Origin of the sequence: Neotamlana nanhaiensis (genome assembly GCF_000943555.1) — a bacterium.
Lineage (GTDB): Bacteria > Bacteroidota > Bacteroidia > Flavobacteriales > Flavobacteriaceae > Neotamlana > Neotamlana nanhaiensis.
Genome location: NZ_JTDV01000001.1, coordinates 1 through 57,671, shown reverse-complemented (window position 1 = coordinate 57,671; position 57,671 = coordinate 1). Strand labels below are relative to the sequence as shown.

General features: G+C 32.7%; 51 protein-coding genes and 1 tRNA gene (1 of these 52 running past the window's edge). 16 read left to right on the top strand and 36 right to left on the bottom strand.

Going from position 1 to position 57,671, the window contains the following annotated elements; all coding sequences use genetic code 11:
* The 4 genes from PK35_RS00260 to PK35_RS00245 form a co-directional block, all read right to left on the bottom strand.
* Positions 1–45, bottom strand: partial view of an SDR family oxidoreductase gene (locus PK35_RS00260; protein ID WP_044624679.1) — the beginning only. The gene continues 1,380 nt to the left of window position 1, outside the view; only the first 45 of its 1,425 coding nucleotides appear in the window; its start codon is at positions 43–45; the stop codon falls past the left edge of the window.
* 34 nt (positions 46–79) lie between these two features.
* Positions 80–715, bottom strand: a complete 636-nt coding sequence (locus PK35_RS00255; RefSeq protein ID WP_044624678.1) for a flavin reductase family protein — start codon at positions 713–715, stop codon at positions 80–82.
* Complete coding sequence (locus tag PK35_RS00250) at positions 715–2,025, bottom strand: ABC1 kinase family protein (protein WP_044624677.1); 1,311 nt, start codon at positions 2,023–2,025, stop codon at positions 715–717. Before PK35_RS00250 ends, PK35_RS00255 begins: the two co-directional genes overlap by 1 nt.
* 63 nt (positions 2,026–2,088) lie before the next feature.
* Positions 2,089–2,745: a TetR family transcriptional regulator C-terminal domain-containing protein gene (locus PK35_RS00245; protein ID WP_044624676.1), complete on the bottom strand. Its 657-nt coding sequence runs from the start codon at positions 2,743–2,745 to the stop codon at positions 2,089–2,091.
* 674 nt (positions 2,746–3,419) lie between these two features.
* On the opposite strand from PK35_RS00245, the gene PK35_RS00240 reads away from it, so the two are divergent.
* Positions 3,420–4,268: a DUF2911 domain-containing protein gene (locus PK35_RS00240; protein ID WP_044624675.1), complete on the top strand. Its 849-nt coding sequence runs from the start codon at positions 3,420–3,422 to the stop codon at positions 4,266–4,268.
* A gap of 115 nt (positions 4,269–4,383) precedes the next feature.
* Here PK35_RS00240 and PK35_RS00235 read toward each other — a convergent pair whose 3' ends face one another.
* The 10 genes from PK35_RS00235 to PK35_RS00190 all read right to left on the bottom strand — a co-directional run bounded on the left by PK35_RS00235 (position 4,384) and on the right by PK35_RS00190 (position 14,831).
* Positions 4,384–5,364, bottom strand: a complete 981-nt coding sequence (locus PK35_RS00235; RefSeq protein WP_044624674.1) for a Gfo/Idh/MocA family protein — start codon at positions 5,362–5,364, stop codon at positions 4,384–4,386.
* Positions 5,357–7,153: a sodium:solute symporter family protein gene (locus PK35_RS00230; protein ID WP_044624673.1), complete on the bottom strand. Its 1,797-nt coding sequence runs from the start codon at positions 7,151–7,153 to the stop codon at positions 5,357–5,359. Before PK35_RS00230 ends, PK35_RS00235 begins: the two co-directional genes overlap by 8 nt.
* A 115-nt stretch (positions 7,154–7,268) precedes the next feature.
* Complete coding sequence (locus PK35_RS00225) at positions 7,269–9,794, bottom strand: PIG-L family deacetylase (RefSeq protein WP_044624672.1); 2,526 nt, start codon at positions 9,792–9,794, stop codon at positions 7,269–7,271.
* Between the two features lie 203 nt (positions 9,795–9,997).
* Positions 9,998–11,074: a magnesium/cobalt transporter CorA gene (gene corA / locus PK35_RS00220; protein ID WP_044624671.1), complete on the bottom strand. Its 1,077-nt coding sequence runs from the start codon at positions 11,072–11,074 to the stop codon at positions 9,998–10,000.
* A 22-nt stretch (positions 11,075–11,096) separates the two neighbouring features.
* Positions 11,097–11,636, bottom strand: coding sequence for a mechanosensitive ion channel domain-containing protein (locus PK35_RS00215; protein ID WP_044624670.1), 540 nt, complete (start codon positions 11,634–11,636; stop codon positions 11,097–11,099).
* A gap of 77 nt (positions 11,637–11,713) precedes the next feature.
* Positions 11,714–12,310, bottom strand: coding sequence for a Maf-like protein (locus PK35_RS00210; RefSeq protein WP_044624669.1), 597 nt, complete (start codon positions 12,308–12,310; stop codon positions 11,714–11,716).
* The gene (locus PK35_RS00205) at positions 12,310–13,227 is read right to left on the bottom strand and encodes a geranylgeranylglycerol-phosphate geranylgeranyltransferase (protein WP_044624668.1); all 918 of its coding nucleotides are present in this window, start codon (positions 13,225–13,227) and stop codon (positions 12,310–12,312) included. The genes PK35_RS00210 and PK35_RS00205 overlap by 1 nt, the downstream gene beginning before the upstream one ends.
* A 1-nt stretch (position 13,228) precedes the next feature.
* A complete protein-coding gene (locus PK35_RS00200; RefSeq protein ID WP_044624667.1) occupies positions 13,229–13,546 on the bottom strand; it encodes a hypothetical protein in 318 nt (105 codons plus the stop codon).
* 6 nt (positions 13,547–13,552) lie between these two features.
* Complete coding sequence (locus tag PK35_RS00195; protein WP_044624666.1) at positions 13,553–14,083, bottom strand: KdsC family phosphatase; 531 nt, start codon at positions 14,081–14,083, stop codon at positions 13,553–13,555.
* Positions 14,064–14,831, bottom strand: a complete 768-nt coding sequence (locus tag PK35_RS00190; protein ID WP_044624665.1) for a Rossmann-like and DUF2520 domain-containing protein — start codon at positions 14,829–14,831, stop codon at positions 14,064–14,066. The genes PK35_RS00195 and PK35_RS00190 overlap by 20 nt, the downstream gene beginning before the upstream one ends.
* Positions 14,832–14,889: 58 nt before the next feature.
* Here PK35_RS00190 and PK35_RS00185 point away from each other — a divergent pair, with 58 nt between their 5' ends.
* The 3 genes from PK35_RS00185 to PK35_RS00175 all read left to right on the top strand — a co-directional run bounded on the left by PK35_RS00185 (position 14,890) and on the right by PK35_RS00175 (position 19,639).
* Positions 14,890–15,276, top strand: coding sequence for a group III truncated hemoglobin (locus tag PK35_RS00185; protein WP_044624664.1), 387 nt, complete (start codon positions 14,890–14,892; stop codon positions 15,274–15,276).
* Positions 15,277–15,575: 299 nt separating this feature from the next.
* Complete coding sequence (locus tag PK35_RS00180; protein WP_044624663.1) at positions 15,576–18,773, top strand: cytochrome c biogenesis protein CcsA; 3,198 nt, start codon at positions 15,576–15,578, stop codon at positions 18,771–18,773.
* 2 nt (positions 18,774–18,775) lie between these two features.
* Positions 18,776–19,639 (top strand): FkbM family methyltransferase, encoded by an 864-nt coding sequence (locus PK35_RS00175; RefSeq protein ID WP_044624662.1) that lies wholly within the window; start codon positions 18,776–18,778, stop codon positions 19,637–19,639.
* Positions 19,640–19,808: 169 nt separating this feature from the next.
* On the opposite strand, the gene PK35_RS00170 is transcribed toward PK35_RS00175, so the two are convergent.
* On the bottom strand, positions 19,809–20,525 hold the full coding sequence (locus tag PK35_RS00170; RefSeq protein ID WP_044624661.1) for a DUF3307 domain-containing protein: 717 nt from the start codon (positions 20,523–20,525) through the stop codon (positions 19,809–19,811).
* Positions 20,522–21,121, bottom strand: a complete 600-nt coding sequence (locus PK35_RS00165) for a SatD family protein (protein ID WP_044624660.1) — start codon at positions 21,119–21,121, stop codon at positions 20,522–20,524. Before PK35_RS00165 ends, PK35_RS00170 begins: the two co-directional genes overlap by 4 nt.
* Positions 21,122–21,374: 253 nt before the next feature.
* On the opposite strand from PK35_RS00165, the gene mscL reads away from it, so the two are divergent.
* Entirely contained in the window at positions 21,375–21,821 is a 447-nt protein-coding gene (gene mscL / locus PK35_RS00160) for a large conductance mechanosensitive channel protein MscL (RefSeq protein ID WP_044624659.1), read from the top strand.
* Positions 21,822–21,858: 37 nt separating this feature from the next.
* On the opposite strand, the gene PK35_RS00155 is transcribed toward mscL, so the two are convergent.
* Both PK35_RS00155 and PK35_RS00150 read right to left on the bottom strand, forming a co-directional pair.
* A complete protein-coding gene (locus PK35_RS00155) occupies positions 21,859–22,473 on the bottom strand; it encodes a class I SAM-dependent methyltransferase (RefSeq protein WP_044624658.1) in 615 nt (204 codons plus the stop codon).
* Between the two features lie 37 nt (positions 22,474–22,510).
* Positions 22,511–23,170 carry an HAD family hydrolase gene (locus PK35_RS00150; protein ID WP_044624657.1) on the bottom strand — a complete coding sequence of 220 codons (660 nt, stop codon included), beginning with the start codon at positions 23,168–23,170 and terminating at the stop codon, positions 22,511–22,513.
* A 229-nt stretch (positions 23,171–23,399) separates the two neighbouring features.
* Here PK35_RS00150 and PK35_RS00145 point away from each other — a divergent pair, with 229 nt between their 5' ends.
* Together PK35_RS00145 and rlmF are read left to right on the top strand one after the other, a co-directional pair.
* Entirely contained in the window at positions 23,400–24,806 is a 1,407-nt protein-coding gene (locus tag PK35_RS00145; RefSeq protein ID WP_044624656.1) for an MATE family efflux transporter, read from the top strand.
* Positions 24,785–25,681: a 23S rRNA (adenine(1618)-N(6))-methyltransferase RlmF gene (rlmF, locus tag PK35_RS00140; protein WP_238320841.1), complete on the top strand. Its 897-nt coding sequence runs from the start codon at positions 24,785–24,787 to the stop codon at positions 25,679–25,681. Before PK35_RS00145 ends, rlmF begins: the two co-directional genes overlap by 22 nt.
* Here rlmF and PK35_RS00135 read toward each other — a convergent pair.
* Positions 25,678–26,373, bottom strand: a complete 696-nt coding sequence (locus tag PK35_RS00135) for a DUF2490 domain-containing protein (RefSeq protein WP_082048474.1) — start codon at positions 26,371–26,373, stop codon at positions 25,678–25,680. The two genes, rlmF and PK35_RS00135, sit on opposite strands and share 4 nt — an antisense overlap.
* A 9-nt stretch (positions 26,374–26,382) precedes the next feature.
* On the bottom strand, positions 26,383–28,305 hold the full coding sequence (locus PK35_RS00130; RefSeq protein WP_238320840.1) for an SLC13 family permease: 1,923 nt from the start codon (positions 28,303–28,305) through the stop codon (positions 26,383–26,385).
* 216 nt (positions 28,306–28,521) lie between these two features.
* On the opposite strand from PK35_RS00130, the gene bshB1 reads away from it, so the two are divergent.
* Positions 28,522–29,241, top strand: coding sequence for a bacillithiol biosynthesis deacetylase BshB1 (gene bshB1 / locus PK35_RS00125; RefSeq protein WP_044624653.1), 720 nt, complete (start codon positions 28,522–28,524; stop codon positions 29,239–29,241).
* A 93-nt stretch (positions 29,242–29,334) separates the two neighbouring features.
* Positions 29,335–29,410 (top strand) — tRNA-His (locus PK35_RS00120).
* Between the two features lie 167 nt (positions 29,411–29,577).
* Here PK35_RS00120 and PK35_RS00115 read toward each other — a convergent pair.
* The 4 genes from PK35_RS00115 to PK35_RS00100 all read right to left on the bottom strand — a co-directional run bounded on the left by PK35_RS00115 (position 29,578) and on the right by PK35_RS00100 (position 33,235).
* On the bottom strand, positions 29,578–30,639 hold the full coding sequence (locus PK35_RS00115; RefSeq protein ID WP_044624652.1) for a M28 family metallopeptidase: 1,062 nt from the start codon (positions 30,637–30,639) through the stop codon (positions 29,578–29,580).
* 87 nt (positions 30,640–30,726) lie between these two features.
* Positions 30,727–31,236, bottom strand: a complete 510-nt coding sequence (locus PK35_RS00110; protein WP_202903796.1) for a hypothetical protein — start codon at positions 31,234–31,236, stop codon at positions 30,727–30,729.
* 7 nt (positions 31,237–31,243) lie between these two features.
* On the bottom strand, positions 31,244–32,011 hold the full coding sequence (locus PK35_RS00105) for a DUF3108 domain-containing protein (RefSeq protein ID WP_044624651.1): 768 nt from the start codon (positions 32,009–32,011) through the stop codon (positions 31,244–31,246).
* A 462-nt stretch (positions 32,012–32,473) separates the two neighbouring features.
* Positions 32,474–33,235, bottom strand: coding sequence for a T9SS type A sorting domain-containing protein (locus tag PK35_RS00100; RefSeq protein ID WP_044624650.1), 762 nt, complete (start codon positions 33,233–33,235; stop codon positions 32,474–32,476).
* A 223-nt stretch (positions 33,236–33,458) separates the two neighbouring features.
* Between PK35_RS00100 and PK35_RS00095 the strand changes: the two genes are divergently transcribed.
* From PK35_RS00095 to PK35_RS00075, 5 genes are all read left to right on the top strand, one after another.
* Positions 33,459–33,821 (top strand): DUF4870 domain-containing protein, encoded by a 363-nt coding sequence (locus PK35_RS00095; RefSeq protein WP_044624649.1) that lies wholly within the window; start codon positions 33,459–33,461, stop codon positions 33,819–33,821.
* A 149-nt stretch (positions 33,822–33,970) separates the two neighbouring features.
* Positions 33,971–36,874, top strand: a complete 2,904-nt coding sequence (locus PK35_RS00090) for a sensor histidine kinase (RefSeq protein WP_044624648.1) — start codon at positions 33,971–33,973, stop codon at positions 36,872–36,874.
* 3 nt (positions 36,875–36,877) lie between these two features.
* Positions 36,878–37,630: a LytR/AlgR family response regulator transcription factor gene (locus tag PK35_RS00085; RefSeq protein WP_044624647.1), complete on the top strand. Its 753-nt coding sequence runs from the start codon at positions 36,878–36,880 to the stop codon at positions 37,628–37,630.
* A gap of 105 nt (positions 37,631–37,735) precedes the next feature.
* Positions 37,736–40,273: a T9SS type A sorting domain-containing protein gene (locus tag PK35_RS00080; protein ID WP_044624646.1), complete on the top strand. Its 2,538-nt coding sequence runs from the start codon at positions 37,736–37,738 to the stop codon at positions 40,271–40,273.
* 77 nt (positions 40,274–40,350) lie between these two features.
* Positions 40,351–40,881, top strand: coding sequence for a hypothetical protein (locus PK35_RS00075; RefSeq protein ID WP_044624645.1), 531 nt, complete (start codon positions 40,351–40,353; stop codon positions 40,879–40,881).
* A gap of 137 nt (positions 40,882–41,018) precedes the next feature.
* On the opposite strand, the gene dnaN is transcribed toward PK35_RS00075, so the two are convergent.
* From dnaN to PK35_RS00045, 6 genes are all read right to left on the bottom strand, one after another.
* Entirely contained in the window at positions 41,019–42,137 is a 1,119-nt protein-coding gene (dnaN, locus tag PK35_RS00070) for a DNA polymerase III subunit beta (RefSeq protein ID WP_044624644.1), read from the bottom strand.
* A gap of 85 nt (positions 42,138–42,222) precedes the next feature.
* Entirely contained in the window at positions 42,223–43,890 is a 1,668-nt protein-coding gene (gldG, locus tag PK35_RS00065; protein ID WP_044624643.1) for a gliding motility-associated ABC transporter substrate-binding protein GldG, read from the bottom strand.
* Positions 43,883–44,368 (bottom strand): hypothetical protein, encoded by a 486-nt coding sequence (locus tag PK35_RS17000; protein ID WP_052825707.1) that lies wholly within the window; start codon positions 44,366–44,368, stop codon positions 43,883–43,885. Before PK35_RS17000 ends, gldG begins: the two co-directional genes overlap by 8 nt.
* Positions 44,368–45,084: a gliding motility-associated ABC transporter permease subunit GldF gene (gene gldF / locus PK35_RS00055; RefSeq protein WP_044624642.1), complete on the bottom strand. Its 717-nt coding sequence runs from the start codon at positions 45,082–45,084 to the stop codon at positions 44,368–44,370. The genes PK35_RS17000 and gldF overlap by 1 nt, the downstream gene beginning before the upstream one ends.
* Positions 45,085–45,141: 57 nt before the next feature.
* A complete protein-coding gene (locus tag PK35_RS00050; protein ID WP_044624641.1) occupies positions 45,142–45,438 on the bottom strand; it encodes a putative quinol monooxygenase in 297 nt (98 codons plus the stop codon).
* 15 nt (positions 45,439–45,453) lie between these two features.
* Positions 45,454–46,347, bottom strand: coding sequence for an SAM hydrolase/SAM-dependent halogenase family protein (locus PK35_RS00045; RefSeq protein ID WP_044624640.1), 894 nt, complete (start codon positions 46,345–46,347; stop codon positions 45,454–45,456).
* 156 nt (positions 46,348–46,503) lie between these two features.
* On the opposite strand from PK35_RS00045, the gene PK35_RS00040 reads away from it, so the two are divergent.
* On the top strand, positions 46,504–47,457 hold the full coding sequence (locus tag PK35_RS00040) for a PhoH family protein (RefSeq protein ID WP_044624639.1): 954 nt from the start codon (positions 46,504–46,506) through the stop codon (positions 47,455–47,457).
* A 199-nt stretch (positions 47,458–47,656) separates the two neighbouring features.
* Positions 47,657–48,622, top strand: a complete 966-nt coding sequence (locus PK35_RS00035; protein WP_044624638.1) for a phosphoribosylaminoimidazolesuccinocarboxamide synthase — start codon at positions 47,657–47,659, stop codon at positions 48,620–48,622.
* Positions 48,623–48,700: 78 nt separating this feature from the next.
* Here PK35_RS00035 and PK35_RS16995 read toward each other — a convergent pair whose 3' ends face one another.
* From PK35_RS16995 to PK35_RS00005, 6 genes are all read right to left on the bottom strand, one after another.
* Entirely contained in the window at positions 48,701–49,963 is a 1,263-nt protein-coding gene (locus PK35_RS16995; RefSeq protein ID WP_131474380.1) for a hypothetical protein, read from the bottom strand.
* A gap of 7 nt (positions 49,964–49,970) precedes the next feature.
* Positions 49,971–50,465, bottom strand: coding sequence for a T9SS type A sorting domain-containing protein (locus tag PK35_RS00025; protein ID WP_044624637.1), 495 nt, complete (start codon positions 50,463–50,465; stop codon positions 49,971–49,973).
* Between the two features lie 187 nt (positions 50,466–50,652).
* Entirely contained in the window at positions 50,653–52,569 is a 1,917-nt protein-coding gene (locus tag PK35_RS00020; protein WP_044624636.1) for an OmpA family protein, read from the bottom strand.
* 31 nt (positions 52,570–52,600) lie between these two features.
* Positions 52,601–54,610 (bottom strand): OmpA family protein, encoded by a 2,010-nt coding sequence (locus PK35_RS00015; protein WP_044624635.1) that lies wholly within the window; start codon positions 54,608–54,610, stop codon positions 52,601–52,603.
* An 11-nt stretch (positions 54,611–54,621) separates the two neighbouring features.
* The gene (locus PK35_RS00010; protein WP_044624634.1) at positions 54,622–55,551 is read right to left on the bottom strand and encodes a PorP/SprF family type IX secretion system membrane protein; all 930 of its coding nucleotides are present in this window, start codon (positions 55,549–55,551) and stop codon (positions 54,622–54,624) included.
* A 12-nt stretch (positions 55,552–55,563) separates the two neighbouring features.
* A partial coding sequence (locus tag PK35_RS00005) for a T9SS C-terminal target domain-containing protein (RefSeq protein WP_044624633.1) occupies positions 55,564–57,671 on the bottom strand: 2,108 nt, incomplete at its 5' end.

The window sequence follows — 57,671 nt, the reverse complement described above, 5'->3', positions numbered from 1 at the left end:
CCGTTTGCCAATGTAGCCTGTTGCTCCTGTTACGAGAATAGTCATAATTAATGTTGTTTGTTTTTAAGGTGTAGGCTATTTAGGTTATTGAATTAGCTACAGTTTTTGGGCGTTGATACCCAAATCTTGTTTTATTTTCAGGAATGGCATAACCGTCTAATCCGTTTATTGCAGCGACTTCGGCCTTAGAAATGTTGATAAAACCATCATCTTCAATAAGTGCGTCGTTTACAAAAAGTCCGACTATTTTACCAATGACTAAAATGGTATCATTAGCTTTAATATGATATTCTTCAACAAATTCCATAGCCAATTGCACAGGCGAACCACTTACAAATGGTGCGTGAAATTCTTGTTTGTATTCGGATTGTAATTCGGTGACATCAAATTCTGAAATACTTTTATCGTATTTGGCTGAAGTATGATGCGCATCTTTTGTAATCGATTTATAAATATGATTGATGGTGTAATACCCTGTATCCTTAATATTCTGATAAGTGTTTCTAGGGACCGTAGTTGGTCGTAAAAAGAGACCTAACATGGCAGGACTAGAGCCAATATGCGTTACAGAACTAAACACCGCCACGTTTTCTTCACCACTTTTTGAAGCAGTACCAATAAGGTTTGCCGATTTGTAACCAGAACAACTGTTTATTAAATTAATTCTATAAATGTGCGGTAAGGCATCTATATGTGAAGCTGTAAAATAGGCCATTATAGTTTTTTAAAGTTGTTAATTTTGATGTTTTGTGCTTTCAAATCGAACATTAAATTATACAGTCCAAAAAAGGTTCTGTTAATGTAAATGAAGTGTTTCGATCCGCGATTACCATTCATCTTTTTAAGTTCGGTGTTTTTGCTGTAACGTTGTCCCATTTCTGAAATAGCATTGAAAAATTCAGCATCAGAAAAATCAAAAGTTTTTACATGAAATGGTTTGGTAAATAAACTAAGTAACTCATGAAACATTGCTGAGAAGAACTCTAATTCTTCTTTAGAATCTTCTTTACGAAGAATTTCTAATTCAAACATCTTTTCGGTAAACAAAGCCTTGTCTTGTAGGCTTTCTTTTTTAGCCAATTCAAAATACGGTATGTAAAAATCTTCAGGAACTGCTTTCATGCAACCAAAATCCAAAGCAATAAGTTCACCTTGATTAGACACTAAAAAGTTTCCAGGATGCGGATCAGCATGTACTTTTTTGAGCATGTGCATTTGATACATATAAAAATCCCAAAGCGCTTGCCCAAGCTGGTTTGCTAATTCTTGATTGGTATTGTGCGCGGTAAATTCAGAAAGATGTTCGCCTTCCATCCAATCCATGGTTATAATGCGTTCTGAAGATAAATCTTCGTAATACTCAGGAAATTTAAGATTAGGAATGTGTTTACAAGCCTTAGCGATGGCTTTACTTTGCGCCACTTCAAGTACGTAATTGGTTTCTTCAATTAGTTTGTTTTCTACCTCTTTAAAATACTTGTCGCTATCTTTTCCTTTGATGTTAAACATTTTGATAGCTATTGGTTTTACTAAGGCTAAATCGGTTGAAATACTCTCAGCAACACCAGGATATTGAATTTTCACAGCAAGTTTTTTCCCATCCTTTTCGGCTAAATGCACTTGACCAATACTGGCTGCATTAACCGAATTAAGATTGAAGCTATCAAAAATGTAGTTTGGTAATTTTCCGAAGTATTTTTTAAATGTTTTTTTTACTAAAGGTGCCGATAATGGCGGAACAGAAAACTGTGCCAAAGAGAATTTCTCTACATAAGCCTGTGGTAAAATGCTTTTTTCCATACTCAACATTTGCGCTACTTTTAAAGCACTACCTTTAAGTTGTTTTAAGCTGTCATAAATGTCTTCAGCATTGTTTTTATTGAGGTTTTCTTTGGCTATCGTTTCGTCTTTGGTGATTTTATCGCCATAATATTTGAGATAATTAACACCAACTTTAGCGCCAGTTGAAACCAGTTTTGTAGCTCGAGAAATTTTCGAAACAGGTATTTTATCTATGGTTTTCATGGGATGCTTTTTTTGGGTATTTTTTAATTTGAGCCACTTTGTTTGAAGCAGCTCTTTGCATATTTAGTTCATTTGGATTTTTTCTTTGTAAATGAATTTTCCAAAATCTATCAGGCTTTTTAGTGGTGCAATATTCAAAACATCAAAACTCGTATTTACCGATTTTTCAATGAAAATATCTGTTTTTTCAAAAGATGCCGATGTATCATCCATCCAGAACTTTAGGGTTAGCATTAATTGCATCCAAGCGGATTCTTTTAAGGTATTCTGCTGAATTTTATCAATGCGTTCTTGCTTCGTTTCAATTAGCTCAATCCCGAGACCATGAATGTAGTTGGTAAAACTTGTTTTGAAATCCTTGAGCACCATAAGGTTCTTGAGTTTGTTTTTATGCTTATTAAGTGCATAAATAACGTAACTACGGTTTGCAGTAAGATTCTCGAAAAACGTGAAGTAGAAACTGAGTAATTTGTTTCTAGGTTGGAAATTTTGATAATCTTCACTAGCTTCTAAAGCCGATAATGTATTATGGAAGAAGGCTTGAAATACACCTTTTTCAATGGCCTCAAAACTTCCGAAATGTGCGTAGAATTTAGCTTCTTCAAAATTATTATGTTTTGCAAAAGCATAAACTGTTTTAGGTTGTTCGTTGTGCTCTAAAACAAAATCCATGTAAAATGAGATGATGTCGTTAGCATTTATATGTTTCTTTTTTGCCATTACTTTTTGTTTTTAATAGCATAAAGATACAAAATGTTTAACTTAATTAAATATAGGTTAAACAAAAATTAACAAGACGATGTAGTTTATCTGTTTTTCAAGTGATTAAATAGAATGGTTTCTGGTTAAATTCACTATCATTTAAATGACAATAAATTAGAGCATTTGTAAAAATAAATGAGCGCAATCAAAATCTAATAGTTATTAATGACTGCATAGGTTTTGGTTACGCTCAACTTAAAATGTCTATTTTTTATGCACGATGCTAATTTTCTAATCTTGTAAAAGTCATAATTAATATATTTTAACAACACGAATGGTTGTTGGTTTTACTGTTTAAAAATGAAGTGATAGCTGTTTACATTTTTGTCCAATTATCATGATTGATGCAGTAACAAGCGCTAGTATCTGCAATAGTACCTTGAATTAATCCTAGGTTTTTTAACTCTTTTAAATGCTTTAAAATAAAAGGCTAATTGGTTTTTTCCTCGGTAAATATTTCAGATTTAATTAATCCAATAATTCAATTTTTGTTTTGATTTATTGAAATATCAGTATAAAAGAAATTAAGTCACAATAAAATTTTATTCATTTTAGGCTTTTGTTAACATATGTAGTGTATTTGATGCGTAATTTTATGGCTAATAATTATAGACCTTAAATATTAATTAAAAATGAAAAAATTACTATCACTTCTATTTGCGCTTACCGTAGTATTCGCTGTAAACGCCCAAATAGAAACGCCTGCAGCAAGTCCTGCAAGTAAACTAGAGCAAAAAGTTGGTTTAACCGACATTACCGTAACGTATTCCAGACCAAGCGTAAAAGGAAGAACTATTTTTGGAGAATTGGAAGCGTGGGGAAGTATTTGGAGAACAGGTGCCAACCAAAATACTGTAATTACATTCAGTGACGATGTAAAAGTAGGCGATCAGGCGCTAAAAGCAGGTTCGTACGCTATTTTTACTAAATTAAATTCGGCAAAACAATGGGATATTATGTTTTATACCGATACCAATAACTGGGGTACACCACGTAATTGGGATACCAGTAAAGTAGCGGCAACTGTTAGTGTTGAAGTTTTTGAAGTGCCTTTTAATGTTGAAACATTTACCATAGATATTAATAGTATTACTAGTAATTCTGCTAAAATAGAAATGCTTTGGGAAAAATCGTATGTAGCAATTCCATTTACTGTTCCTACTGATGCTAAAGTAACAGCGGCTATTAATGCTGTGATGAACGGACCAAGTGCTAACGACTATTATGCTTCGGCCGTTTATTATTTAAATTCTGGAAAAGATATTAAGCAAGCCAAAACATGGATTGATAAAGCGATGAGTATGTTTGAAACTCCTGTATTTTATCAGTTAAGACAACAATCTTTAATTTATGCCGCAGCTGGCGATAAAAAAGGCGCTATTAGCTTAGCGAAACAATCGTTAGAGGCAGCAAAGAAAGCGGGAAATGCACAATATGTTAAGTTTAATGAAGCTTCGCTTAAAGACTGGGGTGCTAAGTAAAATGTACTGTAATTGATAAAACTAACTGGAAAATTATTTAAAACAGAAGAATTAATGTTATTAGAAAGAGTAACAAGTTCTGGTTTATGGTAAATTAATTTTCCAGTTAGTTTTTTTAGTATTCTAAACCTATTATTTGAGATACTTCGTCAAGTAAACCAATTAAATTTCTACTAAAATCGAAGCTCATAATATCACTTTCGGTTTTACCAGCTTTTATAAGGTTATTAAAATGAATGGTCTCAAAATTATAGCCATTGGTGTTATAGCCAAAATCTTTAGTTTCTTCAACGCCGTTTTTTATAATTGTTACTGTTGATGGTTGATGAAACATGGTGTTTATCTTAATGGTTGCGTCTTCAAAAGTAAAAATGGCTTCAGTTGGCAATGTTTCTAGTAAAGAGCTTTTTAAGTGTGCTTCAACATTGTTTTTGTATTTAAAAACCATAGTACAGGACGAATCTACGTTGTTTTCAAAAAAAGTAGCATCAGCATCAATATGTTCTGGTTTTCCTAAAGAAGAGAGTGCAGCAAAAATAGGGTAAATACCAATATCTAAAAGGCTTCCACCACCAAGGTGCTTACCAAATAAACGTTTACTTTCATCAAAAGGTCTTGTAAAACCAAAATCGGCTTCAAGTTTTATTAAATTACCAAAAGTTTTATTTTTTATTTCATTTAAAACGTATTGATAGTGTGGTAAAAACGCCGTCCAAAGGGCTTCCATTAGCAAAGTATTATTTGCTTCAGCACAGGCAATCATGTCTTCAACTTCTTTGGTATTCATGGCAAAAGGCTTTTCGCATAACACCGCAATTCCTTTTTGAAGACACATTATGGAATTTTCTTTATGAAACACATGCGGCGTTGCAATATAAACAGCATCCACATTAGGGTCGTTGGCTAAATCTTCATAGCTGGGATACGCTTTTTGCGCGTTATAAGTTTTAGCAAAATCATTGGCCTTTTCTTGATTTCGAGAAGCTACAGCGTATAATTCGGCGTCATTTATGGTTAATAAATCTTTGGCGAATTTGTGGGCTATATTTCCTAAGCCAATTATTCCCCATTTTATCTTTTTTTTATTTTCAGTCATCTTTTAATTTTATTTTTTGAATTAAAATAGCGGTAAACATAACGAGTGCACAACCAAATAAATTTAGCCATAAATAAGGCATCCAGTTAAACCACCAGCCAATAATTACAATTATTTGCGTTATGATTGCTGCTGTAAACACGGCATTCGCTTTTACAAATTTTAAAAAAAATGCCAGTAAAAATATACCTAAAACATTGCCGTAAAATATAGAGCCAATAATATTTACTAACTGTATTAAATTTTCGGCCAAATTTGCAAAACACGCTATAATAATAGCTACAACACCCCAAATTAAAGTGAAAATTTTGGTCATTTTTACCATATGCTTTTCATGTTTTTCGCCATTATAATTCCGGCCATATAAATCGATAGATGTAATGGTTGCTAATGCATTAACCTCGGATGCTGTTGAAGACATTGCCGCACTTAAAATAACAGCCAATAACAGCCCAATTAAACCTTTTGGTAAATGGTTTAAAATAAAGGTTATAAACATATAATCGCGGTCGTTAGTTTGGGTGTCTTTGGCAGAGGTGGCATAAAAAGCAGAAAGTTCTTCCTGTTTTAATTTATAAGCTTCAGAGTCCGTGTTTAAGCTATTTAACTCGGCAACCAGTTTTGTATATTGAGTGGCATAACTGCTATCAACAGCTTGTTTTATTAGAAATTTAGATTGTAAACGATAAGTTTTGTCAATGCTGTCAAGCATCAATAGTTGTTGTTTGGTTTCAATTGATTTTTTTTCGGCATATTGAATGCTTAATGTTTTTTTCTGTTGAAATAGTTGATTTTGTTTTTGTTGAAGACTTTTATATTCCGAAGCATATTCCGAAGCTAAAACTTTTTCAGTAGAAGCGTCAATAAAATTTAATGGCGACGGATTAAATTGATAAAAAACAAACACCATAACACCAACCAAAAGAATAAAAAATTGCATAGGCACTTTTAATAAACCATTAAAAATTAAGCCCATTTGCATTTCTTTTTTGTCTTTACCAGATAAATAACGTTGTACTTGACTTTGGTCGGTGCCAAAATACGATAGCATTAAAAATGTACCACCAATTAAACCTGTCCAAACTGTATACCTATTTTCCAAATCGAACGAGAAATCTAGAATTTCCATGCGATTATTAGCTCCTGCAATTTCGAGTGCATCGGTAAACGATACGTTATCGGGAATTAAATTTAATATGATAAATAAGGCTGCGAGCATACCCGCAAAAATGACAAACATTTGCTGTTTTTGCGTTACTGTAACAGCTTTGGTACCACCAGAAACTGTGTAAATAATTACCAGAACTCCAATAATAATATTTAAGGTTATAATATTCCACCCCAAAACAATGGATAGAATAATTGCCGGCGCAAAAATGGTAATTCCAGCAGCCAAACCACGTTGTATTAAAAATAGAGTAGCGGTTAAGGTTCTAGTTTTTAAATCGAAGCGGTTTTCTAAAAATTCGTAAGCGGTATAAACTTTTAAGCGATGATAAAGTGGGATAAAAACCAAACAAATAATTACCATGGCAATAGGCAAACCAAAGTAAAATTGTACAAAGCCCATACCATCGGAAAAAGCTTGCCCTGTGGTAGATAAAAAAGTTATAGCACTAGCTTGAGTTGCCATTACCGATAAACCAATAGTCCACCATTGTGTGCTATTACCACCTTTTACATAATCTTGTACGCTTTTGCTTCCTCTAGTTTTCCAAGTACCATAACCCACAATAGTTAATAACGTAATTGCAAGAACTGCCCAATCTATCCAGTTTAAACTATGCATAATTAAAACACTTGCATGATTAAGTAAAACACAATAATATAGACCAAGTTAGCAATTAAAACTACAGAGTATAATTTTAACCATGGCTGTTTCTGCTTGTTGTTTTCTGGACTCATTAATCGTTTAATTTATTGCTGTTCTCAATGTTGTCTTTGCCTAATGAAAGCATGTTTGCAAATAGACGATAGGCGCCAGAAACGCCTTCGGGGAATTCTCTAAAAAAGCTTAAACCAGTGTAAATGTAATAGCCTTTACCGTGTTTAGCCACGAGTAAACTTCCTTTTTTAGCCGATTCTTTTTTGTCGTGCATCGAGAAAATAGGCGTGAAGGCTTTATCCCATTTATTTGGAAAATACAAGCCGCGTTCTTGGGTCCAACCTTCAAAATCCTTTGTAGTAATTTTATTTGGTGTATTTAAAATAGAGTGGTCGGGTTCTAAAAATTTAACTTCGGCATGCTCATCGGTAACACGGTCTCTCGAAAGTTCTAATTTGTAAGGTGCAATATGGTCGGTTTTTAAACGATGACTGGTATTGTATTGCACAATCATGTTACCTCCATTTTCAACAAAATTAAATAAAATGTCTTGCTTAAATTTTAAATCATCTAAGGTGTTGTATGCGCGAATACCAACAATAACAGCATCAAAATTACTTAACGTTTCAGAAGTAATTTCATTAGGTTTTAAAATACGAACATGATAGCCTATTTGTTGTAAGCTCTCTGGAACCACATCGCCAGAACCTTCAATATAAGCAATATTTTCGCCTCGTTTTTTAATATCTAAACGCACCACTTTGCTTTCGCTTGGTAATAAAACGGTTTGATTAGGAATATGATCATAGTTAATTTCAATAAGTGCTTTGGTAAAGGTTTTATCATTTAAATGAAGTATAGGAGAAATATAGCCTTCATTTTGATTTTGCGGCGGAATTACCGTAAAAATAAGCGTTTGCTCTTCGCCTTTATTGCTAATTGAAACTTTTTGTTTTTTGGGGTAAACACTCCAACCTTCGGGATGACACAGTTCTATATAACCATCAATGTTTTCAGTATTTGCTTTAACAATTACTGGAATTTCTTTTTGAGTTGGACTATTGAAAATTATAACCTTTTCTGGAATTTCTACTGAAGCTTCCGGAATTATTTCGAACGGACGATACAATTCACCTTTATCGGGTTTCGAGTAACGCTCAATTACTGGTTTAGTAAAGGTTATGGGTGTGTTTTCAATAATCATATTAAAGTCGATGTTATAAACACGAGGCGTTTCGGGTAAGCCAATAAGGTTTTTATCGTCAACTTTATACATGCCTAATGAGCCATTTTCGGTGAGCCAATACGGTGTAGTTGGCGTTTGCTGATCATCAATCTTTAGGACTTCTTTAAAACGATATTCAACATTATTTTGAAGTTGCATGTTTTTTGCAATGTTTACGGTATTGTCCTTTTTAATACTTACTAAAGTAATAGGGGTTTCGCTTCGGTTTACAGCTTCTAAATTAATGTTTACTAAATCGCCTGGAGTTGCCCAATGGTTGCTAGCTGAAGCTTCTAAATATAAACCAGCACACATTTCGATAATATTTTTAATGGCTTGAGTTTTTTGAGTTTTCCAATGGGTGTCTTCTATGTTTTGAATTAGTTTATAAGCTTCAATTAATTGCGGAATATGAATTGATGGGTTACTAAAATTGAAATGCTTCTCAATGTCATATAAAATAGCTCCAATAGCTTGTCCGCCTTTTATTCGATTCCATGACGTATCAATGCCTTCAAAAATAGAATTTGAACCTTGTAAAGCATCACCTTTTAATAACTCGATGTAATCTTTACTTGTTCCTCGACTTGATAATCGCCCAAAACCTTGACATAGGTGCTGACTTCTGGAAATGGCAGCAATTTCGTTGTTCGATAATCCTTTATGCGGATAATACACACCAACATCCAGGGCAAGCATGTTACTTTTATCTACTTTATTAAAAGCTTCTTGACTGCCATAACGCCACCAACTTGTGTTATAAAATAAGCGTTTAGGCTGCCAAGGAGCGGCTATATTGTTTAAACTTGGATACGATGATGCATCTCCAGCTAAATCGAAAGCTTCAACACTTAACATCGCAGAACTGGTGTGGTGACCATGCGTAGAACCAGGTGTACGGTGGTCGAAACGATTAATAATTACATCGGGTTTAAACTTTCTTATTGCTAAAACCACATCGCTTAGCACTTCTTGTTTATTCCAAATTTCTAAAGTTTCGTCTGGGTGTTTTGAATAGCCAAAATCGTTAGCTCGGGTAAAAAATTGTTCGCCACCATCAATACGTCTTGCTGCGAGAAGTTCCTGTGTTCGCATAACGCCTAAAAGTTCGCGTATTTCAGGACCAATAAGGTTTTGCCCGCCATCACCACGCGTTAACGAAAGGTAAGCTGTACGAGCTTTTTCGTGGTTTGCCATGTAGGCAATAAGGGCGGTGTTTTCATCATCTGGATGTGCCGCAATGTACAATACCGAACCCAAAAAATTGAGTTTTTGTATAGCTTCGTAAATATTTGAAGATGTAGGTTTTGTGGGTTTTTGAGCGTAGTTTCTAAAGCCCGAAAACACTATAATTATACTTAAAATAATAAGCTTGCGCATAATGGTGATTGGTTTGATAGCTATCAAATATAAAAAAGAAACCAGCAGAATGGCTGGTTTTAAAGTTTCTTTAACTTAAAATTTTATTTAGTTACTCCCTGTTTTTAGGCATTAATTATCCATAGATATTATCAATTATTTTAAGTCGGTGTTATTATTTTCTTATGTAATAATGAAACCCGGAAAAACTTTATTTTATAATGTTACAACCACTTTTTGCGTTTGAAATAGTACATCATTCCTAAAAATATGGCAATCATTACACCCCAAACAGCAAAGTAGCCGTTTTTGTATTGCAATTCTGGAATGTACTCGAAATTCATACCATAAATACCAGCAATAAAAGTTAGCGGAATAAAAATAGAAGCCATTATAGTAAGTACTTTCATAACCTCATTCATTTTATTGCTAATGGTTGTCATGTACATGTCCATTAAACTCCATACCATTTCGCGATAAATTTCGATATTCTCTGAAACTTGAATTAAATGATCGAAAATATCACGATAATAAGTAATGGTTTTGGCTTTTATTAAAGTGTTTTCGTTTTTTTCTATGCGGTTTAAAATTTCACGTAACGGGAAAATAGCACGACGTACTCTTAAAATTTCTCGTTTTAAATCTTGGATATTTTTACTGGTGTCGTCTTGCACTTTTCCTGAGAAAATATCACTTTCAAAATCTTCAATTTTATCACCTAAAACCTCAATAACACTAAAATAATGGTCAACAATGGCATCCATTAAAGTGTAGAGTAGGTAATCGGATTCCATATTTCTAATGCGCCCTTTAGCGTGTCTTAAACGATCTCTAACCGAATCGAATACATCTCCTTCGGCTTCTTGAAAGCTTAATACATAATCTTCACCTAAAATAAAACTGACTTGTTCTGATATAATGATATCGTTATCATCATAATACAACATTTTTAAAACAACAAAGATGTAATCGTCGTATTCATCAATTTTCGGACGTTGAGAAATGTTTACGATATCTTCTAAAACTAATGGATGAAGTTCGTAATGCTCTCCAATTTTCTCAATGGTATCAACGTGGTTTAATCCGTTTACATTTATCCAAGTAATGGTACCAGCTTCAAAGATAAAACATTCTTCTACATTGGTAAGTTCTTTTTCTACACACGTTTCTTTATTGTAATCGAAAGATTCAATAAATAATTTTTGGTCAGACTTTTTTCCTGTATAAATAACGCTTCCAGGAATTTGACCAATACTTTTTTTAGAAAATAGATTGCGTGTTTTTTTTGCCACTTTCAACATAAATATCTATAAATATATGAAATTAAACGGCATCACCATCGTCTTCATGCAACTCTACAATGGCATCTTTTTTAATTAAAGTTACAGCCTTTTGTAGCATCAAGTTGTTTGGATAGGTTACTAAGTTTCCGTTTTCTAATCGTAAAATTAACTGAAAAGCTCTAATGTCTTCAATTATAACAACTTCAGGGAAATCGCTATCATGAATTTTAATTTTATCGCCCACTTTATAAGGAAAATTAAAAAACATAATAATACCAGATGTAATATTACTTAATATGGACCAAATGGCGAATAAGGCAATGCCAATAACTGTAAAAACAGATGAAAAAAAGAATGCTAAATCTTTAAATTCGGCAAAAATTAAGGCTTCAATTAATAGCGCTATTATAAAGAGTGCTACTGTAACATAACGACGAATTAACCTAATGCGCGCATCGTTTATGTCATTTTTCTTTGCAATTTTTGTTATGGTAAAATTAATAGCAAATCGTATAATTAATAAAGATATAAGTATTAGTATGCTGAATATAATTTCATCTTGATATTTCTGTAAAATCATAAAATAGGATTAAATGAATTACAAAGATACACTACTGAAATAACGGAATGAAAAATTAAGGGGTATTTTAAATTTTGTTAACGTTTTAAGGCTGAAATTTCTAATAGTGTTTTGTAAACCAAATTAACAGGAAAGCCCATAACGTTGTAATACGAACCTTCAAGTTTTGTTACACCTATTTGTCCAATCCACTCTTGTACGCCGTAAGCGCCAGCTTTATCGAAGGGTTTAAAAGTGTTTATGTAATAGTTAATTTCGGCGTCGGTTAAGGCTTTAAAAGTCACTTTAGTTACAGCATTAATCGTTTTTTCATAATTAGTAGTTGTAAAACAAACCGATGTAATTACCTCGTGGGTAGTATTGCTTAACGACTGTAACATTTTAAATGCTTCGGAAGCTGTTTTAGGTTTTCCCAAAGCTTCATTTTTATGCCAAACAATGGTATCGCTGGTAATTAAAATATCATTTTCTTGTAATTCTTTTTTATAGGGAAGCGCTTTTAGCTGTGAGAGATAGTCGCTAATTTCAAAATGAGTTAATCGCGGGGGATAGTCTTCTTTTACAGATTTTAATTTAACTGAAAATGAAATACCTAAATTTTTTAAAAGTTCTTGTCGTCTAGGAGAACCCGAAGCGAGAATGATGTTATGGTGTTTTAGTTTTTCTGCTAACATTATTTTAAAATAACAAACTTGTATAAAAGTAGTGAAAGAATGCCAAAAAGCATGACTATTTTATAGCGATTGCTTAGTTTGGAAAAATCGGATTTATTTGAAGCACTAAAGGTTATAATACAAATATAGAGTAGTGGTGCGACAATAAAAATTAAAAAATAACCAACAGCCCAAGGGTAAAGGTATAATTGATTTGATACATGCAGAATGATTAAAACTAAAGGCACAAAGTTTAATGCACTCAACAGATATTTAGCATTTTTAATACCAATTAAAATAGGAAGTGTTTTCATGTTTTGTTGAAAATCGCCTTGGTAATCTTCAATATCTTTGCATAATTCACGAAGTAAATTGATACTAAAAGCAAAAACTGCATATTTAAAAATAATTTTTAAAAAAGCGAGTTGAAAATGTTTGTTTGCGGGTGTTAAACCAGGAAGTAAATCGAATATACCAACAATTAAAATACTAAAACCAACTAAAATAGAAATTAAAATATTGCCAATAATTGGTAGTCGTTTTAGCATGGTTGTGTACACATAAAGTAACAACGAAATAAGTACAAAAAGAATAAAAAATGGAGGCTTATTTACTAAGTGCGAGAGGTAAAATCCGCAGCCAACTCCAATAATATTTAAAATGATAAAGGCCGTAAAAGCATTCTTTTCTGAAATTGCTTTACCTATAATAACTTGGTTTGGTTTGTTTATAGCATCGGTATTTACATCGTAAATATCGTTAATTATATTTCCTGCAGCCGCAATACAAATGGTTGCTAAAATGAGTAAAGTAATACCAAAAGCGTTTAAGCTTGTCTGCGATTTTAAGGGTTCTAAAAAGGCGTATTTTACTAGTAATTGTGCTAAAACTAAAATTAGCAGATTTTTGAAACGAACAAGTTTTATAAATGATATCATGTTATATTTTATGCATGATATTTGTAATGAGAAGTTTTAAAAGCAGTAAAAATATAATCAAAAGAATACCCCCTAAAATTAAGGCTTTTATGTTTTTACGTTTCTCAGATGCTCTAATGTTATTTTTTATACGTTCTTTTTCTTCCTTGGTGAGTTTTTTGTGCAGAAAATCGAGTTCAAAATGTAAATGTGTTTCATTATTAAGCTTTTCTTTTAAACTAGAAAAAGCCTTTCTAGAACTTTGATTAAATACATTAGCTGAGTTGCCAAAACCAACATACCCAAATCCATTACCGTGTCTTCTGCTTGTTTTTTTCACGACATATTAATCATTTTTAGCCGAAAAATTTCCAGCCCATTTACCTTGTACTTTTAAAACCTGTTCTATAACATCTCTGGCTGCACCTTTGCCGCCTTTTTTATGCGAAATGTATTTTGATACACTTTTAACTTCAGGAACTGCATCTTGCGGGCAACAAGGTAAACCAACTACCTGCATTACAGGAATATCTGGCATGTCATCACCCATATACAAAACATTTTCTGCTTTAATATTATTTTTTTTTAGGTAATCATTTAGTTGATCAATTTTGTTGTGGGCGTTTAGGTAAATATCAGTTATACCTAATTCCGAAAGTCTTTTTTTTACACCTTGGTTGGTGCCTCCAGTGATAATGCAAAAGTTAAATCCTTGGTTTAAAGCTGTTTTAATAGCGTAGCCGTCTTTCACATTCATACTTCTAAGCAAATCACCATCGGCGGTAACGAGTACCATTCCGTTTGTTAAAACACCATCAACATCAAATATAAATGTGGTGATTTGTTCTAAATATTCTTTATAGCTTTTTTCCTCCATGTGTATGTTGTATCGAGTCTGTTAAAAGCTTATAAATAGCTTCATGATGCTCGTTATTTAATAGTTTTAAATGATTTTTAATGGTTTTTTTATCGTTTCGTTTCGCCGGACCTGTTTGAGCCATGTAAGGTGAGTGGTCTTGTACTTTTAATGCCGTTTCTAAAATTAACGGTTTTAGTAAATCGAATTCGGCACCTTCACTTTCGGTAATTTCGTGAGCGACACGGTATAATTGATTGGTGAAATTATTAACAAAAACAGCTGCTAAATGCAAAACACCACGCTGATTACTGTTAACTTTTTTTGTAGGACTTCCCAAACTAACCGCGATGGCCTTTAGAGTGTGATAGTATGGTTTTTCAATAGTTTCAATACAAATCGGGACATTAGTAAAATCTATTTTAGCCGATTTACTAAAACTCTGTAAAGGGTAAAATACACCACGCTTGTGTTTTTTATCTAAATCGTGAATATTAACACTTCCTGATGTATGCACTACCAAGCGATTCTCGAAAGGCAATTGCGTCGATAACTCTGCAATGGCATCATCACTTACAGCAAGAATGTAAACATCAGCTTCAACAAGTTGGTTTAAATTATCTGTAATTTCTACGTCTTTTTTAAACGTTGAAATCGATTTTAAATTTCTGTTATACCATTGTTTTACAGAAACTTTATTGCTTTTTATTAAAGCTTTAAATAAATGTGTTGCAACATTTCCTGCACCTAAAATTACTACTGAAATCATAGCGCAAAAATAAAAATAAATGATCAATAAGTTGCTCAAACCTGTATCTTTGTTTTATATGAAAAATGCCGATTTACAAACTAGAGCCGATGTTCATTTATTGGTATCATCGTTTTATAAAAAAATTAGAAAAGATGCTGTTTTAAAACCATTCTTTGAAGGTATTAAAAATTGGGACGAACATTTAGATAATTTAACTACCTTTTGGGAATCGAGCTTGTTTTTAAAAACGAAATACTACGGTAACCCTTTGAAAACCCACTTAAAGGTTGATGCTGAACATAACAATTTAACGACGCAAGAACATTTTGGTTTATGGCTAAATTTATGGATTGAAACCGTTAACGATTTATTTGAAGGACAGTACGCTGAAATTGCAAAGAATCGAGCACGTAAAATGAGTACCTTCTTGTATCTAAAAATATTTGAGGCAAGGAGGGAGTAGTTTAGTGGGCAGTCGCAGTTTACAGTCTCAGTAGGCAGTTTCAGTATTCAGTTTAAAATTAAACTTTATTGTTTTGGAATTTGGTTTTTTTAAAAATTTGGAATTTCGATTTAAGTCTCAGTTTACAGTTGCAGTATTCAGAATTAAATAGAACTTTATGTTATTGGAATTTGGTTTTTTCTTATTGGAATTTAATTTTAACTAGAAACTAGAAACTAACCGTCATTAAGTTAATTTTAACATCCTTAAATAAACATAAATAGTTAAATTTGCAAAACCTTTAAAAAAAGGGTGAAATTATGCAAAATAGACTAGCTAGAATTCTCTTTTCAACCAGACTTACCTCCGTTTTATTTATTGTTTTTGCTGCCGCTATGGCAACGGGTACTTTTTTAGATGCCGGACAAGAAACATCGCCAACACCATACACCAGAAATTTAATTTATAACACTTGGTGGTTCGAGGCCATTATGGCTGTTTTTCTTATTAATTTTATAGGAAACATAAAACGTTACAATCTGCTTAAAAAAGAAAATTGGGCAACTTTTATACTTCATATTGCCTTTATTTTCATTCTTTTAGGTGCTTTTATTACACGTTATACAGGCTTTGAAGGTATGATGGCAATTCGTGAAGGCGCTACCGAAAACACCTTTTTATCAAGAGAAACATATATTTCAGCTTTTATCGATGGAAATTATGAGATTGATGGTGTACGTCAACGTTTAACAGTAGAGGATAAAGTAGATTTTTCAGATCGCTTAAACAATTCCTTTAAAATTGAAACGAAATACGATACACAACCCGTAACTATCGAGCTAGAAAAGTTTATCACCTCGGCAGAAAAAGATATTGTTCCAGATGATAACGGCGAATCGTATTTAAAATTAGTTGAAGCCGGACAAAGCGGGCCACATAACCATTTTCTTAAAGTAGGGCAGGTGTCTAGTATTCACAACATCCTTTTTGCTTTAAACAAACCGACTCCAGGTGCTATAAATATTACTTATCAAGGTGATTCGCTAACTATAAATTCGCCGTTTGAAGGTGAATATATGACAATGGCAACCAGAGCTCAAGGTTTATTGATAAAAGATAGTGTCCAACCGCTAAAATTACGTTCGCGTTATGTTGTGGCTGGTATGCAATTGGTGTTTCCAAAACCTGTGGTTACAGGCGTTTTCGACGTGGTTAAAAAATCTCAGTTGTTAAAAAACGACGAAGATGGCGTGGTATTAAAAGTTACGGCCAATGGCGAAACTAAAAAAGTGGGACTTATTGGCGGCATGGGAACAAATAGTAATTACGAACAAATTGAAGTTGGCGGATTGGAATTCGCATTAAAATACGGTTCTAAAATATTGGAATTGCCATTTTCGGTGAAACTAAACGATTTTGAAGCTGAAAAATACCCGGGAACAGAGCAACGCTATTCGGCATATTCAAGCGAAGTGACAGTTATTGATGATGAAGCTGAAAGTTTCGATTATAAAATATTTATGAATAATATTTTAGACTATAAAGGGTATCGTTTTTTTCAATCAGGTTTCGATCCTGACGAACACGGCACCATTCTTTCTGTAAATCACGATTTTTGGGGTACAACGGTTACTTATTTTGGCTACGGTATGTTATATCTTGGCTTGCTTGCCATTTTATTTACACGTCGATCGCGTTTTGGCGATTTAAGAAAGCAGTTAAGGAATTTAAAAGCTAAAAAAGCTAAAGCGTTATCTGTTGTAATTTTACTTTTGGCAATGCAACATGGTTTTGCTCAAGAGCACACTGCAAACGATGGGCATAATCACGAGCAACCAACAAAGGCTCAAAAATCACAAATTGATTCCTTATTAAAAGCTAATGTAGCACCAAAGTCGCATGCCGATGAATTTGGACATCTTGTTATTCAAGATTTAAGCGGACGTATGATGCCGGTGAATACATATGCATCAGAATTGCTTAGAAAATTAAGCAAAAGCGATACTTATGAGGATTTAGATGCGAATCAAGTATTTTTGTCTATTCAAGAAAGTCCAATGTTTTGGTACAATGTACCTATTATTTATTTGCGCCCAATGGAAACCGATTCGTTACGAACCATTGTAGGCTTACCAAAAACAGGAAAACTTTTCGCCTTAAACGATTTTATAAACGAAGATGGATCGTATAAGTTGAGCCCGTATTTAGAAGAAGCTTATGGAGCAGCTGTTCCTAACGGATATCAAAAAAAAATAAAAGAAACAGATGAACGCGTGACCTTGCTTTACAACACCATTCAGGGATCATCGTTAAAATTATTTCCTATTCCCGAAGATGAAAATAATAAATGGATTTCTACTTACGAATACAAATTAGGAGCTGTTGATATTCAAGATTCTCTGTATTCAAATTTTGTTAAAAATGGTTTTGAAGTGTATTTATATACCCTTAACCAAGCGAAACAATCTGGAGATTTTTCTAAAGCTTCAAAAATAGTAGAGTCTATTAAAAAAACACAACAAAAGTATGGTGGTACTGTAATGTTGAGCGATAAAAAGATAAAAACCGAAATACTTTACAATAAATACGACATTTTTAAGAAGCTGTATAGTTGGTACATGTACGCCGGAACTTTGATGTTTGTGTTATTAATAATTCAGATATTTAAAGATAAAAGCAAAGGATTAAAAATTGCAGTTAACGTATTTAAGTTTATCATCATTGCGCTTTTTGTTTTACATACGGCAGGTTTAATTGCGCGTTGGTATATTTCAGGTCATGCACCGTGGAGTGATGCTTACGAGTCTATGATTTATGTGGCTTGGGCAACCATGTTATTCGGATTAATTTTTGGAAGAAAAAGTGACTTAACTCTAGCTTCAACAGCATTTGTAACGTCTATGATTTTAATGATTGCGCATTGGAATTGGATGGATCCTGCAATTGCAAACCTACAACCCGTTTTAAACAGTTATTGGTTAATGATACACGTGGCGGTAATTGTAGGTAGTTATGGACCTTTTACATTAGCCATGATTTTAGGAATTGTAGACTTATTTCTTATGGCATTTACCAACAAGAATAATAAGACTAAAATGGACTTTAACATAAAAGAACTTACTATAATTAACGAAATGGCGTTAACAGTAGGTTTAGTTATGCTTACCATTGGAAACTTTTTAGGAGGTATGTGGGCTAACGAAAGTTGGGGACGTTATTGGGGTTGGGACCCTAAAGAAACTTGGGCGCTTATTAGTATTATGGTTTATGCTTTTATAATTCACATGCGTTTGGTTCCAGGTTTACGAGGGCGTTTTATATTTAATTTATTGTCAATTGTTGGTTTTGCTAGTATTATGATGACTTATTTTGGAGTAAACTTTTATTTAGCAGGATTACACAGTTATGCCAGTGGCGACCAAATTATTAGTTTAAAATTTATTGGTATCGCCTGTGCTTTAATAGCTATTCTTGGTTTTTTTGCATACCGTGGTTATGCGAAATATTATAAAAAATAAATATGAATGCTAATCTTCTTAGAGTTTTAAATAAGTTAAAAGTTTTTAAGTATTTAAACTTTAAGAAGGAAATTACGATAAACAATAACCGTTTTAAGGTTCCTATTTACAACAATATTGGGCAATCATATTTGAGTGCTTTTGAGCCTTGGATGCTTAGTTTGCTTAAAACCATTTCGCCTTTTATAACCAATAGTTTTGTTGATGTAGGTGTTAATATAGGACAGACCTTATTAAAGGTTAAAAGCATATCGTCGGACATTAAATATATTGGTTTCGAACCTAATCCAGTTTGTTATAATTACCTTGAAAATTTACTCGATTTAAATCACTTTCATAATGCCAAAATTTTTCAGTTAGGTATTTCGAATAAAACTGAAAATGGTGTTTTATATTTTACAAATAGTAGTAAAACAGATCCTTCGGCATCAATTGTTAATGGATTTAGAAGTGACGATCAAATTAGTCAACAGATAAATATTCCGCTCGCTACTTGGGATACTGTTAGAGAAAAAGAAGATTTCGAAGCGATTTCGATTTTAAAAATAGATGTAGAAGGTGGCGAACTTGAAGTTTTAGAAAGTTTTAAAAGCAGTTTAATTTCTGATAGGCCTATAATAATTATTGAAATTTTACCAACTTACAACAAAGACAATACTTTTAGAATTGAGCGTCAGAAAAATGTAGAACAATTACTAAAAACGCTTAATTACACCATTTTTAGAATATTAAAAGAAAATGATGAATTGATAGGTTTTAAAGCCTTATCTAAAATAGAAATACACGATAACATTAATTTTTGCGATTATGTTATGGTGCCAAAGTCGAAACTTGAAGCTTTTAAGAGACTTGTAAAAATATTCTAATAGGTAGCTCGCTTAAAAAGATAACTGAAAGTTTTATAGAATAAGTGTTTGTTACACTGAGCGCAGTCGAAGTGTGGTTTTACTTCAAAACTCTAAAAGGTAACTTTTTTCAATAGTTTTTTCGTTATTAATTGGAGTAAATTAAAAGTAATTTTATGTGGAGTTCATGTTAAAGCAACTCAATTACATAGTTATAGGTTATTCCAAAAGCCATAGCTAAACCAAAGCTGAGTAATGTTCCTATTAAAATATACTCGGTAAGTTTTCTGTCGGTAGCCTTCGATAAATCACTAAATCTAAATACCGATTTTGCAGCTATTAAAAAACCAATTCCTTCCCAGTGGTTTGTAATTATAAAAGCAAACACAAATAAGCGTTCCAGCATGCCAATGTAGGCGCCAGCTTTTTCTAAAGAGGCTTTTTCGGTGTATTCGCTTAAATCCCATTTCGAGATGATCGTTTTCATTAGTATGGCCGAAACATAGGTAATACCAACGATGCTTGTGATAAAAAGTAGAACTTTTGGGGTGTAAAATGAGTCAAAATTTAATTGGTAGTTCTCATAAATCTTAACCACTAAAGCGATAACGATAACATGTGCTAATTGATCTAACCCAAATAAAATTCTAGGATTCATTTTGGGTTTTAAATTCAATTTAATAACATCAAAAATATAATGACTTATTAGTATTATTAAAATACCAAGCCAGTAACTAAAATTAAACTGCAACACTACAATTAAAGCCACTAAATGCACTAAAATATGGAAGTATAAAAATTTCGATTTGTGCTTATAAGTTTCCTTATGTGTTACCCATTTTTGTGGTTGTAGTAAAAAGTCGCCCACAAAATGTGCTAAAATGAGTTTAATGGCTAAAGCAATCATAAAGTCGATATTTTTTGTTTGTAAAAATGCATGAGTTTTAATATTTCATCAAAACCACCACGTTTTAATCCTTCACTAATATTACTTTGCGATTTACTCAATAATTTAGCCAATTGGTTTTGGTTTAAATCAGGATTTAATAAAGTGGTTTTTATAATGGTTGACGAAATGGTGGTCCAATTATTTATGGTTAATTGAGCCAACTCAAACATTAGGTTTAAAGTTAAGTCGAAATCATCAAAACTCGATTTTATAGCCAATGTATTTTTCTTTAAACTTTCAAAGCACTCTCCCGAATTAATAAAAGCTGCTCCGTTCGATTCGGTTATATTATCGGTTTCAAAAGTTTTTTCACCTAAACCAATAGCTAATCGAACATCTATATTTTTGTATTGTTTTATAGTCGATTTTAAAAGTATTGAGGCAAAAAGAGCATCTTCAGGTTTAACTTCCAATTGAAAACTATCCCCTCTAAAAATTTCCCAAGTTTTAGGAGTGTTTCCAAAATAATTCAAAGCGTCTTTCAACGAGTTTAACCAAACTTTAGGTTCGGTTTCTCTCGAATTAATAATATCTCCTGTTAGTATAGCTATCATTTTGAATGTTTTAGTTTATCTCATTACTTTGTAATGTTATACTGAATTTGTTTCAGCATCTTAATAAACGTTTTTTGTTAAGTGAAACGGTTTTCAATTTTCATCTCCTTCAAAAAGGTTTTTCAAAAATATACTTTTTTTATCAGATATTCAAAAATATACGTTAATATTCAGATAATTTAAATTATCGTTTTTTTAACAGATAATTAAATTGTGGTTTTTAAATTTGTTATAAATAATTAAAACTTAATCTATGAAACTATTTAAAGAGTTTAAAGAATTTGCTGTAAAGGGAAATATGATGGATATGGCCATAGGTATTATTATTGGCGCTGCATTTAATAAAGTGGTCGATGTTTTAGTTAAACAAGTGTTTTTACCGCCATTATCGCTATTGACTGATGGTGTAAACTTTAACGATAAGCGTATTATTTTAAAAGATCCTATTACCAATGCAGATGGTACAATAAAAACCGATGAAGTAGCTATTGGTTACGGGGCTTTAGGTGAAGCTGTTGTCGATTTTTTAATTATTGGATTTACCGTTTTTGTAATTGTGAAGTTTTTAAATAAACTAAGAAATAAGGCACAAGACGCTACCGATGACACTGTGGCAACACCAAAAGATATTGAACTATTATCGAAACTTACCACTTTAATGGAAGAACAAAATAAGCTGTTAAAACTAAATAAAAAGTAACGTGTATTTTGAGATAAAACAAATTAATTAAACCGAGTTATTTTTTACAAATAATCATCCAATGCCTTTCGTTTGGGCTTTCTTCTGGTTCGTTAATTTCTTTTACTATTTGTAAGTTATAATCACCAAACTCTTCATTTATTGAAGCTTTGTTATAAAAATAAAGATTTAAGCCGTTTGGCGAATAAAAAGTGTTTTTACTAATTTGATCACCAACACCAAAACGTTTATCGTTTACAGATAAAGCTACAAAAATCATAATCCCATTGGGTTTTAATTGATTGTAGCAATCTTTTATTAATTTTTGTCTTTCAGTGATGTTTAAAAGATGAATAAGCGAATAGCAATACACCGCATCGTAAACGGCATCATCAAAAGGCATATTATTAACCGAACCGTGATGAATAGTTGTTGTATTATTAAAATAAAGACGCGCTCTTTGTATGGCGGTTTTTGAGATTTCCATTCCTGTAACATTAATGCCATTATCGTAAAATACTTTAGCATTTCTGCCATAACCAAAACCAGGAATTAAAAGGTTTTTTACATGGTATTTTTCAAGAATGCCAAGTACATACAAAGCGTTATCTGTAGGGGTTTCTCCCCACATTTTAGCGTTACTTTTAAAAGCGGATTCCCAAAATTCGGCCATTTGTAATCTTACAATTAATTTTAATTAAAAAAATCAATCACCCTAAAACTTCACGCAACTTTTCAAAAGAAATGTCATCAAAACTATTTACAACGAAGTTCGCAGTGCTATAATCTTGGTTTGTAGAGTGTAAACTGTCGTAACCTACACAAAAAATACCAGCAGCATTTGCGGCTTTAATACCGTTGGTAGAATCTTCAATAACCACACATTCTTCATTATTAAACCCGGTAGATTGGGCGGCTTTTATAAAAATTTCGGGATGTGGTTTACTTTGTTTTAAATCGGCACCACTAAATTTTGCTGAGAAATATTGGTCTAATTCAAAGCGTTTAAAAATAAGTTCGATACTTACCATAGAAGCCGAAGAGGCTAAAACCAGTTTTAATCCGTTTGCATGATAATCTTTTATGGCTTCTAAAACACCAGGAATAAGCTGTAAATCGTCGTCATTTTCAAATATGTGTTTATGGTGTTTACGCTTTATTTTTACCAAGGTTTCAGGAGCTTCTTTTAAATTAAAAGTATCACAAAGACGTTTACAAACATTAAGTGTAGATTGCCCTGTAAACGATTCGTAAAGTTCGCTAGACACGTTAATGTCAACATCCTTAAACATGCGGTGATAGGCTTTGTAATGTAGAGGTTCGCTATCAATAATAACCCCATCCATATCGAAAATTACTGCTTTTAGCATTGTTGTTTTTTTAACGAATATAAAGCAATTGCAAGTAACACCCTAAAATCTATTTTGTAGATTTATAAAAATTAGCAATATTTGCTATTATGATTGTATAACAGCACTTCCATAGCGATTCAACATTCATTTTTTTTGAATGTTTTAATGAGACTTTCTAAAGCAACCTATTTAGTGGTTGATAATATTTGGTTAGTCTCCATTGATTATTTTAAACTTCAATTACATTATGCAATCACAATCCATTTCAATAAAAAAACTATTCAATTATTTTAAAATTGCGGTAACAGGCAAGGAGCAAGAGTTTACATCGGGTAGTATTCGTAAAGCCGTTTTTATGCTGTCTATTCCCATGATTTTAGAAATGCTCATGGAATCTATTTTTGCTTTAGTCGATATTATGTTTGTATCGAAAGTAAGCGTAAATGCTGTGGCAACCATAGGTTTAACCGAATCTGTAATTACCTTAGTGTACGCTCTAGCCATTGGTTTAAGTATGGCTGCAACGGCTATTGTGGCGCGTCGTGTAGGCGAAAAGGATTTAAAATCGGCATCAAACGCAGCGGTTCAAGTAATATTTTTAGGTGTCTTTATTTCCATTTTAGTAAGTGTAATCGGTATTCTTTATCCCAAAGAAATACTCGCATTAATGGGTGGTGAGCCCGATTTAATTGCAGAAGGTTATGGATATACTCGAGTGCTTTTAGGTGGTAATGTAACCATAATGTTGCTGTTTTTAATAAATGCGATTTTTCGTGGTGCTGGAGATGCTTCAGTGGCGATGTGGACGCTTATTTTGTCTAACGGGTTAAACATTATTCTCGACCCGATGTTTATTTTTGGGTTCGGACCAATTCCTGCTTTGGGTGTAGAAGGCGCAGCTATTGCAACAACTATTGGTCGCGGTACAGCGGTTGTTTTTCAACTTATTATTCTATTTTTTGGCTATAGTAAAATTAAAATCGCGATAAAAGATTTGGTACTGCAAATAGGAGTAATGCTTAATTTAATTAAAGTTTCGCTTGGTGGTATTGGTCAGTTTTTAATTGGCACTTCATCTTGGGTATTTTTAATGCGTATTATGAGCGAATTTGGCAGCGAAGTGCTTGCGGGTTATACCATTGCAATTCGAGTGATGATGTTTACACTAATGCCTGCATGGGGTATGAGTAATGCCGCAGCTACTTTGGTTGGGCAAAATTTAGGCGCCAATAAACCCGAAAGGGCAGAACAATCGGTTTGGAAAACCAGTAAATATTGTGCTGGTTTTATGGGCTTAGTCTCAATAGTGTATTTAATTTTTGCACCGCAAATTATAGTGTTATTTAACGATACTCAAACGGTTGTAAAATACGGTAGTTTGTGTTTACGAGTTTTAGCTTCGGGTTACATTTTTTATGGTTACGGCATGGTAATTATTAATGCGTTTAATGGTGCTGGCGATACTAAAACGCCAACTTATATTAATTTTGTGTGTTTTTGGTTATTGCAATTACCATTTGCATATTTTATGGCATTAACCCTGAATTTTGGGCCTTCGGGTGTGTTTTGGGCCATTACTTTTGCCGAAGTTTTAATTGCTATAATTGCCATTATTTGGTTTAAAAAGGGAACATGGAAAAATGTAAAAGTGTAATGGTAAAACCTAAGCTTCATACAAACAACAAACATAAATTAGGATATAATTTTGAAGCATTATGTGATGTTTATCCTGATTTAAAAGATTTTATTACGTTAAATAAATCAAACCAAAACACCATCAATTTTGCAAACCCTGAAGCCGTAAAAGCTTTAAACAAAGCTTTATTGTTTAAACATTACCGTATTAAGTTTTGGGATTTTCCTGATGATAATTTATGTCCGCCAATTCCTGGTAGAGTCGATTATATTCATTATTTGAATGATTTGTTGACCGATGAAAATTACACTAAAACAGTAAAAGTTATCGATATTGGTACAGGCGCCACGTCTATTTACCCGTTACTTGGTCATGCTGAATATAATTGGAATTTTGTTGCAACCGATATTGACGTGGCATCATTACAAAATGCTAAATCGATTATTCAAAAAAATAATTTAGTTGATGCTATTGAATTAAGGCATCAAAATGATAATCAGCATATTTTAAAAGGAATTATAAAAGCTTCTGATGCTTTTGCTTTAAGCATGTGTAATCTGCCGTTTTATAAAAATGAAGCTGAAGCTAATGCGGCAACGGAAAGAAAATTAAAAGGATTAAAGTCTTCCGAAGATAATTTCATCCGAAACTTTTCTGGTACACCAAACGAACTGATTTATAAAGGTGGCGAAAAGGCATTTCTTCACAATTATATTTACGAAAGTAGTCAGTTTAAAGCGCAATGTATGTGGTTTACAACTTTAGTATCAAAAAGGGATTTAATAAAAGGATTAAAGGCGTCGTTAGTTAAATTAGGCGCAACAAAAACAAAAGTAATTAGTATGGGACAAGGGCAGAAGGTATCACGAATTTTAGCATGGACTTTTAATTAGATTTTTTCAGTTTGTTTTCTAAAGTCTATGCTATAAAATAACCCCAATTGCAATCTGTGTAAATCTAACCCTTTAATTTTTCGATTTAAGTAACCAACTTGCAGATTGGTAGATTTTAAGATGTTAATCCCTAAAGCTGCATAAGCTCTATTTTCGGTAAAACCATCATTTTTTGTCGTTTGTATAGTCCAAATAAACTCATTATTTAATCGAATAAAAAAAGTATTGTTAAGCTTTATTTTTGTTCCTAATCTGTAACGCGTTCTGTTATGAAAAGCATTGTCTGTTGGTGCAGGTTTGTTTAAAATACGCTGTTCTAAACGTAGTCTAAGATCAAAAGGGAGCTTCCCAATGTTTTGTTTCATGCTAATTTGCTCATAGAATCGGTTTTCGTAAGTGTGCGTACCTTGTTTATTAAAGCCACAATCAATATCGTTAAAGCCATAAGACACTGATGTAATTATTTTAGACGAAACATGATAATTTATAGCAATACTGGTAAATAAAAAGTTGAAATTATCGGCGATTTCGTAGTGCCAAGATTGAACCACATTGCTAACACTTATTTTGTTTGAAACTTTGTAATTAGCACCATAAGTAAACCAAGACCCGAGTTTATCTTCAATAGCTGTTTGTGACATGCCACAGCTAATTGTAAAAAAAGCTAATAGAAAAATGACGTATTTTTTCATGTTTTAATATTAAAATGGCCAAATAAGCGGTACTAGTACTAGAGAAACCAGTAAAAAGACTAATAGCAATGGTGCTCCAACTTTTAAATAATCCATGAATTTATATCCGCCAGAAGTCATAACCATAGCATTTGTAGTTGTACCTATAGGTGTTAAAAATGCAGTTGACGCGCTTATTGCAACAACAATCATAAAAGGTTCTGGTGACAGATTTAACGAGTTCGCGGCTAATATGGCAATTGGAGCCATGAGTACCGCTGTCGCAGAATTATTGATAACCTGACTAAAGGTTGCTGTTAGTAGAAAAACACCACCTAGTAGTAAAATAGGATGAATAGCGCCTAAATAATCTACTAAAGCATTTGCTATTACTTGTGCCGTTCCTGTTTTTTCTAAGGCTATGCCCATGGGGATCATGGCGGCAATCATAATAACGCTTATCCAACTAATACCTTTGTAGGCTTTTGCCATAGGAATACATCCTGTTAAAAGTATAATACCTGCCGATATTAAAGCGGCAATAGAACCAGGAATAATTTTGAAAACCATAAACACAATCATTAATAAAAGTGCTCCTAAAGCGATGTAAGATTTATAATTTAAACTTTCAACATTTTTTGCCATTCCTTCAGGACTTCCACAAATCACCAGATTGCCATGTTGTTTTTTTAGGTCTTCGATGTTTTCCCAGCTTCCTCTTAAAATAAATGAATCCCCAGCTTTCACAGTAAACTCTTTATTTAAAAGCGGTTTATTATTTCTAGAAGCTGCGAGTAATTGAATACCAAAACGGTTAAAATAATCGCCTAATTTGTATTTTCTGCCAACAAAAATAGAATTGGGGTTTACAATTACTTCGGCCATACCAACTTCTTGGTTAATTAAATTGTGTTTTAACTCGTCGGTTTCTGCTTCTAAAGGCAATAAACCAAGGCTAAATTCAATCATTAATTTATTTATAGATTCGGTGTCTCCTTTTACGGTAATAATATCATGGTACTTAAGTTTGGTATTTAAGTCGGGAAACTCCTCAAACTGCGGAATACCTTTAAGCATATTGGGATGTCTTCTTTTTAAACGGATTAATGTAATATTATAATTCTTCTCGAATTTCCATGATTTAATTTTAGTTCCAATTAATGGTGAAACCGAACGAATTCTTAAACGATAATAATCATCGTTAACTTGGTAAGCTTTAATCCAATTATGCAGAGTCGATTCAATATTAACAGGTTTATTATTGGTTTTGTTTTTGGGTAAGATTTTATAAGCTATATATCTAAAATAAACCAGAGCAATAATTAAAAGCGGCAAACCAATAAGTGCAAATTCGAAGAATGAAAACCCTTCAAATCCATTTTCAATTAAGGCATTACTAGCAATAATATTAGGAGGTGTACCTGTTAAAGTTAATAAACCACCTGTGTTAGAACCAAAGGCTACAGGCATGAGCATTTTTGAAGGTAAGGTGCCAATACTCCAAGCCGATGAAATAGTTAAAGGCATTAAACTAGCTACGGTACCTGTATTACTAACAAAACCAGATAATACACTGGCTCCTAAACTTACAATAACCAATAATTTAGGTACGCTTTTACCGGCCCATTCTATAAACTTTTTACCAGCAATAGCAGTCCAGCCAGTTTGCGAAATGCCTTCACCAATAATAAAGAGGGCAGCAATCATTATTACGGTTGGGTTACTAAATCCGCTTAAAGTTTCAGAAGGTGTTAAAATACCAGTAAGGTATAAACTAATCATAGAGATTAATGCAACAATGTCTGGTGTAAATTTGCCCCAAATAAAAAGAGCTATTGTAATTACTAAAATGGCTAACATTAAATACATAACGAGTTTTTGTTTTGTTTTACGTTGTAAAATTACAATGGATGTATGCCATGAGTTATGACTAAAGTCATACTTTAAAATCACGACTCATTTTTTAATAATTACTATATTTAAGCCCTTGAAAATGATAATACTGCTTGCGAATACGTTTTCGTGATATATACTTTTGTGTGTTTTTAAATAATAGCCGATAATTATTTTTAACTGTTTTTATAGAAACTATCAATTAACATAATTTTCTGATTAAAAAATTCGCAGTATTAGTTTAAAATTGAATATTTGACGTTAAAAAAAGAATAGATGAAATTAGATATACTTATTTTTGGAGCGCACCCAGACGATGCCGAACTTGGTAGTGGGGGCACCATAGCAAAAGAAGTTGCTAACGGTAAAAAAGTTGGTATTATTGATTTAACACAAGGTGAATTAGGCACAAGAGGCACCGTAGAAACACGTTATAACGAAGCTAGAGATGCAGCAAATATTTTAGGAGTTTCAGTTAGAGAAAATTTAAAATTTGCTGATGGATTTTTTGTAAATGATAAAGCACATCAACTTAGAATAATTGAAAAAATAAGACAATATAAACCAGATGTTGTGATTTGTAATGCTATTGATGATAGGCATATTGATCATGGTAAAGGAAGTAAATTAGTAAGTGATGCTTGTTTTTTAAGCGGATTGATGAAAATTGAAACGTATAATGATGGTAATGAACCCCAACAAGCTCACAGACCTAAAGTAGTGTACCATTACATACAATGGAAAAATATTGAACCTGATTTTGTAGTTGATATTTCGGAGTTTATTGATGCTAAAATGGCATCGGTATTGGCTTATAAAACACAGTTTTACAGTGCCGATAGTAAAGAGCCAGAAACACCAATATCGAGCCAGAATTTTACGGATAGTGTAAAGTATCGCGCACGAGATTTAGGAAGATTAGTAGGAGTTGAGTACGCCGAAGGTTTTACGGTAGAGCGCTACATTGCTGTAGATAGTTTGTTAGATATCAAATAGATAAAAAACAATTAAAAAATATTAAAAAAAGTATTTGTAGAAACCATGTAAATCATTTACATTTGCACTCGCATTTAATTATGCGTTTAAAATGGTGGTTGTAGCTCAGTTGGTTAGAGCGCCTGATTGTGGTTCAGGAGGTCGTCGGTTCGAGACCGATCTTCCACCCAGAAATAAAAGCCTCTCCTTTTTTGGAGGGGCTTCTTTTGTTTTAGACTTATTGGTCAAGATGTTTGGCTTTAGTTGATGTGAAACATCTTTTTAAATCTGTGTAGAAATAAAAAGACCTTGCTTTCGGTAAAACAAGGTCTTTTAATATAATGCTTATTAAGTCTTTTAATATCGACGTCCAAAAGCATGAACAGGTTTGTAGCTATCTTTATTATCTACAATTATGCGCTCTTCACGATTTGCTAGTTCCCAAGCTGTGGTAAATATTAAACGTGTTCTAGTTTCTAAAAACTCATAGTTTATTTTATCTGGTGTATCGCTTGGTCTGTGATAATCGACATGTGTACCATTAAAATAGAAGATAACGGGAATGTTATTTTTAGCAAAGTTATAGTGGTCTGAACGGTAATAAAAACGGTTTGGATCGTTATCGTCGTTATAAGTATAATCGAATTCTAAGTTGAAGTATTTTTTATTAATTTCTTCTGAAATATTATGTAATTCGGTACTTAATTTATCCGATCCGATTAAATACAAATAGTTTTCACCACCTTCGTGCTTTGGGTCTACACGCCCAATCATATCAATGTTTAAATCTACAACGGTATTGGCCAAAGGAAAAATAGGGTCTTCATTAGCGTAGTATTTCGAACCATAAAGTCCTAATTCTTCTCCTGTAACGTGTAAAAATAAAATAGAACGTTTAGGACCAAAACCTGCTTTTTCTGCTTCTTTAAAGGCTTCAGCAATTTCTAAAACGGCAACAGTTCCCGAGCCATCATCATCGGCACCATTATTAATATCACCATTTTTTGAAATACCAATATGGTCTAAATGCGCTGAAATAACAATAATTTCTTCTGGTTTTTCAGAACCTTTTATATAGGCTAAAACATTTTCAGAAGCTTTTATATTACCATTAAAATAGGATTCTGGAATTTCTTGAAAATAATCTCCTTCGGCTATTGGGGAAGGAATGTTATTACTTACATAATGATTTTTTAGATAGTCAATGGCCTTTTTTTGTCCTGGTTCACCTGTACGTCTGCCCTCAAACTCATCAGAGGCGTAGGTGTAAAGCATATCTTTTAATTCGGCAGCTGTAATGGTTTGAGCATAAGTTTCAACAGAAGCATTACTGTTTGCTTTATTTTTATTCTTGTTTTGCGAAGAGCTACAAGACAATATAACTAATGCAATAAGGCTAAATAATGATAGTTTTTTCAAATTGTAAATATTTAATGAAACACAAATATATTACAAAAAACCAACGAATAGGGTTAATGTTATGGTAAAACCAATATGGTTTTAGGGCTAGTCTATTTCTAAATCTTCTAATTCACTTTCATCAATTTCAATGGCTTCGGTATCAAAGCTTTCAAGATCGGCAGAATTTATAGCTTCCTTTTCACTATTATTAACACCTTCTAAATTTTCTAATTCTAATTGCGAATCATCAAATTCAACGGCTTCTAGTTCGCTATCATCAATTTCTAATTCTTCTATCTCCAACTCTTCCAATTCTTCAATAGCTTCTTCTTCTAATTTAAGCTCAGTTTCTTCTAAAACTTTAGTGTCTTCAACAACAGTTTCAGTAAAAATTGCTTTATAAGTAGTTAATCCTAATGCTAAAATGGTGAGTAAAAATGTAAATGGAAGTAACTTTTTAATGTCACCTTCTTTTTTAGATAAATAATAGGCAATTCCTGCAAAAATAAGAGCTAAAATACCTGGTAACACGGCTAAGTTAGATATTGGTAAAACAGAAAATAATACCGTAAAAATAGCGGCTATAAAGGCTAAAATGGTTAGTAGTTTTTTCATAAAGGGTTTAGTTTTTTAATCCAGATGCCGATTTAATTTTTAACTCGCCATTTCCAACAGGAATTTTAAATTTACCATAAACAGGTATTTTGTTGGCATCGGCAGTTAACCATAATAAATTATTGTTTTTACCTTGGAGTACATTGTTGTTTCCTGAACTAATAGCTAATTTATAGCAAGTTTTTTCTCCAATAGCTGTGCTAATAGTTTCTTTTCCTAAGTAAGTAATTTGTGCGTTAATTTCTTCTCTGTCAAAAATAATTTTAATGGTTTTTGTGGTGCCTTTAGCCATATTAGAAAAATCTAATAATCGTACATTATACATGGCCGAAATAATATCTTTGGTACCAGAGCTTATAGAAACCGTTTTGTTTTCAACTCTATTTTTACTTTTAGTTTGTACCGATTTTACGCTGTTGGTTTTATGACTAAAAGTATATTTCATTTTTTTAAAATAACCGCCCTCGTTTATAGATCGATTATATAAGTATGGTGTAAGTGTTTTAGGGCTTACGTAGCTTTCGTATAAATCGCGAATTTTAAAAAAATTATCCCATTTGCTATAGGTAGTTGCCGTACATTTTAATCGAAGTAATGTGGCTTTCGAAGTTTTTACCGCGCTTGTTTCCATGTTTACTTGAGCTAAATCGGTTAAAATACCAGACATATTATACGAGGCAGTATAAACCAATTTTTCGTTATATCCAATGGCTGTATTTTGAGCTTTTACAACAATTGAAAACAGAAATAGACAAATAAAAGATAGTCGTAACATAATTACTTTTTTGGGTTAATAACGTTTTGTAATACATTTATTGTGCCGAAAATACAATGCTTTGCAAAATTACACTAATTAATTGAAGTATTACTCGTTGAATAGCATTTTAGAATCTTGTAAAAAATTTAGAAAAAAGTCAAACGATTAAAATAACATATTAAAATTGTAAAAACTGAAATTGTAATTTAAATACATCATTTTAACACCTGTTTACCAATACCTTTTCCGTTTAGAATAAGTATTATAGTTAATAATCTTATTTGATATTTAACAATCTCGTTTTGGACAATTTAGTTACAGAATTAAAAGTAAAATTTGTTTAAAAAATGAGCTCAAGGTTATTAATAAGTATTTAAAATACTTTGTTGTTTAGTGAAGTAAATTTAGAGCTCTTTTGAGTAATTAAACGGCAAATTCAGGGAGAATTATAAGGACTAAATAAAATATAGGATAATTAAATTAATGCTTAATAAATTTGAAACTTTTTATACCAACATCTGTCGCAATATTTAAAAAGTACATACCATTTTTTAAAGCATTAATCGAAATTTCGGGATTAACCATCTCTTTGTTTTTGGCTAAAACCTTTTTACCTGCGGTATTATAAATTGAAAACGCTTTTAATTGATGAACATCTAAATGCGTTAAACTTAAACGTTTATTTTCTTTTTGGTAAACCATTTTAATACTTTCTAAAGCTGTAGTTCTATCGATGCTTAAACTACTTTCTTCGGTGGGTTGAAAAATAATACTAAAACGTGTCGTATTAACGGTTTCATCTAACCAAATTATGGCGGTTTCAGTCGATAAATTATACTCTGAATTGGTTTGCTTATCTTTTAAAAAGATCTGTATGTTTTCTGGAAAATTTTCGGTTTTATTTAATTCAAAGTTAAAGTTTCCAGCAGTATAGGTGGTTACACCTAAAGGTAACTCTTCATTTTCATTAAATTCCGGTAATGCCATAATCGATAAGTTTTCGTTATTCATAACCCAATACATTTCATTTTGATTATCGTTAAACGAACGGGCATCGTATCCATTATCGTAATTGTGAGTTGTGTTTTGGTCGTATCCTAAACCAATTAATCGCTTATAAGCGTTCGGGTCTGTAAAAGATAACCATAATTTTATACGGCTGTCTTGAGTATTTGCTTGTGCATTTACATTGGGAATGCATAATGTAGCAAATAAAAAGTAGGTTAATAATTTATTAGGCATATTATTTGGGTTTGTACAAACTTATAAAATGATAACGATAAAATGTATAAAAAAACGATAAAATGCATTATTTAATTCAATAAGTAAGAAAAAGAATATAAAAAATATCGTTGAACTGCAATTTTTACGTTTACAGTAATTTTTTACTTCAGTTAAATATTTTTTATCTATGGTGTAACATTTTAAAAATGTATACGTCATATAAATGTAATACCTTTAAAATATGGAATCAAACTACTACACATTAAAACGCACAGATAATCAATTAATAATGGTTACACATTTGGCGCAATTATTAACATACCTTACCGGATTTGGCGGATTAATTGTTCCGTTAATTATATGGGCAACTCAAAAGGATAAAGTAGAAGGTTTAGATGCTCATGGTAAAGCCATAATAAACTTTCAATTAAGCACAATTATATATTGTATTATTAGTATACCGTTAATTTTAGTTTTTGGTTTAGGTATTTTAACCTTAATAATTATTGGTGTATTAGCTTTTGTAATGCCAATTATTAACGCCATAAAAGCCAGTAACGGCGAATTTCCAAAATACCCTTTATCTTTTAATTTTATTAGTTAGTGTTAGAATTTTAAAAAATTCGATTTAAAAGATGATTAGCGTTTACTTTTAGGTAAGCGCTTTTTTTGTATTTAGAAAAAAATAAGATAGTTACAGAAAAATATAGTCAACATTGCCTACATAAATATTAAGTTTGTTAATTCATACTTATGAAGCCTTACTTAAAGTACATATTTCTATGGTTTTCGATAGCTGTAATGCAATCTCAAAATCCTGTTTTCGAGACGATGGCAAACGTTTCACAGCTTCCCGATGTAGAGTTTTACGATATTCTTGAAGACCAGCAACAGTATATATGGCTTGCTGCCGATAAAGGTTTGTACAGATACGACGGAAAAAATTACAAGCATTTTACCAATCCGCAACAAAAATCTAATTCACTTTTTCAGTTAAGATTAGATACAGATGAAAAATTATGGTGTATTAATATTTACGGTCAATTATTTTATGTTGAAAATAATCGTTTACAGCTATTTTACGACGCAAGCCAATTAGTAAACGGTCAATTAGCGCAATACGAAATTTTTGAAAACACTATAAGATTATTTACTGTAATCGGGATTTTTGACATTGATAAAACCACCAAAAAAGTAACCGAAGTGTTTAAAGGTATGTGTATTACCAATGCACGAGACCATGAAAGTAATTACACCTTTATAATTAATTTTGAGGGTAAATTAAAGCGACATCGATTATATAAATTCGAAAAGCAAAAAAGAACAAAAATACTTGAAATAACAAGTACTAATCGAATACAATCGCCAAAGTTATTTGCTTTTAAAAATTCTGTTTTCCTTACACATAGTAGCGCAAAAGGCAATGTTATTTTTAGTATTGATCAGGTTAAAAACACTTCAAAAAAACTAGAAACGCCGTATCAATTAAAAAATGCAACCATTTATAATATTTTAACCATCGAAAACAATTTTTGGTTTTTAACCAACTTTGGAGTGTTTATTTTCAATTTTGAAAACGAGCGTTTTACCTTCAAAGAACAACTTTTTAGAACAGAATCTGTTACCGATGTTCAAATAGATTTTAATAACAATTATTGGTTCACAACACTGGATAATGGCGTTTTTGTGTCGCCTAATTTAAATATTCGACGTGTTGAATTATCAAATATTGAGTCTAAAATTACAGCTTCTGTAGCCTTACAAAACAATCATTTTGTATTAGGAACCAACAACGGAAGGCTTTTGTTTTATCATCAAAATCAACTTAAAAAAAGCATTCAGTTACCAACTAAAAAAATTATAGGTAATTTATATTTTGATATTTTAAAAGAACAATTAATCGTTAGTATTAATGCCTCAGAATCTTTTGTAGTCGATTTAAAAACCGATAAAATAACCGATGTTAAAAACCGATTTTCGGTGGCAAAAACATTTTCAAAAATTAGTGATAGCACCTTATTTTATGGTAATTACCGTCAAGGTATTGTGTATAAAAATCCGTTTGGTTTAAGTGAGAAAAAAATCATTCGCTCAAGTCGTGTAAAGGCTTCGGTTGTTTCTGGTAATGCGTTATTTGTGTCTTATATCGACGGACTTTACAAATACAATTGTAATACCTTTTCTTCGGAAGAAATTCAATATAATTCAGCCAGTTTATTAGTAAATGCTATTGCAAACACCAAAGAAACTATTTGGTTAGCTACACAGCACAACGGATTATTAAAATACGAGCAAAACACATTACAACCATCAGGAATTAAACTTCCTGAAAATATTCAAATCAATACCATTTTATCTGATGGTTGGTTATTGTGGATAGGAACCGATTCTGGTTTATTTCAATATCATACAAAAACACATCAGCTTAAATCGTTAAGCACACAAGATGGCTTAAATACTGCAGTAAATAGTCTTTTGGTGTTGCAAAACCAGTTGGTAGTCGTTTTGCCAAAAGGCTTTTACACCTTACCAAAACAAAACGGTTTGTTTAAAACGTTTAAAACGGCAATGGTTAGGGTAGAAGCGGTATCGATTAACGATCGAGATACTTTGGTTACAAGTAGCTATAAATTGCCACATGATTTAAACAAAATAGGACTAAAATTCAACTCCAACGGATTTCAATCTAACCAACATGTTAATTACCAATATCGTGTGCAAGAAATAGATTCTAGTTGGCAAAATATTCCTTTAAATACGCACTTTGTTTATTTTAACAGCTTGTCAAGTGGCACATATACTTTCGAACTAAAGGCGCAAAATATTAGTGCTAAAAACCCTGTTTTTGCAGCACCAATAACTTTTGTAATTGCTAAACCATTTTGGGAAACCTATTGGTTTTATGGTTTGATTTTGGCATCCGTTTTCGGATTAATTTGGCTGTATTTTAGATGGCGATTGCAACAAAAAGAAGCACAACGTATTGCTGAAGTTGACAAAATTTTAATCGATAAAAAAATCACGAATTTAAGGTTAGAAAATCTGCGCTCGCAAATGAATCCGCATTTCATTTTTAATGCTTTAAATTCAATTCAAGATTATATTATTTCTAATGAAAAGGAATTGGCAAGCTCGTATTTAGTGAAGTTTAGCCGATTAATCCGCATGTATTTAGATTACAGTCAGCAAAATGAAATTACTTTAGAGGAAGAATTAAACGCGTTAAAACTGTATTTAGAATTAGAAAAAGTGCGTTTTGAAGATGAATTGGAATACGCGATTTCTGTCGATAATCAATTAAAGACAAAACAGATAAAAGTACCGTCATTATTCATTCAACCGTACGTTGAAAATGCTTTAAAACACGGATTATTACACAAATTAAACGATCGAAAATTACAAATTGAAGCGAAAATTGTTCAGCAAAATAAATTAGAAATTACGGTTGAAGATAATGGTATAGGTCGCGCACAATCCGAAAAATTAAAACGACCAAACCAACAGCACAAACCCTTTGCCACTAAAGCTAATGAAGAACGTGTGCACTTATATAAAAACAAATTAAAACGTGACATAACTATAACTACCAACGATTTGTATGACGAAAACGACGTTGCTGCAGGTACAAAAGTGATCATCACGATGCCAATACATTAAGATATGAAAGCGATAATTATAGACGACGAAAAACGCGCCAGACATTTACTATCAAACTTACTAACCGAACATTGCGTAAGCATTACAAGCATTGAGGAAGCACAAGATTTAGCATCTGGTGTAGATTTGATTAAAACCAGTAAACCTGATATTGTTTTTTTAGATATTGAAATGCCTAATCAATCGGGATTAGACATTTTAGAATACTTTCCAAACCACGTCGATTTTAAAATCATATTCGTAACGGCATACAACCAATATGCAATTGAAGCTTTCAAACTGTCGGCTGTAGATTATTTGTTAAAACCAGTTGATACAACCGAGTTAAAAGAAGCAGTAGCAAAAGCTGAAGAAGCGATAAGAGCCAACAATTTAAACGACCAATTAAACAAGTTACGCGACTCGTTAAAGCAACTCTCAATGGACAAAATAGCTTTAGAAATCCCAAAAGGAATCATGTTCGCGTCGCATAATGATATCGTCTATTTTGAAGCCGATGGTATGTACACCAACGTACAACTTATAGATGGTAAACAAAAAACCATTTGTAAACCGTTAAAGCATTTTGTTGAGCAATTAGAACGCAATGCGATGTTTTTTAAATGTCATCGTTCATATTTAATCAACTTAAAATACGTAGATGAATTGGTTAAAGACGATGGCGATTATTTGCTAATGAACAATCAAAAACGTATTCCAATTTCAAAATCTAAACGCGATCAGTTTCTTGAAGTAATCAAGGAAACGTTTATGTGATTTTCATTCAGAAAAAAATTAGAGCTATTCAGAAAAAAGCATGTTAAAAACCTTTAGGGTTGCCCTTGTTTTGTAGTTGATTAATTATAAAAATTCTCAACTACAATGAAAAAAACATTACTCTTATTTTCCTTTTTAATAGCGACTGCATGGTTTAGTATACATGCTCAAAATGTTAATATTCCCGATGCTAATTTTAAAGCTTATCTTGTTGGAGATGCATCGATTAATACCAATAGCGATAGTGAAATCTCTGTTGCTGAAGCCCAAGCATTTTCAGGTCAATTATTGGTAAATGGTTTATCCATTTCAGATTTAACAGGTATTGAAGCCTTTGTAAATATTACACGTTTAGATTGTTACAGCAATAATTTAACGGCTTTAGATGTTAGTAGTAACCTTGCCTTAACCCGTCTACACTGTGCTGCTAATCAAATAGAAACGCTAGATATTAGTGCAAATACACAAATTACAGATATTCAATGTCATAATAATGGTGTGTTAAATGCATTAAATATTGCAAATGGTAATAACGTTAACATCAATTGGATGAAAGCCTATGGTAATAGCTTATCGTGCATTCAAATAGATGCTGGTATTACACCTCCTGCTGAAGCTGGTATTTACAGTCAAGGATGGACCAAAGGAACTTCTGCATTTTATAGCGACGATTGTGCTGCCTTAAACCAAATTGTAAACATTCCAGATGCTAATTTTAAAAGTTTTTTAGTAAACGATGGCAGTATCAATTTAAATAATGATACTGAAATTACAGTTGCTGAAGCACAAGCTACAAACGAGTTAATTATGAACGGTATTGGTATCGCAGACTTAACAGGTATTGAAGCTTTTATCAATTTAACGCGTTTAGATGTCCCAAATAACAGTATCTCAACAATTGATGTAAGCAACAACTTATCTCTAACACGTTTGCATGTTGCCGCTAATAACCTAACAAGTTTAGATATTCGCTTAAATACAAGTATCACCGAAATTTTCTGCTACAATAACAGTCAGTTAGAGACTTTGTTAGTTTCCAACGGAAATAATAGCAATTTCGATTACATGAAAGCTTACAGTAACCCAAGCTTATACTGTATCGAGGTTGATAACGGATTTTCGCCACCAGCAAACAGTGGTCAGTATGTTGTAGGTTGGACTAAAGATGCTCAAGCAAGCTACAGTATTAATTGTATTCCTTCTGTACACTACGTTGATGCTACTGCAACAGGAGCAAATGATGGTAGCTCCTGGGCAGATGCTTTTACAAATTTAGGAGATGCTATAGTAAACACCAGTTTAAATGATGTTATTTGGGTTGCAAAAGGAACCTATACTTTAGTAGATAAAAACTCGCCAATCACTGTTACTACCAATGAAATTGATATAATTGGAGGTTTTTCTGGAACTGAAGCAACTTTAGAAGACAGAGATTTAGCTTTAATACATACAACTAATGCAACCATTTTTACAGGTGATATTAATGGTGATGATATTGCTGGTGATTTCACTTCAAATAAAACCGATAATGCAGAACGTTTATTTGAAATTAGAGCTCACGATGTTACTTTTGATGGTATCGTGTTTGAAAACATTTATGATACATCACAATCTGGTGGAGTAGAGGAAAATGGTATCATGTTTATTCCGAATAGTTTAGATATCACAAACCTAAAAATTAAAAATTCGCTAATTCAAAATAATTATTCAAACGGATATTTACTTAAAATGCGAAAATTAAGCGGTGGTTTATATTTAGAAAACACAAAGTTTATAAACAATACCATTGTAGATAAGGGCTTAGTTTACGTACAATCGGATAGTACAAATGGTTATATTTTTACCCGTTGGGCTAATGTGTTAGTAGCCGATAACGATATTAATGATGCCGTTTTAGATATTTTTAGAGCAGATTACCTTAATGGTAATACTTTAGATGTTGTTATTACTAATAGTACATTTACTAACAACGACTATAACAGTACTCTTGGTCATTCTATAAAGGCATCAGGAAACGGCAGTGTTAATTTAAATGTTTACAATTCTATATTTTGGGATAACACCACCAATGGTGCAGCTTCAACTAGAGACATTACAAACGGAACTGAAACGAACTATGATGTTGTTGTTGCAAACACCATTGCTAATGTATCATCAAACGCTGGAACTAACGGCTCATTCTCTGCAACAAACGTAACAACCTTAGATCCAGCAACAGATAATTTAAATTTAGATAGCGATTATAAACCAACAGCTAGTTCATCTTACATTATAGATAACGGGGATAACTCTTATTATGATGTAGCTTTATTCGGTACTTTAGATTTATCAGGTAACGAAAGAGTCTTCAACACTACCATCGATTTAGGAGCTTACGAATACAATTCAACCTTAAGTACGGAAACAATTATCTTGAATGAAAAATCAGTAAGATTATTTCCTAATCCTGTAAAAGATAGAATGTTCGTAAAATCGAATGAGCAAGTAGAACGTGTGTCTATTTACAATATTAACGGACAATTGCTTAAACAATTTAACAATATAGAAAATGGCATTGATGTATCTGTATTACCATCAGGTTTGTACATGATTCACATCAAGACCTCAAACGATGCTATTAATCGAAAGTTCCTTAAGAACTGAGTTGGTGTGTAACATCAGCTTTATTTGGCGCTCACTTTTGTGGGCGCCTTTTTTAACCAAGTAATTTAAAAAATCACATGAAACATTTAAAAAAAATCACATTCATATTCCTAACATTTTTATTAACCGCTTGTTCATCTAATGATGATTCCAAAACTTTAGAAGCAAATTTCATACAAGTTGGCGAGTCTTCTTTTGAAATGAAAACAGCAGTAGTAGAACCTTCTTTAAACTCGGTGTTTTTAAGTTTAACCAATAACACAGAAGCTGAAATTATTGCTTCTTTTTCTGGAACAACATTTAATAATGTCGATTATTTTTCAGCAAGAATTAATGCGTTTGATCTTTTAACAGGAGAAACTTATAATTTAGATGCGATTTCTAGAGTAGAATTTATTGTTGATGGCGATGTTATTGATAGTGAATTTGAAAATGGTTTTAGTCAATTTTATAAAAGTGGAAGTAATTCTAATTTAGAAGTTGTAGCAGGAAGTATAACAGTAATTGATTATGCTGTAGATGTTATTAGTTTATCTTTTTCGTTTACAAGAAGCGATGGTGTAGAAATTACAGGCGTTTATGAAGGTGATTATTTGTATTTCGATTAAAGCAGTATTTAAATCATTATAGTCATAAAAAAAGCTCACCAAAAAAAGTGAGCTTTATGCTTAAGCAACCATCTAACAAAGGTCTAGCTGGAATTCAAAATAATTAAAGACTTATGCAAAAGCAAACATATGCTTAATTAACTATTAAGCATTACTGGCATAACCAGCATTGTTATTTGCTCTCCTTCATCTAAACCATCAACAGGTGTTAAAATACCTGCCCTGTTTGGCATACTCATTTCTAATTGTACTTCATCGGCACTTAAATTATTAAGCATTTCGGTTAAAAAACGAGAGTTAAAACCAATTTGCATGTCGTCGCCTTGGTAATCGCAAGTTAAGCGTTCTTCGGCTTTGTTACTGTAATCTATATCTTCAGCAGAAATGTTTAATTCTGCACCCGCAATTTTTAAACGTATTTGGTGTGTTGTTTTGTTAGAGAAAATACTAACACGTTTTACAGAATTTAAAAACTGATTTCTATCGATAACTAATTTATTTGGGTTTTCCTTAGGAATAACCGCTTCGTAGTTAGGATATTTACCATCAATTAAACGACAAATTAATTCTGAGTTTTCAAAAGTAAATTTCGCATTCGAGTCGTTATATTCAATAGTAACATCATCTTCATTAGTGGCTAAAATACCTTTTAGTAAGTTTAAAGGTTTTTTAGGCATAATAAATTCGGCTACTTCGTTAGCTTTAATGTCTTCACGCGTATATTTAACCAATTTGTGGGCATCGGTAGCAACAAACGTTAAACCTTCAGAAGAAAACTGAAAAAACACACCACTCATTACTGGGCGTAAATCGTCGTTTCCTGCCGCAAAAATGGTTTTACTAATAGCGGTAGCTAAAATATCGCCACTAACTACTGTTTTACTTGGGTCTTCGAGTGCCACCGCTTTTGGGAATTCATTACCATCGGCATAAGCTAAAGCGTATTTACCATGATTAGAGCTAATTTCAACCGTATTATTTTCTTCAATAACAAAGGTTAAAGGTTGCTCCGGGAAGGTTTTTAAAGTATCTAATAACAAACGTGCAGGAATAGCTACGCTACCTTCGCTATCGCTTTCTACGTCAAGAATAGAAGACATGGTAGTTTCTAAATCGCTGGCAGAAACGGTTAATTTGTTACCATCTAATTCAAATAAAAAATTATCTAAAATAGGTAAGGTGTTAGAGTTGTTTATTACACCACCTAAAACTTGTAATTGCTTTAATAAATAGGTGCTTGATACTATAAATTTCATGTAATAGCTTAGTTTTTAATTGCAAAATCTACTATTTACAAATATATTCCATACAGTCTATATTTGGAAACAAACTTATCAACATTTAAGCCGTGTATTTTCGCTTTCTAAAGTAGGTAAAAAGACCTCCAAAAAAGGCTAATAAAATAAGCGGAAGTACGATGTTTACTAGTTGCCACGTGGTTTTTTGTTTGGCTATTTTTTCTTGGTCAAGAAATGCAACGGCTATTTCTTTCGAGCGAATGTTTATAAGTCCGTTATCGTCGAGTAAATAATTTACCGTGTTTAGCAAAAATTCTTTATTTCCGTAGAGTTTTCCAGTCCATCTGTCAAAACCTAATTCTTGAGGTACATTTCTTGCCACATCGTTTTTTATAACATCGCCATCGGCAATAACAACCATTTTCGTGTTGATACTTTTATTTTTGACGTTGGAAAGCTGAAATGGTTTTACGCGATTGTTGTAAGCTGAAGTAAATTCTCCCTCTAACAATACCGCTAAATTTTGTTTGCCTTTGTTAAATGTTGAAGGATCTTGCTCTTGCGTAACAATATTTAAACTTATTTCTCTTGGAATACCTTCTAAACGAGTTAGCGGCGCTGTTTCCAGCAGAATAGTTTTCTTGATATTGTTTTTTAAAGTATCAATTTGATTAGCAAACTCGAATTTTACAATATCCAAATTATTGACAATAGGATGATTGTTATTTATACCTGCCAATGGCGAATAAGGCCATCGTAAATTTTGAAACTGAGATTCGCTACCGCTACCCATAGCTAAAGTAATTGGAGCAGAGTAGAGTGTGCTTGTAATTACAGGATTTATACGTACACCGTATTTAAAGAAAAAATCGGTTAAGTTTAAATCGCGACCAACAGCAAAATTACGACCAGCATCGTTGTACAAGCTGTCTTTTTCCATGGCAACAGCATCGATAAGCCATAAACTTTTACCACCATTCATGGTGTATTGATCTAACACAAATTTCTCTCCTTCAGTAAAAGGTTCTAATGGTTTTGCAGAAATTATTAAATCGAATTGTTGTAAATCTTTTAATGTTTTTTGCGGATTTGTGTTTACGCTATCTAACGTAAATGGTGCGATTAAATAATATTCACCAATGGTTTTTACAAAATCGGCAATGTATTTATCATCGAATTCTTTATTGCCTTTTAAAATGGCTATTTTTTTACTTTTATTTTGCGTGAGTTTGCTAAATCCATCCGCGAAAGCGTACTCTAAATGTTGCACCGAATTGGTGACTAATTCTTGTTGCGAAGAACCAATTTTATTTTTTACCAACGGAATAATAACCGTTTGCTCGTTGTAACTAGCCAAAGCCCAAGGGAAAATAATGGCTTGTGATGATTTTCCATTTTCTTGAACCGTAAGTTGCATGGGCGTTAAACCACGTTGCGTAAGTTGTTGAATATTTCTGTCGCGCGTATCATCATCTTCTAACGGATTAATAAAATTGAAGACAATATTCGGGTTTTTAGCTTTAAACTCTTCAAGTAGTTCTTTGGTTTCTTTTTGAAGCCGTCTAAATTCTGAAGGGAAATCGTCGCCTTCTAAAAACACATCAATAATTAAAGGAGAAGTTACATTTTCAGTAATTGTAATGACCGATTCACTTAGTGTATAGCGTTTATCGGAAGTTAAATCGAAGCGTTTATAAATCTTATTGGCAATTATATTAACAGCAATAAGCCCAACAAAACATAGCGTTATGTATTTAAGAGTTTTATTCAAAAGATTGTTCTAATTGATATTGTTTTACCGTGGCTACCTTTTCATTTTTAAAAACCAATTCTAAGCATTCTTGCATGTCGTTTAAAGCCCCAGGTTTAAAACCTAGGTTATAATTCCACATTTCGGGCGAATTTGCCTTAATGTTATCATCCCAACTGTACCATTCGCTAGTACCTAGCTGTTGTTGTACTTCGGTTTTTGTTTTTCCTATAAAAAGACTATCATTAATAATACTACCACTCATTTCATAACGTAAAGCGGGTTTCGCTTCCCAAGCTTTAGCATTGAAATACTTTTCGTGATGATAACTAACAAAAATATTTATAAACGGATAAAATATATAAAAATACACCACAGGTGTAAGTACCAAACTAACTAAAAAGGTTAACCATTTTCTGTTATCTATGGTGTTTGTAAACAACCAAACAAGAGCAAAAACAATAACTAAAAAAACTATAAATAAGGGCGTAATAATCATTATTTTTCTTTGCTAATATTTAGTTTGGTTAATAATAAAAAGAAAACAGTTAGACTTATAAAATATACCAAATCCCTGGTGTCTAATACGCCACGACTCATACTTTTATAATGTGCACTCATACCAAATTGATCTATTATGTTGCTTGAAGTAAAGTCTGCAACACCTTCAAACCCAATATAAAAAGCAAAACAAATAAATACTGAAGCGATAAAGGCAACAATTTGATTGTTGGACAGTGTTGATGTAAACACGCCAATAGCAGTGTAAGCCGCAACTAAAAATAAGAGTCCAAAATATGAACCTAAAGTACTGCCAACATCTAAATTACCTGTTGGATTTCCTAATTGATAAACGGTGTAAACATATATAAGCGTTGGTACTAAAGCAATTAGAATTAATAAAAATGCGCCAAAATATTTACCTAAAACAATATTAGTTTTTGATACTGGTTTGGTCAATAAAAGCTCCATAGTGCCTTGTTTTTTCTCATCAGAAAAACTACGCATGGTAACGGCAGGAATTAAGAAAATTAAAATCCATGGAGCCAGCAGAAAAAAGGATGATAAATCGGCGAAACCGTAGTTTAAAATATTAAATTCACCTTTAAATAACCATAAAAATAAACCGTTTAAAACTAAAAAAATCGCAATCACCAAATATCCCATTGGCGAAGCGAAAAACGTATTTATTTCCTTTTTTAAAATTGCTAGCATGAAATTACTTTACACAACAAATTTACCATTTTGTTTTACAAAACCTAATAAGAGTTACTATTCTAAACTTATTAGTTTTTCAACACTCCAAGCTTTTGGTGGTTTGCTAAACAAGGGCTTTGTTTTGCCCCAAACCTCACTAAACAACTCCGATTTTCTATAGTTTTCAAGTGCATCTTCGTTTTCCCAATAGCTATAAGTAAAAAATACTGTTGGGTCGTTAGCATCACGATAAAGTTCTAAAAATGAGCAGCCTTCAAAGTTTCTAATATGGTGTTTATGATTGTTGAAGTCTTCCAGAAAAACATCAATATTCTGTTTATAAAACCCCATTTTTACTATGCGAACTAACATATGTTAAAAGTTAAATTAGTATTTATTTGCGTTACTTAAATTTGGCGGCAAATTATCGGGTGTTGTTAAAACTTTATTGGGTATAAAATTTATGCTTATGGTATCTAAAGGGCCTAAACCCAAAAGGGTAGAAGCGCTCCCAACAGTAGCCGGATTACTTTTATAAACTGCAATTTCTAAAAAATTACCCGAATTAAAAACTACCAGACGTTTTCCTTCGTCGTTGCGTTTATTTTCAGGAACTTCAAATTTTACAATATCACTGTATTTATTGTATATTTTTTTAAACGTATAATTACGAGCCGAAATTTCAAAATGTCTTCCTTTTTGTATGGTTTCAAAAAAGCTTCGTTTTATGTTTGTAACCACATTACCATAATTATCAATATAAATAACGCTACCAATAATTTGGGTTTTATCGTCGTTTACGTATGGTTTAATATTTCTAATAGGTTTAATTTCGGTAATTGATTTTCCAATGACATCTAATGTGCCACCACGAGCAATATGGCAAGCCACTTTAACAAACACATCTAGAACAGGGAAACTAGTCGTTAACTTATCGTGAATGTTTATTTCAACAATTTTTTCGGGAGCTATTTCGGCACAAATCATGCTCATTATACCATTATTAGCACATATAAAATAGTGGTCGTCTAGTTTTATGGCAATGTGCTTGTTTTCTTCATTTAATTCAGAATCTATACCTATAATATGTATGGTTCCTTTAGGAAAACTGCCATACGCATTTTGTATAATATAAGCCGCTTCTGGAATATTAAACGGTGATACTTGGTGTGAGATATCAACAATTGTAACATCGGGTAATTCACTGTAAATTGCGCCTTTTGTCGCACCAGTAAAGTAATCTTTAGCACCAAAATCGGTGGTTAATGTTATAATTGGCATGTGTAAAATTGTTGATATGTTTTTAGTAAAGTGTCTCTCAAATTTATGTATTTTTGAGTTGTATCACTTAGATTTACAAAACTAATAAATCCTTTGGTCTGATTTATTATTAATTTTAAATAATCAGAACGAAATTTAAAACTTAAAATAACACTTTTGAACGAAATTATCATTGAACTTGAAGAAATTAGCCCAAAAGAGTTTTTTGGAGCTCAAAATGCTAATATCGAATTATTAAAAAAGTACTTTCCTAAACTTAAAATCGTAGCGCGAGGAAATAAAATTAAAGCCTTTGGCGACGAAGAATTACTAGAAGAATTCGATAGGCGAATTACCATGCTCTTAAAACATTTTGGAAAGTATAACAAGATTGATGAAAATACCATTGAACGTGTACTTACAAGCCAAAGTAGTGATGACTATACCACCTCGAAACAAAGCGGCGAAGTTATTGTTCATGGGGTTGGCGGCCGATTAATTAAGGCACAAACCGCAAACCAACGCAAACTGGTTGAAACCATGAAAAAAAACGATATGGTTTTTGCTATTGGTCCTGCTGGTACTGGTAAAACGTATACTGGTGTTGCCTTGGCGGTTCAAGCCTTAAAAAATAAAGAAGTTAAACGCATTATTTTAACACGTCCTGCGGTTGAAGCAGGTGAAAATTTAGGGTTTTTACCAGGCGATTTAAAGGAAAAGTTAGATCCGTACATGCAACCACTTTACGATGCGTTACGCGATATGATTGCGCCAGAAAAATTAGCACATTACATCGAAAATGGCACTATACAAATTGCACCATTAGCGTTTATGCGTGGTCGTACACTCGATAATGCTTTTGTAATTCTTGACGAAGGCCAAAACACAACGCATGCCCAAATGAAAATGTTTTTAACGCGTATGGGTAAAAATGCCAAGTTTTTATTAACGGGCGATCCTGGGCAAATAGATTTACCGCGTCGTACCATTTCAGGTTTAAAAGAAGCGCTTTTAATACTTAAAAATGTAGAAGGCGTAGGCATGATATTTTTAGACGATAAAGACGTTATTCGTCACTCACTGGTTAAAAAGGTTATCGAAGCCTACAAAAGCATAGAAAATAGAGACTAATTTTTATTAGTAGCTAATCCCGCTTTCCGCTATATCTTTTTTGCTTTTAATGGCAAAAAAGGATGCCGCTTCAATCGGGGCTAGGGGTTAACGTACAAAAAATGTATTTTTGCAATTAATTTTAAGAGCAGAAACAAAAACCAAAAATATGGAGTGCCAATAGCTGAGAGCTAAAGGCTAAAAGCTAAAAGCTAAAATAATGAGTAATACAATAATCGATACCAACTTCAATTTTCCAAATCAAAAAAGTGTATACAAAGGAAAAGTACGTGAAGTTTATAACATAAACGACGAGCAATTAGTAATGATTGCAACCGATAGACTCTCTGCATTCGATGTCGTAATGCCAAAAGGTATTCCTTTTAAAGGGCAAATTTTAAATCAAATTGCCACAAAAATGATGAAAGATACCGAAGATTTGGTGCCAAATTGGTTAGTAGCCACACCAGATCCTAATGTAGCCGTTGGTCATTTATGCGAGCCTTTTAAAGTAGAAATGGTGATTCGTGGTTATATGAGTGGTCATGCAGCTCGCGAATACAAAGCAGGAAAACGTTTATTATGTGGTGTGCCGATGCCTGAAGGTATGAAAGAAAACGATGCGTTTCCAGAACCTATAATTACACCAGCTACAAAAGCTGAAATGGGCGATCACGATGAAGATATTTCTCGTGAAGATATTTTAAAACGCGGTATTGTGTCGGAAGAAGATTATGTTGTTTTAGAAGATTATACTCGTAAACTTTTTAAACGCGGTACCGAAATTGCTGCAAAACGCGGATTGATTTTAGTAGATACTAAATACGAATTTGGAAAAACTAAGGATGGTAAAATTGTTTTAATAGATGAAATTCACACGCCAGATTCTTCACGTTATTTTTATGCCGAAGGGTATCAAGAACGACAAGATAAAGGTGAAGCACAAAAACAGTTAAGTAAAGAGTTTGTGCGCCAGTGGTTAATTTCTAACAATTTTCAAGGTTTAGAAGGACAAACCGTACCACACATGAGCGACGAATACATTGAAACAGTTAGCGAACGTTACATCGAACTTTACGAAAATATTACAGGAGAAACTTTTATTAAAGGTGATGTTAGCGATATTCAAAGTAGGATAGAAGCTAATGTTTTGGAGTATTTAAACAAGATAAAAGGAACCCAATAATTTGTTGGTTTTCATAAATAAAAAAATGGTGTCTAATTTAAATAGTCCACCATTTTTTTATGTATGATATATTTAGATTTATAATAAATACCATTTGCCATTCGCATAAATAATATGAATTGTGCCAGCACCAGTCAAAGAAGTTGGAGTTGTAATGTCAAAAGAGGGATTAGCTTGGAGGGTTTTTCCGTTAGGATTGAGTACTGTTCCATTTACATGATGTATACATATATTTTGACCTTCTGTAGGTGATGCTGGTAATGATATTGTTGATGTTCCTGATGCAGATGCAATTTGGTTTTCGTTTGTTAATGTTGTATCTGAATTAACTATTGTAACTATCCAACTTGGACTACCACCAGAAGGTAAATCAATCCACGCGTAATTTCCAGCTCCATCAGTTTTTAAAACTTGTCCGTCGTTACCACCAGTAGGTAATTCAATTTCGTTAGTAACCGAACCATCAACTTCGGCAGTTAAATAGCCATTGTTTGCTACATAAGCATCAACTTGTGTTTCGGTTAATTGTGTGTTGGTATCAGTAGTTTGGTCTACCCAAGCATAATTTCCAGATCCATCAGTTTTTAAAACTTGTCCGTCGTTACCACCAGTAGGTAATTCGATTTCGTTAGTAACTGAACCATCAACTTCGGCAGTTAAATAGCCGTTGTTAGCAACAAAAGCATCAACTTGTGTTTCGGTTAATTGTGTGTTGGTATCTGTAGTTTGGTCTACCCAAGCGTAATTTCCAGCTCCATCAGTTTTTAAAACTTGTCCGTCGTTACCACCAGTAGGTAATTCAATTTCATTGGTAACTGAACCATCAACTTCGGCAGATAGTTTGTTATTCCAATTTGTAATATCGGTGTTTGATATTGAATTAGCAGGTGATGAAGCAAACGTAGGGTCGGTTTCTGTAATGCCGCCTTTAATACTTTCAGCAGTTTTAGCATGTAAAGCATAAGGAACACTTAGAAGTTGACTGGTTCCTGTAATAGTGTAGCTGCTGCCGCCTTCAGGGTCAATTTCAGTTTTAACAAAATAAGTATCGTTACTCCAATCAATAGTACTAAAAGTACCACTTACAATGTTACCGTTTCCAATTTCAATACTAATAAGTCCGTTTTCATTAGTGGAAGGTGTTTGGGTTTCAACATAAATTGCAGTTCCTGTAGCCGAAGTTTGCAAAATACTAATTTGAATACCAACAGGTTGCGAAACTAAAATTTGGTCGCTTGAGTTTCTAATAATCGCTTGATAGCTTAATTTTTCTGGTGTTTGCGCGAAAGTTATGCTGCTAAACAACATTAGGAAGCTGGTTAGTAGGTAAAGGTTTTTCATGATTTGGTTAATTTTTTATGATTTTGAAGGTTTTTGTTGAATGGTCTTTATTATTTTTTACTTTAAGTATATAAGTTGCATTTGGTAAATTATTAACATTGATTTGGGTGGTTTTATCGGAAACCATACCAGCTTTAACTTGTTTACCCGTTATATCGTACAAACTATACATGAAACTGTTCGTTTTAAAATCACCAGCTTTAATGTTTAAAACAGATGTTGTTGGGTTGGGATAAGTAGAAACTTCAACATTGGTTTGTACATCTACAATGCTTAACGTAGCATTGGTAAATGTAAATTGAATGCCTTGAATGGCAGAACCGTTGGTTCCTGTAGTTTTTTCTTGAATAATTTGCCCAATGGAATAGTTAGCACTACCGCCAGAACCCACGGCTGTATGTCCAGAAGACAAAAATGCATTTTGAGCCTGCATTTGGCTTGGTATAACACTTAACAACAAGGTTATTATACCAATTTTTAACATTACTTTTTTAGGTATCATTTAATTCGATTTTGGGTTTAATTTTCGATAAAAGGTTAAAATCATCGTTCAAAAGTAATATTAACATTTGTAAAGAGCAAATTTCTTACTTAAAAAATGTGTGTTTTTTTGTTTTATTTAATTTTTCTCATAAAAAAAGCGCCTAAAATTGAATTTAGACGCTTTAAATAAGAAGGTATTGTAACCTTTAATTTACTATAATTATGAAATCTGTTCGACGATTTTTTTGGTGTTCTTCTTCGCTGCATTTGGTATTATCATCGCAGTTATTAGTTAAATTACTTTCACCAAAGCCTTTATAACTAATAATTCTTTTAGGGTCTACACCGTGATTAACTAAATAATTAAATGAAGACTCGGCGCGTTCTTGTGATAATTTTAAATTGTATTTACTCGATCCTCTAGAATCGGTAAACGATTCAATTTTAATGATCATGTTAGGATACTTGTTCACCATAAAATTAACAATTCTGTTTAACTCGTTGGTATCAATATCTCTAATTTCAGATTTGTTATAATCAAAATAAATAGGGTAGAACTCAGCATTCTGTATTGCTTCAATAATTTTTGGATTTAACTCAATATTTTCAGTAATTCTAGAAACCGATTTATCTAAATTTTTAGTAGTTATTATTGATGTTAAATCAATATATCCTTCTTTTAAAATTTTAATACCATAAATATTTTCACGCTCCACGTTAATTTCATAATGACCGTTTTCATCGGAATAAACGGTAGCAATTTCTTCTCCAGTAGGTGTTACTAGAACTACTTTACTATTTGCAACTGGTTCTTTAGTATCGATATTTGTTATATTACCTTCAACTACTAGTTGGGGTAATTTATGATAGGCATAAATATCGTCGCCACCAGCACCGCCATCTCTATTGGATGCAAAATAACCTGTTAAACCATCGTTATTCATAAAAAACGAAAAATCATCTTTACTTGAATTTACTGGAATTCCTAAGTTAATAACACTAATTATGGTGTTGTTTGTATCTTTTGCTGTTTTAAAAATATCTAATAGTCCTAATCCTAAATGACCATCGGATGAGAAAAAGAAATCGTTGTTGGCATTTAAAAAAGGAAAACTTTCATTTTTTGATGTATTTACAATATTACCTAAATTTTCAGGTTCACTAATAGTTCCGTTTTCACTAAGGTTTACATAGTAAATATCCGATCCGCCATAACCTCCAGGTCTATCGGAAGTAAAATACAATTTGGTATTATCGGCATTTAATGCAGGGTGCCCATTAGAAAAATTAGAACTATTAAAAGGTAATTCCTCAATGTTTGTCCATTTATTATCAATTAAAGTAGCTTTGTAAATTTTAAGATTGGTACTACCAATTTGGTCTTTACCTCGTTGGTTTTTTATGAAATCGTTTCTTGAAAAATACATGGTTTTACCATCGTTTGTAATGGTAATTGGGCCATCATGGAATACCGAATTAACTTTGCCTTTTAATTTGTTTTTGTGGTTTACGGTACTGTCTGTAATACTTTGCGCCACATATATATCTAGAAAAGGTTCGTTGTTCCAACCGTATTTTTTCTTTGTAAGCACACCTTCATTTCTTGAAGATGCAAAATAAATATTACCGTTATATTCGTAGGCTCCAAAATCACTGTATTTTGTGTTAAGCTTTACGCTATCTAAAAAATACTCAGGTTTAGCCTCGTTAATAGTGCTTAAAAATTCCGAATCGTTTAAAAGCGACTCATTGTTTAAATTACCACCAGCTTCAACATATTTTTTTAACCAAATACGTGCTTCATCGTAATTTTCATTTCCGCGAAGTGCTTGAGCATATTTATAATAATAGTCTGGTAAAACATCGACTTGATTTAATGCTTTTTTATAAAAAACCGCAGCACTATCTGGATTTCTTAAATTGGTATATGAATTTGCTAATTGTAGCGCAGCATATACGGTGTCTTTTTTAGTATCTATTAAACTATGATAAACTTCTGCTGCTTTGGCATAAGAAAATTTGTTAAATAAATTATCGGCTCGTTTTAACTGACCGTTTTGAGCATAAGTTACTAAACTAAGCAACCATGCTATATGGCAAAAAATATAGTATTTTAATTTCATGGGGTCTTATTTAATTAAAAAGTTCTTAGGGTTATTCCATTTTAACTACTACAAATTCTGTACGACGGTTTAATTGGTGTTGGGCAGGACTACAAGGTATGCCATCGGCACAATTGTTTATTAGTCTGCGCTCACCGTAACCTTTATATTCAATAATGTTTGAAGGGTTTACTCCTTTAGAAATTAAATAATTGTACGTTGATTTTGCTCTATTTGTAGATAAAATATCGTTATATGCTGTGGTTCCTCTAGAATCGGTATGTGCTTCTATTTTAATAGCCATTTCAGGATAATCTATGGTCATTAATTTCACAATTTTGTCTAATTCTAAAGCGTATTCTTTACGGATGTTATATTTTTCGAAATCGAAATAAATAGGGTTTAGTTTAGCTGCTTTTACAGCGGTAGAATCAGAATTTGATTCTGCATTAATTTCAGCGTCATTGTCGTATCCCAAGTTATTGGTGTTTAAACCAGCTAATTTTACTACATCAGGTACAGGATTTAACAATAAATTTGCTGTAATTGATGTGAGTTCTGTTTGAATTTTTTTTGAAGTGAACGTTCTGTAATCATCGATATATTTATCTTGACTAGCAACAATTTTAAAGTCCTCGTTTCTGTCGATATTAATTTGATAATACCCATTTTCATCGGTTTCCATATAGGCAATTTCGTTACCTTTATCATCAAATAATTTAATTTTAGCTGCAACCACAGGGTTTCCGTTAATGGCATCGGTTACAACACCTTCAACATGTAAAATAGGCACTCTGTGATAAGCATAAATATCGTCACTTCCACGACCACCACGACGATTTGAAGCAAAATAACCAGTAATTCCATCTGGATTCATACTGAATGAAAAATCATCGGCATTTGAGTTTACAGGCACACCAACGTTGATTACACCAACAATGTCATCGTTATTATCTTCATCTTTTAAGGTCGCAAAAATATCAAGTAACCCTAATCCTGTATGTCCATCGGAAGAGAAAAACAATACGTTTTCGTTATTTATAAAAGGAAAGCCTTCGGCGCTTTCGGTATTAATCACTTCTCCCATGTTTTGAAGATTTCTTAGTGTACCATCAGGAAAAATATCGACTACCCAAATATCGGAACCACCTTTTGTACCTGGTCTGTCTGATGCAAAATAAAGCTTTGAATCATCTACATTTAAAGCAGGATGTTGCGTTGAAAAATCATCGCCGTTTATTGGTAAGTCTTCAACGTTTGTCCATTCACCATCAACAAGTGTAGCACGGTAAATTTTCATATTTGTTAACCCGCTGTTGTCTTTAACCTCAATATTTTTATTAAAATTATTTCTAGAAAAATACATGGTTTTACCATCCTTGGTTATTGTAATTGGGCCATCATGATAAATGGAGTTTACATCCCCTTTTATTTTAGCAGAATGATCAACATTTTTTTTCGATTTTACATCGGCTTCATAGATATCTAAAAACGGTTGTTCGTTCCAGCCATATAAGCGTTTAACGGCAACGCCTTCATCGCGAGCAGAAGTGAAATAAACCTTACCGCCTTGCTCAAAAGCTCCAAAATCGCTAAACTTTGAATTAAAACGAAAACGATCGAGAAAATACTGTTGTTCGGCACCAAAAACACTGGTAATAAAGTTGATGTCTTTTGAAAAATCGTTGGCATTAACAACACCACCAGAATCTTTATAACGTTTTAACCATTCTTGAGATTCGTCGTACTTTTTTATGCCTCGTAAAGATTGCGCATACTTATAGTAGTATTCCACAGGCACGTTACCTTGTTTTACAACATTTTTATAGTAACGTGCCGCATTTCTAGGGTCTCTTAAATAGGCGTAACAATCTGCAAGTTTACGTGTTGCATAATCTCTATTATAATTTTTTTGAATAAGTTCTCTATAAACTTTTGATGCTTTAACAAACGAAAACTTATTAAAAAGCGTATCGGCACGTTTTTGTCTTCCTTGTTGTGCAAATAGTGATGTACACACTAAAAATGCGATAACAACTAATATGTGATTTTTATGTTTCATAGAATCTTATATTAGAAATATCTTGGAGATTTTAATTTAGAGTTTATGAATTTAAACTCATACATAAGTAAAATTTCGTGTGTTCCAGTTGTAAAATCCGCAATTTCAGAAATTGGTTTTTCATAAGCATAACCAATACGTAACTGTCGAGATACTTGAAAATCTACAATGCCTCCAAATGCAGCAGTTTCATTATTTATTCTATAAGAGCCACCAAGCCAAAACTTATCAAAAAACAAGAAATTAGCAGTTAAATCGTAGGATAGAGGTGCGCCGTTTGTTGCTTTAATTAAACCTGCTGGCTTAAATTTAACAGTACGACTTAAATCTATAACGCCACCTAAAGTGAAATAATAACTGATACGTTCTAGAGCTTCAACATCGTTATTTCTATTACTAAAGTCGTGTGTTAATATTCTTGGAGCCGATAATCCTGCATAAATTCTGTTAGTACTCCAATAAATACCAGCACCAACATTTGGTGTCCAACGATCTTCAGTTCCGTAAATTAAAGGATCGGATAGATTTGATTGGTCTAACCTAAAATCGCTATCGAAACTAAATTGTGTAAAACCACCTTTAATACCAAAAGCTAATTTACCTTCGCGTCCCGTTGGAATAGCATAAGAGAAATCGGCATATAAATATGAAAAGTTTTGAGGGCCTAAATCATCTTCAATAAATGATAATCCTAAACCAATTCTATCATTTCTTAATGGTGTGTGAATTGATAGTGTTTGAGTAATAGGACCACCTTTAAAGCCAACCCATTGGCTACGATGTAAACCAACAATACTTAAAGCTTCTCTACTACCAGCGTAAGCAGGGTTAATAGAAATGGTGTTATACATGTATTGAGTAAATTGCGGTAATTGTTGGGCTACACCTATTGTACAGCTAAACAAAGCAATTGCGATTATGTTTAATTTTAAAAGTTTCATAGGTTAAGGTTATTATTTAGTTCCTAAATAAATAGGGCCGGTTAATGGGTTTAATCCGCTATCTCTTAATTTAATAATGTAATAGTATGTTCCGTTTGGTAATTTTCCAGCATTCCCGACGGAAGTACTAGGAGAACTACCGTCCCAATCGCCTTTGGCTCCGGAGGTTTCAATACTACCTAAAGTATAGTTGTTCGATTCATAAACTAAAGCACCCCAACGGTTAAATATTTTAACTTCGGCAACAAATCCACATAAATCAATACCTTCAATATCAAAAGTATCATTATATCCATCACCATTTGGAGTTATGGCTTTAGATATTGTAATATCATTTTCACCACAAGGTAATACCACACAATCGGCATGAACATTCATAATTACTTCGGTTACACTTAAACAACCTTGATCTGTGGTTGTATATCTAAATCTATAATCAATACCGCCACTTTCTGGCAAAAAGTCTTCACTAAGTTTAAGTGTTGTGGGATCGAAAATGTTATCTGTTAAAGTAGCGTCTAAATTACCTTCGAGTAATTCCCAAGTTCCAGAGGTATTAATTGAACTAGAAAGTGTATTATTTAAATCTACAACACCATTGTCATAACAAACGTCTTCAGCAACAACTTCAGAATAAATTTCATCTAAAGTTACATTTAATGTTTGCGTGTATACGGCTTGGTTAGCACATTCATCCATAACCGTCCATGTTCTAGTAATTTGATAATTTTCATAAACATTATCTTGGAATGTACTCACTTCTTCAAACGATACCGTTACGTTTGCAGAACAATTATCTTCAAAAGCTATAGATGGTGCATCAGGAATATCGGTACAACTTACGTCAAGAACTTCCTCAAAGGTTGATGTTGGTACAGGAGCCGTTGTGTCTTGTACTGTTATTGTTTGAATATGACTTGTTGTTAAACCACATTCGTCGGTTGCCGTCCATACACGAGTGATAATATAGTTTGAAGGACAGTTGCCACTAGTTGTTGTGTCTACAACAGTTACAGTAGCATCTCCACAGTTATCTGAAGCTGTAATAGTTTCAGCATCAGGAATAGCATCACATTCAACAGTAATATCTCTTGGCATAGTTTCATTGAATGTTGGAGCAGTCGTATCTTGAACAATAATGTTTTGCGTAAATGATGTTGTTAAACCACATTCATCTGTAGCAGTCCAAGTACGTGCAATAGTATAATTATTTATACAATCTCCATCTGTTCTATTGTCACTAACCGTTACGGTAGCCGAACCACAGGTATCGGTAGCTGTTAAAGTTTCAGCAGCAGGAACAGCATCACATTCCACAACAATGTTTGCAAGTGGTAAAGCTTCAATAAACTCAGGAGGCGTAGTATCTTGTACCGTTATAGTTTGAATGTGCGTATTTGTTAAACCACAATCGTCGGTAGCTGTATATGTTCTTGTAATTGTATAGTTTTGATCACAATTTCCAGCAGTAATTTCATCTTCAACTGTAACCGTTGCAGAACTACAATTATCGGTTGCAGTTAATGTTACAGCCGTAGGAACCGCGTCGCATTCTACCACAATATTACTTGGTAAATTCGTTTGATCAAATTCTGGTGCAGTAGTATCAGACACTGAAATAGTTTGATCAGCTGTTGTAACATTACCACAAGAATCAGTAGCCATCCAAGTTCTGGTAATAGTATAAGTTCCTGCACATGCTCCATTAGTTGTAACATCTTCAAACGTTATTACTGGGTTAGGATCACAATTATCAGTTGCAGTTGCAGAACCAAAAGCAATAGGAGTCAAATCATCGCTACATTCAGCTGTTACATTCTGAGGTAAATTAAGAACAGGACCCGTGGAATCTTTTACTGTAATAGTTTGGGAAACTGAACTGGTATTATTACAACTATCAGTAAAACTCCAAGTTCTTGTTATAATTATGTTGCATGAATCTGAATCATCAATTACATCTTCACCAATAGTATTGTAATCACCAGAACAACTATCAGTAGCTGTTAAGTATCCAGGCTCTGGTACTTCATCAATACATTCATAAGTAATATCAGAAGGTGCTGTCGGTAATTCCGGAGCTGTAGTATCAACAATTGCAAAAGTTGCAGTAGTTGTTGCTG

Excerpts from the sequence above, each read along its gene's own strand:
- PK35_RS00015 (WP_044624635.1), bottom strand. The coding sequence starts at position 54,610 with ATGAAACATAAAAATCACATATTAGTTGTTATCGCATTTTTAGTGTGT.
- PK35_RS00180 (WP_044624663.1), top strand. The coding sequence starts at position 15,576 with ATGCAAAATAGACTAGCTAGAATTCTCTTTTCAACCAGACTTACCTCC.
- PK35_RS00045 (WP_044624640.1), bottom strand. The coding sequence starts at position 46,347 with ATGCCAATTATAACATTAACCACCGATTTTGGTGCTAAAGATTACTTT.
- PK35_RS00110 (WP_202903796.1), bottom strand. The coding sequence starts at position 31,236 with ATGAAAAAACTACTAACCATTTTAGCCTTTATAGCCGCTATTTTTACG.
- PK35_RS00135 (WP_082048474.1), bottom strand. The coding sequence starts at position 26,373 with ATGAAAAAATACGTCATTTTTCTATTAGCTTTTTTTACAATTAGCTGT.
- PK35_RS00190 (WP_044624665.1), bottom strand. The coding sequence starts at position 14,831 with ATGATTTCAGTAGTAATTTTAGGTGCAGGAAATGTTGCAACACATTTA.
- PK35_RS16995 (WP_131474380.1), bottom strand. The coding sequence starts at position 49,963 with ATGAAAAACCTTTACCTACTAACCAGCTTCCTAATGTTGTTTAGCAGC.
- PK35_RS00215 (WP_044624670.1), bottom strand. The coding sequence starts at position 11,636 with ATGATTTTACAGAAATATCAAGATGAAATTATATTCAGCATACTAATA.
- PK35_RS00095 (WP_044624649.1), top strand. The coding sequence starts at position 33,459 with ATGGAATCAAACTACTACACATTAAAACGCACAGATAATCAATTAATA.
- dnaN (WP_044624644.1), bottom strand. The coding sequence starts at position 42,137 with ATGAAATTTATAGTATCAAGCACCTATTTATTAAAGCAATTACAAGTT.
- PK35_RS00075 (WP_044624645.1), top strand. The coding sequence starts at position 40,351 with ATGAAACATTTAAAAAAAATCACATTCATATTCCTAACATTTTTATTA.
- PK35_RS00230 (WP_044624673.1), bottom strand. The coding sequence starts at position 7,153 with ATGCATAGTTTAAACTGGATAGATTGGGCAGTTCTTGCAATTACGTTA.
- PK35_RS00170 (WP_044624661.1), bottom strand. The coding sequence starts at position 20,525 with ATGATTGCTTTAGCCATTAAACTCATTTTAGCACATTTTGTGGGCGAC.
- PK35_RS00155 (WP_044624658.1), bottom strand. The coding sequence starts at position 22,473 with ATGGCCGAATTTTGGGAATCCGCTTTTAAAAGTAACGCTAAAATGTGG.
- bshB1 (WP_044624653.1), top strand. The coding sequence starts at position 28,522 with ATGAAATTAGATATACTTATTTTTGGAGCGCACCCAGACGATGCCGAA.
- PK35_RS00025 (WP_044624637.1), bottom strand. The coding sequence starts at position 50,465 with ATGATACCTAAAAAAGTAATGTTAAAAATTGGTATAATAACCTTGTTG.
- PK35_RS00080 (WP_044624646.1), top strand. The coding sequence starts at position 37,736 with ATGAAAAAAACATTACTCTTATTTTCCTTTTTAATAGCGACTGCATGG.
- PK35_RS00035 (WP_044624638.1), top strand. The coding sequence starts at position 47,657 with ATGAGTAATACAATAATCGATACCAACTTCAATTTTCCAAATCAAAAA.
- PK35_RS00085 (WP_044624647.1), top strand. The coding sequence starts at position 36,878 with ATGAAAGCGATAATTATAGACGACGAAAAACGCGCCAGACATTTACTA.
- PK35_RS00050 (WP_044624641.1), bottom strand. The coding sequence starts at position 45,438 with ATGTTAGTTCGCATAGTAAAAATGGGGTTTTATAAACAGAATATTGAT.
- PK35_RS00175 (WP_044624662.1), top strand. The coding sequence starts at position 18,776 with ATGAATGCTAATCTTCTTAGAGTTTTAAATAAGTTAAAAGTTTTTAAG.
- PK35_RS00185 (WP_044624664.1), top strand. The coding sequence starts at position 14,890 with ATGAAAAATGCCGATTTACAAACTAGAGCCGATGTTCATTTATTGGTA.
- PK35_RS00010 (WP_044624634.1), bottom strand. The coding sequence starts at position 55,551 with ATGAAACTTTTAAAATTAAACATAATCGCAATTGCTTTGTTTAGCTGT.
- rlmF (WP_238320841.1), top strand. The coding sequence starts at position 24,785 with ATGGAAAAATGTAAAAGTGTAATGGTAAAACCTAAGCTTCATACAAAC.
- PK35_RS00225 (WP_044624672.1), bottom strand. The coding sequence starts at position 9,794 with ATGCGCAAGCTTATTATTTTAAGTATAATTATAGTGTTTTCGGGCTTT.
- PK35_RS00020 (WP_044624636.1), bottom strand. The coding sequence starts at position 52,569 with ATGAAATTAAAATACTATATTTTTTGCCATATAGCATGGTTGCTTAGT.
- PK35_RS00145 (WP_044624656.1), top strand. The coding sequence starts at position 23,400 with ATGCAATCACAATCCATTTCAATAAAAAAACTATTCAATTATTTTAAA.
- PK35_RS00105 (WP_044624651.1), bottom strand. The coding sequence starts at position 32,011 with ATGTTACGACTATCTTTTATTTGTCTATTTCTGTTTTCAATTGTTGTA.
- PK35_RS00250 (WP_044624677.1), bottom strand. The coding sequence starts at position 2,025 with ATGAAAACCATAGATAAAATACCTGTTTCGAAAATTTCTCGAGCTACA.
- corA (WP_044624671.1), bottom strand. The coding sequence starts at position 11,074 with ATGTTGAAAGTGGCAAAAAAAACACGCAATCTATTTTCTAAAAAAAGT.
- PK35_RS00235 (WP_044624674.1), bottom strand. The coding sequence starts at position 5,364 with ATGACTGAAAATAAAAAAAAGATAAAATGGGGAATAATTGGCTTAGGA.
- PK35_RS00090 (WP_044624648.1), top strand. The coding sequence starts at position 33,971 with ATGAAGCCTTACTTAAAGTACATATTTCTATGGTTTTCGATAGCTGTA.
- PK35_RS00165 (WP_044624660.1), bottom strand. The coding sequence starts at position 21,121 with ATGATAGCTATACTAACAGGAGATATTATTAATTCGAGAGAAACCGAA.
- PK35_RS00205 (WP_044624668.1), bottom strand. The coding sequence starts at position 13,227 with ATGATATCATTTATAAAACTTGTTCGTTTCAAAAATCTGCTAATTTTA.
- gldF (WP_044624642.1), bottom strand. The coding sequence starts at position 45,084 with ATGCTAGCAATTTTAAAAAAGGAAATAAATACGTTTTTCGCTTCGCCA.
- PK35_RS00150 (WP_044624657.1), bottom strand. The coding sequence starts at position 23,170 with ATGCTAAAAGCAGTAATTTTCGATATGGATGGGGTTATTATTGATAGC.
- PK35_RS00255 (WP_044624678.1), bottom strand. The coding sequence starts at position 715 with ATGGCCTATTTTACAGCTTCACATATAGATGCCTTACCGCACATTTAT.
- PK35_RS17000 (WP_052825707.1), bottom strand. The coding sequence starts at position 44,368 with ATGATTATTACGCCCTTATTTATAGTTTTTTTAGTTATTGTTTTTGCT.
- PK35_RS00195 (WP_044624666.1), bottom strand. The coding sequence starts at position 14,083 with ATGGAGGAAAAAAGCTATAAAGAATATTTAGAACAAATCACCACATTT.
- PK35_RS00210 (WP_044624669.1), bottom strand. The coding sequence starts at position 12,310 with ATGTTAGCAGAAAAACTAAAACACCATAACATCATTCTCGCTTCGGGT.
- PK35_RS00100 (WP_044624650.1), bottom strand. The coding sequence starts at position 33,235 with ATGCCTAATAAATTATTAACCTACTTTTTATTTGCTACATTATGCATT.
- PK35_RS00240 (WP_044624675.1), top strand. The coding sequence starts at position 3,420 with ATGAAAAAATTACTATCACTTCTATTTGCGCTTACCGTAGTATTCGCT.
- PK35_RS00245 (WP_044624676.1), bottom strand. The coding sequence starts at position 2,745 with ATGGCAAAAAAGAAACATATAAATGCTAACGACATCATCTCATTTTAC.
- mscL (WP_044624659.1), top strand. The coding sequence starts at position 21,375 with ATGAAACTATTTAAAGAGTTTAAAGAATTTGCTGTAAAGGGAAATATG.